The organism is Candidatus Avelusimicrobium sp., assembly GCF_050873505.1.
GTDB lineage: Bacteria > Elusimicrobiota > Elusimicrobia > Elusimicrobiales > Elusimicrobiaceae > Avelusimicrobium.
The window spans coordinates 1-54,644 of record NZ_JBNMIY010000010.1; the positions used below are offsets into that span (position 1 = coordinate 1).

Below are 54,644 nucleotides of genomic sequence, written 5' to 3' on the forward strand. Positions count from 1 at the left end.
CAACAAGGCTGTTATAAAAATAAGGGGTCATTCTGAACTTGTTTCAGAATCTACATCTTGGGTAGTTTATTAAACAAAGGAAACAATACACGCAAATACAACAACACAATCGGTAGATCCTGAAACCTGTTAATAGACCCCGTACAGAGACACTACGGGGTGCCGCCTAGCGGAAAGGGCGGCAATTCAGGATGACCTCTTAAATAACAACAAACAACATTTTTTGCCGTCATCCCCGAGGAATTTAGTCGGGGATCCGTCGTTATTAAAAGAGAAAACGACAAACAGCAGATTCCCGACTACGACACTCGGGAATGACAGCAGCCATAACGACAAGATCCCGGATAAAAACCTTCCGGGATGACAACAACAACCAACTACCCGGGCACAAAAAACCGCCCTAGGAAAACTTCCCAGGGCGGTTTGTAAACCTAAATAGCCGTTATTTCCCGGCGCCACAGCATTTTTTGTACTTCTTGCCACTGCCACACGGGCACGGGTCGTTGCGCCCGATTTTGGGCCCTTGGTGGACAACCGTTTCCACCTTGGCAGGCGCGGTGCCGTTTTCCGCACGGAGTTCGGCCTCGTGGTTTTTCATCCACTTCTTCATTTGGCGGATGCTCTTAAAGTCCACACCGTCCTTTTCCATACGTTTGGCAATGTCAATAAAGCGCTTTTTAATGGTCGGGTCCTGCAATTTGCTTTTAATCATTGCAGGCAAAGAATCAATTTCCCGTTCAATGCGCTCCTCAATAGATTCCTTTTTGCCGTTTTTAGCCGGCTCGGCCGCGGGGGCCGCTGTTTCTTCTTTTTTCTTAAATGGATTCCACATAATGTACAACTCCTAATTATTCGGAAATAAGTTTTTCTACAAAATTCTTAATGATTTCCGCCTTTTCAAAATAATGTTTCTCCCGCGGGATCACCAAGCGGTTGGGGTGCTTTTCCCAAATCTTCAAAATGCGGTCATCTAAGTCAAACGCCTGCTGTAAGTTTTCGGTGCGGACGTTGGTGGCCTGATAAAAATCCTTCTCGGGCGGCGGGGACAAGTGGATTACCGCGTCGTAGCGGGCGAGTTCCGCTTCCAAAGAACTGTGCATAGACTTAAAAAAGTCCTCCGGGCCCTTGGGCCAATACACCGCGCCGTCAATAGACCCGCGGTCGCACACCATTACCTTGGCGTTGGAGGTCTTTTCGGCCAATTCTTCCAACTGGTGCACGGTGTAAAAAATAATATTTTGGGCGTGTTCAATGTGCACGGGGCTGTTGTCCTTACGCGGAAAACCGCCGCTGTAAATCAGGGTTGCGGCTTCCTGCACGAGGGCAATTTTGTTACCGAAGGTTTCCTTCAAGATAGAAAGAGCCGTGGTTTTGCCGCCGCTGGGGCCGCCGGTTAAAACGATTTTTTTCATAAGTTATCCTTTAATGATTTTTTCTACAAAATTCTTAATGGCTTCCGCCTTTTCAAAAAAGTGTTCCGTTCCGCCTACTACCAAGCGGTTGGGGTGTTTTTCCCACATTTTTAAAATTTTGCGGTCAATTTCAAATGCCTTATCCAAGGTTTCCGTGCGCACGTGCGTGGATTGGTAAAAGGCCGGGTTGGACGGCGGAGACAGGTGCAACACCGCGTCGTAGCGGGCGAGTTCCGCCTCCAAGGAGGTACCCATATGCGCAAAAAACGCTTCCGGGCCGTCCGGCCAATAAACGGAAGCATCCACCGTACCGCGGTCGCACACGATAAGGGGCGCCTCGGACGTTTGCTCGGCCAATTCTTCCATTTCCTTGGTGGCTACGAAAATAATCTGCTGGGCGGCTTCAATATGCGCGCGGCTGTTGTCCTGCCGCGGGAATCCGCCGCTAAAAATCATTGTGGCGGCTTCGCGCACGAGTTCCACTTGCGGGCCGAAAGTTTCTTTCAGCACCGACAGAGCCGTCGTTTTGCCGCTGTTGGGGCCGCCTGTAATGGCGATTTTTTTATGCTTCATTTTTGTCCTCCGCGGCGTCCTTTTTGGGAGCAAAGGCCGCCTTTTGGGCTGCTTCTAATTCTTTTAAGTATAGCACTTTTAAGTCCTCAAATTCTTTGCGTTGTTCTTTGGGAATATCCCGCACGGTAGAATTGCGGTTCTTCATTTTTAAGAAATCTACAAATTTGTTCTTTTCTTTAATGCGGAAATCCAAGTGCGGCCCCGTGGAAAGCCCCGTACTGCCCACATAGCCGACCGTTTGCCCCTGTTTGACCTTGGCCCCGGCCTTAATGCCTTTGCCGTAGCCCTTTAAATGGCCGTAAGAGGTCATATAACCGTTGGCGTGGCGGATTTCCACATAGTTGCCAAAACCGCCCTTGTATCCGGCTACTTTTACCGTTCCGTCTGCCACCGCCTGAACCGGGGTACCCGTCGGGGCGGCGTAATCAATGCCCAAATGCGGGCGGCGGATTTTCAAAATCGGGTGCAACCGCCCGTAGGAAAAGCGGGACGAAATGCGGTAATTGCGGAAACTGATGGGCGACTTTAAGAACATTTTTTTGCTCATTTTGCCCGTTTCGTCATAAAAATCGTCTTCAAAATAAAAGGCATAAGTGGTGCCGCCCTCGGCACTTTTGTAAGAGGCGGCGAGCAAATCCTGGCTGGTTATTTCGCCCGTGGAAGTATAGTTTTCCTCCCACAAGGCGGCATATTCGTCGCCGTTGCGGGTATCGGTGTTAAAATCAATCGTCCAAGAAAACGCGTCCGTAAAATCCAAAATAAGCGGCACTTGCAACCCCTTGGAAAGCATAGAGTTAAACAAAGAGCCCTTAATCTTCCCCGCGGCCGTTTTAATGCGGGTTTTAATTTCCACATCGCTTACGCCCGCTACCAGTGCGCCGTCCACGTGCGCCACATTGGCTACATAATAGCGCTTGAAGCCCTGCGTAAGCAGCAGCATAATAAAGTGCCCGTCTGCATCCACGGACAGCGAATAGACATCGCCTTTTTGCAATTTGCGCGTATCGGCCACCGTGGATAGTTTGCCCACGATTTGCGCCACTTCCTGGTTGGACAAACCGGCTTCCTGCAACGCTACATAAATCGGTTTTTCTTTAATGGTAAATTCCCTAACCGGGATTTCGCGCTCACGCAGGTTTTCCTTTTCCTGTTCGTCTTTTACGCGCGAAATATGCAACGCCATCCCCGTTGCCACAATAATCACGCACAAGGTGAGCGTGTAAAACAAAATATCGTGGTAGCGGCGGTAGTGCTGCCGGATAAAGGCTAGGAATTTTTCTTTCATAAGCACAGTAAGGGGCGGCCGTTAAGCCGCCCCCTGATAAACTATTTTTGGTCCTTTAAGAAAGAGCACAACGCAATGGCGTTGAGTTTCACTTTCGGGTCATCGGCGCGGGAAGGCAAGATGACCGGGATTTTCGGGCCCACGAGCACAGCCGCGGCTTCCATATGGTCGCCAAAGAAGGCCAAGGCCTTGTAGAGCGGGTTGGCGGCATCCAAGTCTGGCAACATCAAGATATCGGCGTCTCCGGCCACGACTTTGCCTTTAATGCCCTTTTCAGCGGCGCGTTCAGGCGAGAGAGAAATGTACAAGTCGTACGGGCCTTCCACCGTGCAACCGGTGATTTTCCCTTCCGCGTTCATTTGCGCCAAGGCGGCCGCATCCACGGTAGAGGGGATTTTTTCGTTTACTTTTTCCACCGGGCACACGCAGGACACTTTCGGCGTTTCCAAGCCAAGTTTATGCATCGTGTTGACGGCGTTCTGGATGATTTTGGCCTTTTGTTCCAAGGTCGGGGCAATAACCACGGCGGAATCGGTTACCGCAAAGGGTTTGTGGTATTTCGGCGTGCTGAACAGCACAAAGTGGGACAAGAGCGCCCCTTCCGGCACCAAGTGGGCTTCTTTATTCAAAATCGCCTTCATATAATACTTGGTATCCACGAGGCCTTTAATCAAAAAGTCGCCTTTGCCGGCCAAGATTTGGTCCACGGCCAATTTGCACATCGTGGGGACGTCTTCGCAGTCAATATATTCAAATTTGCTGTCGTTCAAACCCACTTCGGCTACGGTTTGTTTGACGGCGGCCAGCGGCCCAATCAAAATACCGTGGGAAATAAGGCCGTTCTGGTCGGCCATTTTGATAGCCGTCAACGCTTCTTTATTGTTCGCGCCCGGCACTACTACACGGTTTGATTTCCCTTTTACTTGTTCAATCAAATCGGCAAAACTTTTGAATTTCATATTTATCTCCTTACAAGAATAACTTTTAAATCAACTGTACTTCTTTACAATCTTGGGATTATCCAGCGCGCGGCGGGCGGCCTCGCGCAGGGCGTCCTTTTCCTCGCTGCCCGGGAATACATATACCGGGGCAATCCAACTGACATACGTGCTAATGGCCTGCGGGATATATTTGCTGTTCATCAGCCCGCCCGTAAGCGCAATAAAATCCACTTTTCCTTCCAGTACAACGGCCATCGCCCCAATGTATTTGGCAATTTGGTAAATCATTGCGTCCTCGGCCAGTTTGGCTTCCTCGCGCGTACAGCAAATGAGGGAGCCGGGGCGTTTTTCGCCCGTGCGGATAAATTCTTCCAAATCTTTTACGTCGGACGTACCCGTATAGGCCACCAGTCCGCCCTTGCCGCGCAGTTTTAGGCGCATATCACGCAAGGTATATTTGCCCGAATAGCACATCTGCACCAAGCCGGAGTTGGGCGTGCCGCCGCTTCTCTGCGGGGTCATCGGGCCGTCGCCCTCGTAGCCATTGTTGACGTCCACTACTTTCCCCTCGCGGTGCGCACCGACGGTAATGCCACCGCCGCCGTGGCAAACGATACAATTCATCTTTTCATACGGTTTGCCCAATTTCCCCGCAATCAAACGCGCCACGCGCTTTTGGCTTAATGCGTGGAAAATGGAAATACGCGGATTTTCGGGCATACCCGAATAGCGGGCAACAGGTTGGAGTTCGTCAATAACCACCGGGTTGGCAATAAAACTGGGGCATCCGGCATATTGGGCGATTTCGCGCGCCAAAATGCCGCCTAAATTGCTGGGGTGGATCCCGCCGTAGCGGCCGGTTTCCAAGTCGCTTACCATTTGGTCGTTTACGGCATACACACCGCCCTCTACGGAGCGGATAAAGCCGCCGCGGCCGATGACCGCATCAATTTCTTTGAGCGGAACTTTGTGGTCTAGCAGATAATCCAAAATCAGTTTGCGGCGCAGGGGCAACTGTTCGGTAACGTTTTTGCCTTCGTAGGGTTCCAAATCGGTCAGCGAATAACGGACAGTAACTTCAAACACAGGCGTATTGCCGCGGTAATAGCCGATATCGTCCGAGGTGGACCCCGGGTTAATAACTAGGATGTTGTAATCCATTTGCGCCCCCTGTAAGCATTAGTTATATTTTAACAAATATAGCGGCCTTTGGCCGGACGATTTACGGCAATTTGGAAGATAACTTGTCCGCCCATTTTTTTAAGAAAAACAACTGCTCCCGGCTTAACCCTTGGCGGGAAAGCATATGACGCAGGAGCGCTTTGCGCTGGTCCGAAGAAAAATCGGTCTTAAAGCCGGATTTTTCAAACAGCACGTCCGCAGACGAAATAAAAATTTCCTTTTGTGCGTCTGTCGGCGCTTCGGGAGCCTGCCCGGGGCGGCGGATAGCCTTAAAACCGGGCCGCCGGGAAAGTTCATAACAGGTTAAAATAACGGCTTGGGCCAAATTGATGGACGGCTGTTTGGAAGCCGTAGGGATATTCAGCACCACATCGCACCGTTCAATGTCCTCGCCGGAGAGGCCGCTCTTTTCGTTGCCAAACACCAAGGCTACGCGCCCTTTGGGGGCGGTTTGCAAGCGTTCGTTGAGCGTAGGCAAGGGGACAATTTCCTGCTTGATCTCCCGGTTTTTAATGGCGGTGGAAGCCATAGAAAACGTGGCATCTTGCAGGGCTTCGTCCAAGGTGGCGCACCGTTTGGCCTGCTGCATAATGTCATTTACGCCCACCGCGCTGACGGATTCCCGCCAGACGGGTTCGTATGGGTCCACCACGCGTAAATCGGACAAGCCGAAATTACCCATTGCCCGGGCGCAGGCCCCAATATTATTGGGGTCGCGCGGGCGTACCAACACAATGCTAATGGGGTTCATCTGTTTAAGGCCTCCCCGATAGATTCAGCAAAGGTGGGGTGGGCAAAAATCACTTCCTTTAACTGAGCCACCGTCATTTTGGCGGCCAAGGCTACGCTGACGGTGTGGATAAGTTCCGCCGCGTGTGCGCCCGCAAACACACCGCCTAATAATTCCCCGGTTTGCGCATTGCTGATAAGTTCGTAATATCCTTCGGTTTGGTCCTGCGCTACGGCGCGGCCGTTGGCCAGCAAAAAGGCCTTATGGGTTTTAACGGACAGCCCCTTGGTTTCGGCCTGTGCGCGCGTAAGGCCCATAGAAGCAATTTCGGGCGATGTGTAAATGGCGCGCGGCACGCTTTCGTTGTGATAAACCGCCGGAACGCCGCACAGGTTGGAAGCCGCCACCTCGCCCTGCCGGCTGGCCGCGTGCGCTAATTGGAAGAGACCGTTTACATCGCCGGCCGCGTAAATATTCCCCTTTAACTGCAAGGTTTGCGGATTTACCTGCACGCCCTTGCGGGTCCAAGTTACGCCGATATTTTCCATTTTAAGCGCGCTTAAATTTACGCTACGCCCAATAGCGGCTAAAACAGCATCCGACGTTAGGGTTTGCCCGTTGGACAGCGTAAGCGTATAGACGCCGTTTTCATACGTTACGCCCGTTGCACTTGTACCCGTGCAAAGTTTAATGCCCCGCTTGCCAAACGCTTGGGTCAACACGCGGGCCACGCCTTCGTCTTCCAGCGGCAACAAACGCGGCTGCATTTCCACAATGGTTACCTTTACGCCCAACTCGTTCATAAAATCGGCCATTTCACAGCCGATTACTCCCCCGCCCACAATCACTAATTCCTTGGGCAGATGCGGCATATCAAAAATGGTGGAATTGTCGTAAATTTTATCCTTTATTTGGTCAAACGGAGCCGGAAAAAACGCTTCGGACCCGGCGGCCAAAATAATGCCGTCCGCTTCCAGTTGCTGTTCCGTGCCGTCCGCTTTTTTTACGTTTACGGTATGTTCGTTTACAAAAGAGGCTTCCCCGTTTATTACTTCCACCCCCGCTTTTTTAAGCAGAAAGGACACCCCTTGCGTCAGTTTGCGCGTGGCCGCGCGCTGGCGGGCCTGGATTTTCCCCCAATCTAACAGGCTAAAAAGTTTATCCGCCTGTTCCTGCGCGCCGTCCGCACACAAGGCGGAAATGGTTTTAACCGTGTGGAAGCGGTGCGCCGCATCCAATAAAGATTTGGACGGAATACAGCCGCAATTTAAACATACCCCGCCGACTTTGTTTTTTTCCACCAGCGTAACCTTGGCCCCCAAAGAAGCCGCCTTTAACGCGGCCGGATACCCTGCCGGGCCGCCACCGATTACAACGATATTTTTCATAATTTCCCCCTTATACGGCATTTTGATTATATTTATTCTAGCATTAAAAACAGTATAATAAAAAACGAGAAACACTATGCCAAATAACCCTTCTTACATCGGACACCGTGAACGCATCCGTGAAAAATTCGCCTCGGCGGGGTTGGACAGTTTCCTGGACCACGAAACCCTGGAACTGCTGTTGACCTATGCCGTGCCGCGCAAAGACACCAAACCGATTGCTTGGGCATTGCTTAAAAAATTCGGCTCGTTGGCCGCCGTGCTGGACGCGGACCCGGACCAACTTTCGCAAGTAAACGGGGTGGGCCCCGCCACCGCGCAGTTTTTAAAATTAATCCGCGCGGTGTTTAAAAAGTATTCGCTCTCGGAAGTAAAAGAGCGCATCACTATCCGCACACCGCAACAAGTGCTGGAATATTGCAACGCCTCGCTGGCCGGAAAGCAGGAAGAGTGTTTAGAAATTATTTATCTTTCCGTGCGCAATACCGTTATGGGCACGGAAGTTATCGCCTCGGGGCTGATTGACCGGGTGGCCGTATCGCCGCGCAAAATTGTAGAGTGCGCCTTGGCGGCCAAGGCTCCGGCCATTATTTTGGTGCACAACCACCCGTCTGGCGACGCTTCGCCCTCGCAGGAGGACATTGAACTCACGCGCGACGTGGTGCGGGCGGCGGAACTGTTTGGCATTTCGGTACACGACCACATTATTATCGGCAAAGGGTCGCATTACAGTTTAAAGGCAAATGGGAAAATATAATATGAACATTTTAAAGGAAGTGCTAAAATACCAAGTTTATCCGGCAATGGGGTGCACAGAACCCGTTTCCGTAGCGTTATGCGCCGCATATGCCGCCAAGGAATTGAGCGGCGAAATAGAAAAGGCCGAATTTCAGTTAGACGCGGGCACCTATAAAAACGGTATGGGCGTGAGAATACCGAACACGGACGGAGAAAAGGGCAATCTATTAGCCGGCGCGATGGGGATTTTGCTGGCTAAGCCCGAACTAAATATGGAAATTTTATCCGCCGCAGACAAAAACGTTTTGGCCCGCGCCAAGGAAATGCTCACAAAGCATTTGGTAACTATGGAAGTCGCCCCGCAGGCGCACGGCTTTTACATTGCCTGTACGCTAACGGGCAAAAACCATAAAACCGCCAAATGTATTATTGCGGGCAGCCATACGGACGTGGCGTATTTATCGTGCGGGGACGAAATAAAAGTAAACCATTTGCCGCTTGAAAACCACGCCCAAAAGGCGCACGATTTTAAACAGGCGTTAAAAAAAGCCACCTTGCAGGATTTATTAAACGCCGCCGATAACGCGGACGAAGAAGATTTAAAATATATCAAAAAAGGCGTAGAAATGAATTTAAAGGCAGCCGAACTGGGCCAAGCCTTGCAAAAAGTGGGCTTTTACATCAAAGAACTCGTCCGCAAGAAACTCCTGCAAATGGATTTGATTTCCTCCACCAAGATTTTGACCGCCTGCGCCGCCGATGCGCGTATGGACGGGCAAGCCGTGCCCGTTATGGCCAGCGGGGAATCGGGCAACCAAGGGGTAGTAACCATTTTGGTTCCGTGGAAGGTGGGCAAGGAAATGGAAGTAGAAGAAACCACCATTTTAAAAAGCATTGCCCTTTCGCACTTATTAAACGGTTATGTAAAGGTGTTTACCGGGGAACTGGCGCCCATTTGCGGCTGTGCGATTGCCGCGGGCGTAGGGGCCACGGCGGCCATTACTTACCAACAGCGCGGCAACTGCGTGCCCGCCATTACGCTGGCGATTAACAACATTATCAGCGATATTGGCGGTATGCTGTGCGACGGCGCCAAAAGCGGGTGCGCCTTAAAGGTAGTCAGTTCCACCGATGCGGCTATCCGCTCCGCCTATATGGCGATACACGACTACGGCATTACGGAAGTGGAAGGTTTTGTCGGCCACACGGCGGAAGAGACGATTCAAAACCTAGGCAGTATTTCCACCGTGGGGATGAGCCGCGTGGACCCGATGATTGTAAATATTATGCAGGAGAAATGTAATAAATGAAACGCAAGAATAACGAACTAATCTTCTCTTTTCACCAGAATATTTTTAACAAATTCTTGGGGTGCCTGCTTGTATTGGAAATGATTACCCTAACGCTGTGCTTATTTCACAGCCGAGGCTTACTTCTTGTATATATTCTCAGTATGGCGGTAAGCATTTATGTTTTTACGCTTATCTTTTTTTCCCCGGCCGTATGTAAAATTTATCCGGATCATATAGAGTGGGAACAAGTAGAAGCAGAAACGATGGAAAAATCTGTCCAAAAGTACAGTCTTTTATGGCCTAACGTAAAGGCGTTTTACCTAGCCGAGCGGCTAGTGTACTGTGGACGGGGAAATAAGTTAAAAACGGTATTAATCCTAGTAACGGGGAATTTCTGCTCGCACAAAATGCAAAATTTCGGCTTTTTGTCTAAAAAAGACCGCGAAGCGCTGCTAACTGAATTAAAAGCGCGTGGCGTCGCAGAACTGCCCTTTCAGGCCGAAGACTCCGCGGCGGACCTTATAAAGAAATTTGAGGAACACTTTCCGCATTAACCTATTCCCGGGCAAAGGTATAGGCCATTACCTTTTTGGCTCCCGCCGCCTTTAAGGCCGCGGCACACCCCTCTAATGTTGCCCCGGTGGTGGCAACGTCGTCAATTAACAAAACAGTTTTGCCCTTTACTGCCGCCGGATTTTTGCACGCAAAGGCTCCCTTCATATTGGCTAATCTGCCCATACGCCCCAAGGTGGTTTGGCTAACCGTATTTTTGATACGCACCAAACTTTTGGTATCTGCCGTTAAACCCACCCACGGGGCAAAATTTTCCGCTAACAGTTCGCTCTGGTTATAGCCGCGGGCGCGGTTCCTTTTGGGAAAAAGCGGCACTGGCACAACCATTTCCGCTTCCGCAAGTTCAGGGTAATTTTTATAATGCTTTGCCATTTGCGCGCCCATATAACGGGCCAAATAGTCCGCCCGCGCGTATTTTAACGCGTGGACAAGCGCGCGGGAAGAGGGATTAAATTTAAAGGCGGAGCGAATCACGCGGCACTTGTATTCCCGTTCTTTGCTCCCCCGGCAGGCAAAACAATGCGCCCCGCCGTACTTTAACACCGCCCCGCACCGCTTGCAAATATGCGGCCCGGGTGCGGACAAACGGGACGAGCACGATAAGCACAAGGGTTCTTGGGCGTTCCAAGGCAAATCACACCCGCACGCAAAACAAGTGCGCGGCAAAAAGAAATGCAGTAAAAGTTTTAAGCAGGCCGCGCCGTATTTCATACTAAAATTGAATTGTTACGTTGGCCGCCACGTTATAGGCGGTGTAATCCTCGGTTTCCACATAGGAGTGATTAAGCACCGTCAGCCCGCCGGAGAGCGTAAAGCGCAGATTCTGCGACATTTCATAATCCAGCGATGTGGTAACATCGTACATTTGGTAGTTGTCCTTTACCTCTACCGGGGATTTTTTATCCGTATAGGTAAGCGTGGTATTCCAAATCACGCGGTTGGTGGCATTGTACATTTTGTTCACAAACGGCAGTTTAATGCCGCGCGGGATATTAAAGTCCCACCGCAGGTTTAAACTGGGCGTAGTGGTGGTGGTGCTTTCGCTGATTTTACCCGCCACCAGCCATTTATCGTGCGACGAATACAACACTTTCGGCGTTACACGCAGAGACCCCACATAAAAGGACGTCTGGGCGGAAATATCGCTGTCGCGCACTGTTTCCAAACTGGTGCCCGCGCGCAGGTCAGTTTTGTCGGAATCCTTGCGCGTATAGTTAAGCACCGTATCAAAATAGTTAAACAGCATAAAGCGCAAATCCCCGCCGTATTGCTTGGTATATTGTTCGTCCGTACCCGTGTTGGTCTGCTCCACCCAACTGTAACGCAGTTTTAAATTGGACGAACTGAACCAACGCCCGCCGTAGAAGAATTTTTCCAAGTCGGAAATGGAAAACGTCATATCCGGCAGGGTCAAACTGGTGGAATCGTACGACGTACCTGTTTGCTCGTTGGACTGCAAGGTTTTGGTAAAGTTGTTAATAAGCGAAATCGTTTTAAGCGGGGACGCCGCGCCGCCCATTTCGTAGCGGGCGAGCGGACTCCAACGCTGGGTAGAAGTAAACGTATCGCGCAAAATTAAACTCTTGCGGTAGCCGTAATCGCCCACGTCCTTTAACGAGCCTCCGCGAATCCACAGCGCCTTGCGGGAGTCAAACCCGCTGTCCACATCCGCCCACGCATCGGCATCCTGTATGCGGTAACTGGACGAAATGACAAAGGTATTAAACAATTTGCTGTTGGGCAAAAGTTCGTTGCCGTTAAGCGTTAAGGAAACACCGCCGTCCGCGTTGCGGTTGACGGTTTTCACCTCGCCCACGCCCACCTCTACGCGCGTGCCTGAGGCGGTCAGCGTTTTGGCGTTTAAGTTATTGTTTTCCTGCGTGCTGATGTTGTAACTGACGGACGGAGCCAGCCATTTATTAATCTTCCAAGTGCTGTTAAAGCCCGTGTTTTGCGTGAGGGCCTTGGGGTAACTAATATCCTGCTGGGAAGCGGACGAATACTGCGTGCGGTCCTCTTTGCTTTTGCTTAAACTGTAACTGGGCGTGAAGGTAAACGAATTATTAGGCTGGTACGTTACCTTCATATTCATTTTTTGCGTGTTTTCGTCCGTATTGTAATAATTGGCCGATTCCAAGTGTTTGCTGCGGTCGTAATCAATGGACGAGTCTGTAATGTGATATCCGGCGGAAATATTTTTAAAGGAACCCGCCGTGTGCGAAAGCGTCGCCCCGTAGGTGCGGGCATCGTCCTTACGCTTCATTACGTCGTATTTTACCTGGTCCGTGGTGTATTCCAAGCCGATTTTGGGCAGATTTTCTTTAATAAAATCCCCGCGCACCATTGTGCTTTGGCGGTCCACCTTGCCTTTATCCAACAGGCTGACGGTGTTGTAATCCTTGGAGTCGGTAATGAGGGGCGTAACCGTGCTGGATTTAGTCAAATTGGCTTCCATTGGGAACTCTTTAATTTTGTTTACTTTCACAAAATATTCCTGTTGGGTAACCTCTTGGTTTTTGGCTACGGAAAGGGGCGTTTCAAAATTGCTGTCTTGGTATTTGTACTTGGCACCCGCACTGCCCCACTCGTCCAACTTTACCACCACGTCGCCCTTGTAGGCCGTGCCATCCTTGGTAATGGCACCCGCCAAGTGGATGACGTTGAGCCACACTTCGCCTTGGCTGCCCGAAGTGCCGCTCTGCTTTTGCACACCGGCCAAAATCAAACTGACCTCTTGGAAGTTTAAAATGCCGTTAGAGGTACGAACGGGCTCCACCCGCACATTATAGGACGGGTCGGACAGGTTTTCAAAGGTATCCGCGATACCGTCCCCGTTGGAGTCCACCATTTTTAAGGAAATGAGCCGCCAACCGCGAAAGTTGGTCGGCACCACCACTTTATCATAATTCGTTTCCGTACCCACTTTTAAGAAGAATTCCGTACCGTCTTGGTTTAAGGGGATATCCGTTCCCTGTTGCATTGCCCCGTGGAGCAAGAAGCGCACCTCGCGGTGTTGGCTGAAATCCATCGTGGAAAAGTTACGGTTGGCATACACTTCGTCGTTGTCGCCCAAAGAAGCCGTATTAAATTTAAGGTTTAAGGATTGGTCCAGTGCATTGGCGGAGCCGGTGGACTTTTTGTAATTATCCAAGGAGCCATACAAATATTTAAAGACTTCTCTGCCGTCGCCCGTGCGGTCCGCAAAGATAGGCTCGTAATTGGCGTTATCCACGTTATTAATGCCCGCGGCGGAAAACACGGACGGGGAAATTCCTTCCTGCGGGTTCCAAGCCGTGCCGGACAAGGCCACATTAGCAATTTTAATTTGCCCCTTTAATTTAGTGCCCTTTTTAAGCGTAATACGCAAATGGCGCACCGCCGTCCACTCGCTTTTATCGTTAATGGTTAAGGGGGCGGTAAAGGTCTGCCAAGTGGTATTATCGGCCACATTGCCCACCAGCCCGGGGATAGAAGCCCCCGCAAAACCGAAGTTCCCCTGCGAGGGGATACTTTCCGTATCGTACTTGCCGTTGCCGTTTAAGTCCTGCGTATCAATGCGCCCGTTGGGCTGGGATTCGGGGTTATAGACGTTATTTACAAACGGGTTATAGCGGTGTTCGGTACCGTCCGGGTCCGTGAACAGCCAGCCGATATCCTCGTTCGGCGCCAAACTGTTGCGGCAATAGACGTCTTCCGTCTTGGGTACGCCCACACCGCATTGCGTATCCATACCCGTGGAATTATCCGAATATTCCGAAATGTTACCAAAGGCAAAGTTTACCTGCGGGCCACCCGTTTCGCCCAGCATTGTCAGTTCAAACGAGGTTTTAGTGGATAAATCCAAACCGCTGGTGCTAAGCGGATAGACGATAGAAACTTCGTCGCGGCCGTCAAAATTAACGCCCTTGGTAAAGTCGTAATCAATCACCAGCACTTGCTGTTTATCGTTGTAATCGGCAATAGAGTGCGGGTTGATTTCCAGGGACGGCAAGTCCTGCGTGTCCCAATGGATAGAATCCCAGAACGAAGTTTTGCCGCTGGGGTTGGAAGCAATAATCCAGTCCCTAAACACGCGCGAGCCCGCCACCTGTTCGTTGGTTTCGTTCATACTGTCAATCATCGCGTAGCCGAACAGGTTTTGCTTTTTACTGCTCTTGGCTACTTCCGCGCTGAAATCCACAGACAAGGGTTCCGCCAGTTTAATATCCTTCCCGTTGATATCCGCCCCATAGACCAAAAGGTCCTTGGCGTAGTCGCCCACCTGCGGGACGGTGCTGGGTTTATCCCCCCCTTCTTTCAGTACGGTAGCCCCCATTACGATTTTATCAAACAGTTTATAGTCCAATCTTCCCCCCATTACGGAGTTATTGGAGTTGGAGCCGTTAGTCGTATCATAAGTGATATCAATGGTGGAATTTTCGGTAATTTCGTCGCCCTTGTAAAAGGTGATAAAACCGGAGGTATAGTCAATGTAATAATCGTTATTGCGCGTTAAGGTACGGCCGTTTAGTTTGACGGTTTCGGACTGGACGACAATGTCCGCCTCAATAAAATAGGTTTTAACCGTGGACTCGTACTGGATTTTAAACGTCATATTTTTGGAAGACGTCGGCGTTGTGCCATAGAGCCCCGGGTCGTTCAAACGGTTTTGCAAATGGAAGATACCCGTATCAAAATCCATAATAATACTGGTAGGATACAAATATTTGGGATCCGTAACCGCTTGGCCGTTCGCGTCCTGCAACTGCAAAATAAAGTTACCCTTTCCGTTATCGGACGTAATCTTCTGCGCGCCGATATTGTAATAGGTCTTTAACTCCATTTTGGTAGCGGTTTGGTCGGTGCCCGAAAGGGTGGTTTGGTCGTTTTCGGTTTTGATTAATTTAATGGTATTGGACGTTCCCCAACTGCTTAATTGGTTACCCGTGGTGCCGCGGTAGTCCACCGCCAGCACACTTTCGGCCTTAATGGTGCGTTTAAAGGTAATAATACCGCTGGCGTAGTCCACGGTATAGTCCGTACCGCGGGTTAAAAGTTCCCACTTGGCGGAATAGGTGGAACCGCCCAAAAAGTCCTCGGCGTTTAAGGTTACGGGCACATAGTCGGAGGATGTATCGTTGTTATCCAAATAAATTTCCTCCGAACCCGGGGAAATGGAACCGATATACGCCCGCCATTGGGAATAGGCGTCGTCCAAGGTGGTATCGCGCGCCCCGTCGGGCACGTTGCCGCCGAAGGTCAAATCGTAATATGTCCGGCGAATGTAGTCTTTATCCGCCAAGGAAACGATTTCCGCCACGCTGCTGCCTACGAATTGCTTTTGCTTGCTGGAACCCTTGGTTTGCGAACCGATTAAATAAAGGTTGGCATTTTGGTGCTGCAAGTGCATTTTGGCGCCGAAGAGTTGTTTTTCATACGCGATAAATTCCGTCTGCGGCAGGGACAAATTGATATCGCCGAACTCGGCCAGTTGCACCAGTTCCCCCGGTTTGCCGCGGTAGGCTACGGAAATGCTTTTTTCCTCTTCGCGTTGGTCGTCGTAGTCAATATCCACGAACACGCGTTCCAAAATTTTACCCTGCATTTTTAACTGCAACTGCTGGTCCATTTCAAAACTGCTGTCGCTGCGTTCGTCCACGCTGTTGTTGTCGTCTTTTTTGTATTTTTTAGCCGCCATTTTAAAGCCCAGCACATAGCGGCCCGTAAGCGCGATACTCGTGCCGTACAAGGGCAAAGACAAGGTGGGGTTTAAAAGCGTTAAATCGGGGATGGGCTCGGGCTCTTTATCCAGTTTATAAGCCCCCTCTACGGACGTAACCGCCTGCCGCCAAAACTCGTTGGAGTATTTTAACAGGTTTGCGTCGTCGGGCGGGTCCTCCAAGGCCAGTTTTTCTTCCTCTTTGGCTTGCTGGTCTTCCCTAAAAATATCGTACTGGTCCGTATCCACCAGCCGGTACGGAAGCGACTGCGCGCCCGCCGGGAGAGCGAACGTAAATTGCAGGATAAGCAGAACAGCCAAGGCTTGGCGCAGCAGTTTAATCAGGGGATAAAGCCTCATTGTTTCATTTTATAATATTTGTTTTGACGGCGGGGCACGAAAAAGGAAGCCTCGTCGGCTTCCTTTTAAATTAAGAGAAAAAGCACCTACGGACGCCCTATATCCACCGTAACGGTGCGGAACACTTCCCGGTGTCTTAAAATATCCAGTTCCAGCGCATCCCCGGCTTGGGCCTGCGGGAATAAGGCTTCCAGTTTGGCTGGGTCAAAGGGGAGCGGATAACCGGGCAGATAGACCTTTTCCTTTACCTTGCCGCGGGCATTTAACAACCGCACTTCGCCCACGCTCTCGCCGGACGATACCCAAAAGGCAGTGCGTCCGTTTAGTTTATATTCCAACATTGGAATCATATTTTGCTCATAATTGCCAATCAGCCACGGTAATGTAAAGCGCGCGTTGGCGGCAAAATAGTGGTACGCATCGTGATTAAACCCGTCAATAATACCCACCACTTCGCCCGCTTCATTTAGTACCGGGCTGCCGCAAAATCCATCCAACTTAAAGGGAGTGTGCTCGCTCTGCATCGTCAGTTTAAGGCCTTCCCCGTTCACAAGCCTTAAACTATCAAGGCGCGCCAGCCCCTGCACTGCATAGGGGCTGCCCCAAGCGGCCAGTTTATCCCCCGGTTTAGGGGACTGTTTAGCCAGGTGGAGCGGTTTGACAAAATCGGCCGCGTCCAGCGGAAGTTCCACAATAGAAGAATCCGGCGAGTTAATGCCAAATGCCCCGGCCGCGGACACAAACAAGCGGTCGTAATCCCGGTATTCGCCTTTTTCGTTAAATACACGCAAATGGACCATATTGCCTTCGCCACCTACCACGTGGTAGGACAGCACGGCATACAGCCGCCCGCTGCCCGAGCGGACCACAAAGCCACTGCCGATTAAAGCACCCGTAAAAATGTTATGGGCTTCCAACAAAGAGGCCCCAATATGCGCTTCTGCCGGGTGGACTTTTCCCACCTCGCTGATAAGCGCCGTCCGGGCCGAAGTATAATGAGGCACTACGGCCTTAATTTCCGGCGTAAGGGCAGACACCACCGGGGCACGCCAAACGTGCGGAGGCACCACATTGGGCAATTTTACCGGGCGCACGGGCACCTCTACGGCCGCAACTTTGGGCAAGGACACTTTCGGCGCTTTAACAGGCGCTTCCACAGCCTTGCGCGCGGAAAAGACCCGTTTTAGTAACGAGAACTTCTGCGCAAACGCACTGGGCGCAAAAAATAATAAACAAATAAATAATGTAAAAACTCTCATACTTTTATTATATATTTCCGTTTATCTTTTCTGCCAGGTCCAAAGGTCCCAAGCGCGCCTAGGCACTTTGGACCAATTTCTCCCCCGGCTTACGTTATATTTTGTTAGAATAAGATATATGCACATCAGCATTTTTACCAAATACATCGCCAAAAGCCTGCTGACCTTTTTTGTCGGCGTGCTGGGCATTTTGACGTTTGTTATCTTTATGAACCACTTTATCCGCGTGCTGGATATGGCTATGACGTACGGCACCAGTTTTATGTGGATAGTGTCTTCCCTTTTAAACATTATGCCCGATGTGTTTTGTTTAAGCGCACCGATGGCCTTTCAAATCGCTATTTTGCTTACGCTGACCAATATGAGCGAACACGGCGAACTGATTGCTCTGCGCGCGGCGGGGTTTTCGTTTAAGGAAATTGTCCGCCCGCTTCTGTTCTGCGCCGTTATTTTATCTGTCATTTTGGTAATTATGGGCAACTGGCTGACCCCGCGCAGTTATAAGCAATTTTTAAACCGCCGCAACGAAGCCCGCAGTAAAATTACCAAGGTAAATTTGGAACCCAAAACCTTTTTGAACCTGGGCGAGTGGGATTTGTATTTAGAGGATTTGGATAACAAAACCGACGTGGCGCATATGATTCACCTGATTAAAAAGGCAGACAGCGGCGCACTTTCCACCAAGGTAAACGCCGCCACAGGCAAGGTGATTTTGACCGACACCGCTATCGGCCTGCAACTAAAAGACGGGCAAATGCAACGCTTGGACGAAAAGGACCAATCGTCTATTATTGCCGCCAATTTTGACGATTACACAATGAGCATTTCCCTGTTAAAGGCGCAAACCCGCCGTTTGCGCGTAGGGGAAATGAGCACCACCAAACTCTTGCGCCGCCTGCGCGCTATGCCGCTGGATGAGGAAACCGTCAACGAATACAAAACCGAAATCAGTATGCGCAATGTGCTGGCCCTGTCGCCCATTATTTTATTATTTGTCAGTTGCCCGATTGGCTTTTCTTTGGGCAAACGCACCAACAAGGGCTGGGGGATGCTGTTTAGCGTAATTATCATTTTTTCCTTTTATCTGTTAATGACGTTAGGCCTTTCGCTCGGTAAAAAATACGGCTTTTTGGCCTATCCCGGCCCGTGGCTGCCTATCTTTGCGGGCATAGGCGCGGCCTATTACCTATGGAAGAAGAGGTTAAATATTTAATGCGTATTTACAATTATATTGCCAAAAAGTTTTGGGGGCCGTTCTTCTTTGCACTGGGCGTGTTTACCACGCTGGTGGTACTGGGCGACACCTTTGAAAAAATGAAGAATTTGAGCAACGGCACCACCACTATTTTGGATTTGCTTTCCTACTCGCTGGCGACCTTCCCCAACTGGCTGACAACCATTATGCCCGTGGCCTGCCTGCTGGGGGCGATTTCCGTCATTTCCGAAATGGTTTCCAACGGAGAGTGGACGGCCTGCGTGGCGGGCGGCTTTGCCCCGCGCCAACTGTTTAAACCCGTTATTATGTGTATTTTAATTGTGGTGGCGGGCACTATGTTTATGCAAGAGTTCGTCGTACCGCCCCTCAACCTAAAAGCCGACAAAATTTACTACACGCGCATCAGCCCTTCGGACAATTTCAACCCAGACACTGAATATGACGTAGTGATAAAGGTTTCCCCTACGCAAATGCTCTTTGCCAAAGAGGTGGATTTGAAGAAGGGCACTATGACAAAAGTTTCGCTGGATTCTTACAACGACGCCTGGGACATTGCGGACCAAATTGTAGCCGACCAAATGGTGTGGGATAAGGACACTAAAAACTGGCTGTTTTCTAACGGCATTAAGCGCACCTTTGTGGACGAAATGGACACCACCGAACAACGTTTTGAGCAGGCAAATTCCCCCGTCAGTCTCCGCCCGGACGAAATGTCCGTCAACAAAGTGGAAGATAAACTGTTAAGCATACGGGATTTAACCAAACGTATCAATTTTTATAAACAAAGCGGGCTTGCGCACTACGCCACGGAAACAATGCGCCAATCCCGCTTGGCTACACCGTTTGTAACGGTAATTATGTGTCTGCTCGGGATGCCCTTTGCTATCAGCGTACGCCGCAAAAGCAAAATCGTAAACATTATCGCTTCTATGGTGATTGCATTTACGTTTTGGTGGCTGATGTCTATGTTTACGTCCATTGGCGAAAATGGCTATATCAACCCCTTTCTTGCGGGCTGGGGACCCGTTATTGTTTTCGGCGCGGTAGTATTTTTTGAATTTAAGTGGATGAAGTTATAACACTAGCCAAAGCGCGCAAAAGTTTTTATAATAGTTTTAGTTGTAAAACTGCCCTAAACCAGTTATGTTTAGGATAAAATTTGCATCTGTTTTTGGAACCGTATGCAGAATACGGTGCGCTGCCGGGATACCGGCGGCATAATCCTAGTCCAAAAACAGTCGTTTTAAGCACGGAATAAACGGCCTAATTACCCGTTTGTTCCGTGCTGAGTGCTTTCTGCCATATTTTATATGGCAGAAGGCCACGGCTGTTATTATTTGGGTTACTAGGATTAGCGCAAATATAGCAGCCGTTTTTGTTTGCCTATTTTTCCAAAACAGAGCACGAGGAGAACTTATGCAAACAAACCACTCGGGCTTTACGCTCATAGAATTACTGGTAGTCGTACTGATTATCGGCATTTTAGCCAGCGTTGCCCTTCCGCAGTACGAAAAAGCGGTAGAAAAGGCCCGCGCCGCCGAAGCCATAACAATGTTAAATTATATGCACAAGCAAGCCCAACTCTGTGCACTTGCAAATGGGGAAGACTGTAACAGCAAAACAAATGAAGAACTTGGAATAGAATTAGGAAACGGTTTTACTTGCCACAAAAATAGTGATAGTGAAGTTTGCTGTAATAAATATTGGTGTTATAATAACAATAGTCTTGATTGGGGGGATAGATGCGCCAGTGGTTCAGGGCTTACACCTATTGCGGCGCGTGTAGATGGAATTCCTGCTAATTTTAATAATGTAGACAGAAAATATTTGCTTGAAATGGAAGATTGCGAAAGTGGCTCCAAAAGAATTGCTTGTTATGAAAGTGAAAAATGGTGCAAAATGTTTGGTGGAGAAGGCGTACCAATTCATTAACTAATAAACCCCGGGGAAAAATCCCCGGGGGTTATTAGTTGTTAGCGTAAAATTTAACAAACGGCTCTAAGAACGGCTTACGCGGTCTATGGCCGACAGCAAATCGTCCGTGTCAAACGGCTTGTACAGCACGCCATTTGCGCCCAAGCGCTCGGCCTCTTCCAAAATGGAATCTTGTCTTAACCCCGTTACAATCAGCACTTTTACCTGCGGGGCTATTTTTTTGAGTTTTGCCAAAATATCCAAGCCGTTTTCCGTTGGAAAGAACACGTCCAGCAAAATAAGCCCTACGCCGCTTCCTTCCAGTTTGGAAAACAATTCCGCCGAACCGCCCGCTTCAAAAGCCACTTCAAAGCCGGAGGATTCCAGCACATTTTTAATGGCGGAGCGCAAAATAACAGAATCGTCCACTAATGCGATTTTTAACATATTATTTTACATACGGGGCCATTAATTTTTCCCCGAAATCAAGCAAGGCCTGCGTGTCTTTTTTGGTGGCCGTTTCGGCATACACGCGCAAGAGCGGCTCCGTGCCGGACGGGCGCAGGAGCAGCCACTCGTCATTTTCAAAAATGATTTTTAAGCCGTCAAAGGTAAGCGTTTCGGCAATGCGCTGACCGTTGATTTTTTTCGGCAGTTTTTTGCGCATTTTTTCCGCCATTACGGCCTTATCCACGGGTTTGGCTAACGGCAAATCCCGGCGCATATAGACGGACGCGCCGTATTCAGCGGCCACCTCGGCGCACAGTTCGCTGGCTTTTTTGCCCGTTTGGGCCATAATGTCCAAAAACGCCAAGGCCACCGTCAGACCGTCGCGGTCCGGCAAGTTGCCCTTCCAGGCAAATCCGCCCGATTCTTCCACGCCAAAGGCCACATCGTCCAAATTCATACGCTCGGCCACATTTTTAAAGCCTACGCCCACTTCCTCAAACAACATTTCGTGCTGGCGGGCAATACGCTTTAACAGGTAGCCCATAGAAACGGTCTGCACGATTTTGCCGTCCAATTTTTTGTGCTTAATAAAATAGTCGCACAGCACGGAGGCAATCACGCACGGGGTCAAATAGGTGCCCTTTTCGTCAATTAAGGCCACACGGTCGCCGTCGCCGTCAAAGGCTACGCCCAAGGCGGCCCTTTTGGCAACAACCGTCTTTTTAAGTTCGGTCAAATTCTTTTCCACCGGCTCGGGCTGTCCGCCGCCAAAGGTGGGGTCGTGCTCGGCGCGTAAGGCAATTACCTGTTTTTCGGGCAGGAACTTTTCCAAATACCCCGCGGCCGCACCGTACATATAATCCATTACCACTTTGCCTTTAAAGGTTTTTAATTTTTTGGCGTTAATGTGGCTGGCTACATATTTAAAATAGACGTCGGTAACATCCTTCTTGTCGGCCTTTTGTCCGTACAGGAGCAGAACGGAATTTTGGTCCAGCAGTTCCTCTACCTCTTTGGTTACGCGCGCCGGGGCCGAACCGCCCGCGAGTTTAATTTTAATGCCGTTATAGTTGGCCGGGTTGTGGCTGGCCGTAACCATAATGCTCATCCAGCATTTGCTCATACTCAAACAAGCGGCCACCGGGGTAGAAATAGGGGTGGAAGAAAGGGTAACGTCAATTTTGTTAGCGCGAAAGATGCTGGCGATATCGGCGGCAAACAAGTCCGACATAAAGCGTCTGTCGTACCCGACAAAGATTTTAGGGGCCTTGGAGCCCTCCTCGCCCGGAGCGTTTTCGTTGATATAATCCGCCAACGCCTGTGCCATACGGCGCACATTTTCAAACGTAAAATCCCAAGCAATCACGCCTCTCCAACCGTCGGTGCCGAACTTAATTTCAGATGCCATACTTTCTCCCGTTAAAAATAATAAAACTATAATGTCTTCCAATTTCCGTTTTTGTTGTTAAGGTTGTTTTTCCTTTTAAGCCGTTTCCGCCGATATTAGGAGCGTCTATAAAATTAAATTTTAAGAGTGGCAAATGCCTGACTTGTCCGAGCCGTTTAGGCGAGTTATCAGGCAGCCCTTTAAAATTTTATTTTATGCTCCACTATCGGCTAGCCTTTTTGCTTACTTTTTCTGCAATGAGAAAAAGTAAGGAATTTTTTGAAACTTCACTTTTTAATAAAGCAAAAAAGTGGAGGTGGGGGGATTCGCACCCCCGTCCGAACATCTTCTCCATCCGGGCACTACAAGTTTAGCCTTGCTTAATTAACCGCAAACTAAGCGCAAGGCGGCACGTTTGCGGTTTAGTTCGTTGGTCTTAGGCAAAGCCGGACGAACCGCGCCTGCTTTGCAGCGTTCCATATATTGACCGCAATCCGCTAGCGTATGGAAGACACCAGCGGCGCGGTGGGACTAAGCGTTAGCCCAAGCGACTTGATTGTCGTTAGTTATTTTTGTGGCCCTATTTTAGCCGGCCTGGCCAACCGGCACTTGCTCCCGGGCGGCAACAGATACCCGTCGAATCTATTACACCCCCGTAAAATACGGAAATTGTCAAAGAACGCTTCCTGTTAATTAGCATTATATTGTATCATTTTCTTATAACAATTTTGACAAAGAAAGGCAACCTTATTATGTATGTAAGCACAAAACCTACTGTGTATTTGATTGACGGGCTAAACCTAGTGCGCAGTTTTTTATATGAATTTGCCCGCACGGAAGAGGAAGTAACCGCGGACTTTTTGGACTTTTTAACCGACATCTCGCAAGACGAGCATTACGCTATGCACCAGTACGAGGTAATTTTTGACGGCTCTTTCCGCCCCATTGGCCCGCTGTACCGCGGGGGCGTACATATTTCGTTTTCGGAAGAGGACAGCGCCGACCAAATTATTTACGAACGCGCAGACTTTTTAAGCCAAAGCGGCCAGCGCGTAATAGCAGTAACCGACGACAGAGGGTTGCAAGAAGCCCTAAAAAAATTAGGCGTAAAAACGCTCTTCTGCCGCAAATTTTACAACGGACTTAAAACCTTTGACAAGTAAATGCCGGGCGACAACATAAAACAATGTACAAGTGCGCATTTTTTTGTTAAAATAATTCTATAAGAGGGCTGGTGGCGGAATGGCAGACGCGACAGACTTAAAATCTGTTGACCGCAAGGTCGTGGGGGTTCAAGTCCCCCCCTGCCCACTTAAAAATCCTGCCATTTAATTACACCCACCAGTACGAAAATCTATGTTAGAAGACATCAACCGTACACTTTCCAAATGTTTTGGCTGGGTCAGCACCGTTTTGCCCCTGGGGCTTAAATTTTTCGCAATCGCCGTGGCTGTGGCCGCGGTCTTTTTGTTTTTTGATTTCCGCACGCTCGGCATTTTATTTTTGCTGATTGGGTGCTTCTGCGCGTTCTTCTTCCGCGATCCGAAGCGCGAAACCGTGTTTGCCGATGATGAAATCGCCTGCCCGGCGGACGGTACCGTTCTTTCCATTAAAACGGAAGACGACCCCAACTCCGTAGTGGTGCGCATTTTTCTGTCTATCTTTGACGTACACGTCCAACGCGCTACCGTAAACGGCAAAATCGGCGATATCTTTTACAATAAAGGCACTTTTTTGTTTGCCAATAATCCGGGTGCCGACAAAAACGAACGCAACCTAATCCAGATTTTTAAAGACGGCGATACCGCCCGCTTTGCCCACGTGGAACAAATCACGGGTGCCATTGCGCGGCGCATTGAGTGCTGGGTAAACACCAAGCAGGATATTAAAATCGGCGGGCATTTGGGCCTGGTACGTTTTGGCTCCCAAGTGGCTGTATATCTGCCCAAAGAAAAAGTGCGCGTACTGGTGAAGGAAGGCCAAAAGGTGCAGGGCGGCATTACCGTTTTAGGGTTGTGGAAATAGAGGATTTTATGACTGAAAACAAAGAAACCAAGGTTGTTGAAAAGTTAAAACACACCGGCGCTATGACGGCCCCTTCGCTTTTTACGCTGGGCAATTTGGCGTGCGGCTTCTTCTCCATTTTGGCGGCGTCCAAGGGCAACTTTGCACACGCCGGATGGCTGATTTTGTTCGCAATGGTGTTTGATATGTTTGACGGCCGCGTAGCCCGCCTGTTGGGTGCGGAAAGCAACTTTGGCGTGGAAATGGACTCCTTGGCCGATGCGGTTTCCTTCTGCACGGCTCCGGCGTTACTAATGTATTTCTTTGTGCTTCATACGCAGCCCTTGTGGGGCGCGCCGATTGCGTGCGTATATGCCTGCTTTGGCGTACTGCGCTTGGCCAAATTTAACGCAATGGCTTATGCGGGCCAAGGCTCCAAAAAGTATTTCTCCGGCTTGCCCACTCCGGCTGCGGCGGCTATTTTGGCCTCGTTTGCTATTTCTTACAGCATTATGCTGGGCGATATGGGCGGAAGAAACATCCACTTTTTAGCGATGTATTTGCCGCACTTGTATAACTTTGTGTGGTTTGCGATGTTGGTACTTTCGTTGTTGATGGTATCCAATATTCCGTATGCCGCCTTTAAGGCCAAACGCGAAAAACGGTTAAGCGTGTGGGTGTTACTGCTGATTGTGTTTTTGGTGGTAATGCTGATCCGCTTTCCGCAGGACGTAATTTTCATTGTCTTCTCGCTCTATGTAGTATTTGGCTTATTAGCCGTGCTCTACCGGGCGTTTAGAGGCATTAAAGTAGAAAAATAAATTTGTCAGCCTAAAAAAATCCCGGGACTAAAAAACCCCGGGATTTTTTTATGGTGTAAAACTTACCAGTTTTTGTGCCGCCAGAACATCATTACCAGCCACACCAAAATCAAACATATACCCATCAGCATCCAAAACGCGTCCGGGTGGTTTGCCAAGGGCAAGGCCACGTTCATCCCGTAAGCACTTACCACAAAGGTAGGCACCATCATCCAAATGGTAATTACGTTTAATTTTTTAATCAGCAGGTTCAAATTGTTGTTTACGATAGAAGCGCGGGCATCCAACAACTGCGCCAAAATGTTGGAATAAATATCCGCCTGCGTTTTGCATTGCATATTTTCTACGATGATATCGTCCAGCATTTCCTCGTCTTTTTCGTCAAAGCCGATGCGGGCAGACAAGTTGCGCGTTTTTTCAAACACAAAGCCGTTGGAGGTAATAGCCTCGGCGTAATACACCAAACTTTTTACCAAACTAAACAGGTTCAAAAGGTATGTGTTATCCACGGACTCGGTGATTTTATCCTCAATTTCTTCCGAAATCATATGAATAATGCGCAGGTGTTCCACATAGTGGGAAATGGAGTTATATACCAATTTCAAAAATACTTCTTTGATAGACGAAACCGAGTGGAACCGCTTGCCCACAAACAACGGGATATCCTCCGCCAATACCACAATTAACTTATCCTCAAACAAAAACATCCCGACGGAAGCAACCTTAAATTCCAACTGGTCCTTGCCGGAATAATTTTTGGGGCGTTTGTAAATCATTGCGATATGTTCGGGCTCAAACTCCAAGCGCGGCAATTCATCCGGGTCCAGCGCAGAGGCCAAGGTGTGCTCGTCAATCTGATAAGTTTCCACCAAAAACCGCTGTTCGTCCACCGTCGGGTTTGTATATAAAAATACCTGCGCGGAAGAAGAATCGGTTTCCAGCAGTTTTTTATCTTTGATTTCGTATTTTTTAAGCATTTTACGCCTCTTGGCCGGATGGTATATATTTAAATGATACCACCTACAAACCGCCTTGTAAAGTTTTTTACCGTCCTATTTGCGGGCAAAGGCCAACTCCTGCGCCAAATAAGTTTTGGTTTCGCTAAATACCACCCCGCGCAACAACCACAGGGATAAAATATTGGGCACGCACATTACGGCAATCGCCGTATCGGCCAGTTCCCACACCAACTTGGGGCTTAAAAAGCCGCCCAAGCACATCATTAAAAGCCACACCACATATACGGGCTTTTCCACATTTACCCCTAGGCAAAACTGGGCCGATTTGGCCGTGTAATAACTCCACCCCACCAGCGTAGAAAACGCAAACAGCGTAAGCGACATCAGCAGGAAATACGCCCCGCCCGGCAAGGTGGCAAAGGCGCTCTGGGCCAGTTGCGCGCCAAACAACGTGCCGCTCTGCCAATCGCCCGCTACTACCACCGTTACGCCGGAAAGCAAGCAAATAACCAAGGTATCCCAAAATACCGTCGTGGCCGATACAAGCCCTTGGCGCACCGGGTTAGGCGTTTGGGCCGCCGCCGCGGCAATCGCGCCGCTACCGCTTCCGGCCTCGTTGGACAGTACCCCGCGGGACACGCCGTAGCGCACCGCTTCTTTAAGCGTAATGCCTACCGCACCGCCCACCAAGGCCGTGCCGCTAAACGCGCTTTTAAAAATGCAGGCCACCGCCCACGGGAATTTTTCCCAATGCAAAATTACAACCGTCAGGCAAAGCAAAATATACAAAATTGCCATACCGGGCACCAGCCATTTGCACAAGGCGGCAATCTTGCGCACGCCGCCCAAAATCACGCTGCCCGTTAAAATTACCAGCACCGCCGTAGTTACAAAGGCCGGCACGTTAAAAACAGAGCCGTAAATGGCCGCCAAGGAATTGGTTTGAATAAGCGCATCGCCAAAGCCCATTAGTGCCGTAGCCGCCGCAAAAATAAGCGCGGTCTTCTTCATATTAAGCCCGTTTTTAAGCACATACATCGGGCCACCCACATATTCGCCCGCTTCGTTTTTTTCGCGGTATTTAACGGCCAGTACCGATTCGGCATATTTGGTAGCCATTGCCAAAAAGGCGGAAAGCATCATCCAAAACAAAGCCCCCGGCCCGCCGGTGGAAACTGCCGCGCTGACGCCCACGATATTGCCCGTGCCCACCATAGCGGCCAAGGCCACTACCAGCGCCCCAAAACTGCTGATAACGCCCGCCGAGCGACTTTTTTTGATAGAGAGAGAAACCGCGCTAAATAAATGTTTTTGGATAAAGTGCAACTTGCAGGTAAAATACAAACTGATGCCCACAATCAAAAGCAACATCGGCGCACCCCATAAGAACGCGTTTAAACAGACAATGCCCTGCGTAAAACTTTCCATAAACAAATACTCTCTTTTTTGTATAGTATATATGTGTGCAAACGCACAACTCTAAAATTTTACAAAAATATGACTATCTTATTTCCTAAAAATAAAAAAGCCGCACTAAAAGAAATCTCTACCCCCGCCGGTTATGTCAATCACGTTGCCGCCGGGCTGAAACTGCCGGGCAAGGCTATTTTGTGCCCCATTTCCTCCTTAACGCGCTATGTGGAAAGCCACGCCAAGTATAAAAAATACAACTGCGAGGCCGATATTTACGTTTTGGAAGGGCAAAATTTGTGCTATGTAACTAATTTCGGTTCCGGCGCGCCGGGTATGGCAATGGCGTTAGAGGTGTTAATTGCCTTAGGCGTAAAGGAATTTGTATTTATCGGGCTTGCGGGCTCATTGCAAGAAGAAGTGGAACCGGCTGATATTGTGCTCGCCGGCGAAGCCCTGTGCGACGACGGCACTTCCCCCTGCTACACCAATAAAGAAACCGCAAAACCCGCCAAAACGCTTTTTAGCAAACTTGCCAAGCAGTTGGAAGCAGACGGCAAAAACTTCCACACCGGGCGCAACTGGACCACGGACGCTATCTTCCGCGAAACCAAGGCCGAGGTAAAGCACTATCAAAAAGAAACCGTTTTGACGGTGGAAATGGAAACCGCGGCGTTTTACGCTATTTGCGCCAAACGCAAGGTACAGGGCGCGGCGGCCTTTGCGGTGAGCGACGTCTTAGCCCGCTACAAATGGGAACCGCACTTTGGCGAAAAACCGATTTTCCGCGCGCTGGAAGATATTTTTACCGCCGCGCAGAAAGTGCTCAAATAGTTTTATAAGACAGAGAAAAGCCCCGGACAAACATCCGGGGCTTTTTTATTCTATTTTTACGCGCACCCAACCGTCGCTGTAAGCGTCGCTTTCGCCCCACGTTTGGCAGAGTTGTATGCCTTTTTCATTGGTGGTCTGGACTGCGCAATAAATAGTCCCCTGCATTGTCGTCCAGTCCGAGGCGTTGGCACGCACCACCAGTTGATACCAAAAGGGCCCGTTTTGACGGGAAATATACAGCCGTCCGGTCGTAATGTATTGGAAATCACAGTTAAAATTTGGCGGGCAGTTTTTTAGGCCGATATCCAAGGCTTCCGCGCTGGTGGGCATACGCGTATGAGCCATATAATAGCGGTCCACCGAGTCCCGAAACGCACGCCCATAGGCTAGGGCCGAAGCCGCACGGCTACGCTCCACCGCCATTTGATAATTCGGCCACGCCACCGAAGCCAATATACCGATAATAAGGATGACGACAAGGAGTTCTATGAGGGTAAAACCCGCCATTGCCGTGCCTTGCAGGCGGCACCCTGCGGGCTGCCACTTGTCCGCACTCTTTTGATTTTGTGCAACACTCTTTTTGTAATGACGCAAGCCAACGAAACGGCAACAAGAAAAAATACCTCTTTGGTTGTCATCCCGGAAGGTTTTTATCCGGGATCTGTTGTTATAGTTGTCATCCCCGAGGAATTTAGTCGGGGATCCGTTGTTATCGTTACCTTTTTTAAATAACGACAGATTCCCGACTACAACATTCGGGAATGACAAAATAGAAGTAAATCCTTTCATTTTTTCTCCTCGTTAAGGCCTTTATATTTGAGCAAAACGGCCTTTTATACGCGTTTTTATACAGCGGATACATCCGGGTACGACCACCGCAATTTATCAAAATTTTAACAAAAAAAAAACGAAACAACCCCTTTAAAATAAACGACCGAAAAGCAACGACAAAAACTACATTTTTTGCCGTCACCCTGAATTTATTTCAGGGTCCAGCCGAGCCTTGACTCTCTTGCGCTGGATACTGAAACAAGTTCAGTATGACGGCAACAACACACGACAGATTCCCGACTACAACACTCGGGAATGACAACTAAAACAACTGCAACGACAGATCCCGGATAAAAACCTTCCGGGATGACAACAATCATAACGACAATATTTCGTATAAAGGCTCTACGGGATGACGGCAAATGACAATGCCACAAAGCCATCATAAAAATTAGGGACTTTTGCGGTTTTGCAGGGGGTTGGTGTTTTTTGTACAGAGAAAAGCCCCGGGGGAAAATCCGGGGCTTTTTGTTAGTAAAAAACAAATTAATAGTGTGTCCGTTCGGGGTCTTCGGGCAGGGGCTCAATGGCTTCCAGTCGGCTCCAAAACTCGTCAATGGACTGGATACGCTGTTTGGGGTCCTCTTTCAGCGCATCTTCCAGCAACTGGTCCACCGCCGGCGGAATATCCGGCGCCAGTTTGGAAACGGGAACAATCTTTTTGTTGGCGATATCAAAGCCCTTTACCGTCCACGGCACTTGTCCCACCAAGGCTTCATACAAGCACAGCGCCAAGGAATACACATCGCTCTGTTTGCGCATAAAGCCCTTCTGTTGTTCCGGCGCCATATAGGCAGGCGTTCCGGCCACGGTGCGGGCGCCCGTTTCGTGGTCCACGGATTTTTTTGCAACGCCGAAATCCATTACCTTGGCTTTGTCATCGTCAAAAATCATAATGTTGCCGGGCTTTAAATCGCAATGGATAATATCCTGCGAGTGCGCATAGTGCAAGCCGCGGCAGACATATTCAAAAATCTTTTTGGCCTTGGAAAAGGGCAAGCGTCCATCAATATCCAAGCGGGTTTCCAAGGTTTGCCCGTCCACATATTCAAACACCAGGTAGAGCGCGCTTTCGGACTCAATAACCGTGTAAATTTCCACAATGCACGGGTGGCGAAGCAGGGCCACCATACGCGCTTCGGACAAAAATTGCTCGCGCACATACGAACTGCGCACCAGTTCGGGGCGTACGCGCTTGATAGCCACCTTGCGCTTTAACACCTTATCATACGCCTCGTACACCTTTCCCATACCGCCTTCGCCGATTTGGCGGATAAAATCGTACTGTTCTTTTACGTCCACCTCGCGGCGGTTAAAGGCGTTTTTGGGCTGGCGGAAGACATCTTCATAGCGCCAATACACAAACAGCAACACCGCCACAAACACCGCTAAAAAGTACAGCGTTACCCAGCGCGGGGCGGGCTTTTTGGCCGCCGTTGGCGTGGTTACATCATCCACGGTTTTGGTAGCGGTTTTTTCGTTTAATTCCAGTTGTAACTTTTGCGCCAAGCGGGAAGAGGGGTTCAATTTTAACGCCATATCCACATCCAGGCGGGCGCGCTCGTAACTTTGCTGTTGCAAATAGGCACCGGCACGCAAGATATAGGCGCGCGGGTCCTGCGGGGCGACGGCAATCGCCTGTCCGGCGGAATAAATCACGTCGTCGTATTTGGCAAGGCCGTCGTAGGCAATCGCCAAAATCAAATGGAAGCGGTTATCCACAAAGTTCTTGGCGGTTAAATCGTTTACGCGTTTGATAGCCTCTTGGAAGTTCTGCTGGCGGAGCAAATCGTTTAAACGCGCAATTTCCGCATTGCGGGCGGCCTGATTGAAGACAGCCGCATTGGGCGCCGGCGTTGCGTGCGACGAAAAATTGCCCCCCACCAAAAGCGGAGCGCTTTGGTTATTGGGCGCGGCAAAGGCGCTTGTGCCCAAGCACAAGCCCACCATTAATAAAAACAACGCCTTTTTCAGCATAAGGATATTCTAGCACAAAGAAAGGCCTTTGTTCCAACCGATATATAATTACTATAATAACCGTATGACAAAAAAAGCGATTGGCGTGTTTGATTCCGGGCTGGGCGGGCTGACGATTTTGGACGCCCTGCGCCGCACCCTGCCGCACGAGGATTTGATTTATTTCGGCGATACAGCCAATGTCCCGTACGGCTCCAAATCCAAGGAAGCCGTAACGCGCCTGTCGCTGGCGATAGGCCGTTTTTTACAGGAGCAAAACGTAAAACTGATTGTAGCGGCCTGCAATACCGCCTCCGCCCAAGCGTTAGGGGAACTAAAAAAACAACTTGATGTACCCGTTATGGGCGTAATAGAGCCCGGCTCGGCCAAAGCCGTAAGCGTTACCCGCAACGGACATATTGCCGTACTCGGTACCGAGGGAACCGTCAAAAGCAAGGCCTATCCCAAGGCCATTTTAAAAAAGAAACCCAATGCCCACATTATCCAGCAGGCCTGCCCGCTGTTTGTGCCGCTTGTAGAGGAAAACTGGACAAATAAACCCGCCGCGCAATTAATTGCGCGCGAATATTTGGCCCCGGTGCAGGCCAGCAAGGCAGACACCGTCATTTTGGGCTGTACGCATTACCCGGTATTAAAAGGAGTTTTAGCCAACATTTTAGGGGAAAAAGTAACCTTGGTGGATTCCGCCGACACCTTGGCCGAAGCCGCGCGCGTGTTTTTGGACAAGCACCATTTAGCCGAAACCAAGGGCAAGGGACGCGTAACCGTTTACGCCAGCGACGCCCCGCAACGCTTTAAAAAATTGGCGCAAACATTGCTGGCGGATAAAATTTCCACCGTGCATTTAAAAAAACTCTTATGAAGATTTACACGGATAACCAACTGCTTGCAACGGGTTTACGCGGGGGCACGCTCCCGCGCCACACGGGAAATATGCGCGAAACCGCCGCCCAAACACCCGTTTATCAGGCATTGGGTATCCCGGCGGACAAGATTTTGCATTTCCACCAAACGCACAGCGACAAAATCATTTCTATCTCCTCCCCCGCCGAAGCACAAGCCCTCGCCCAAAAGCCTGCGCAAGAGGCCGATGCGTGGCTGCTTGCCAACTGCCCGGGCTGGGGTGCGGCTATTTTAACGGCGGACTGCGTGCCTTTATTTTTATGGGACACAACGGGCAATTTCTTTGCGCTTGCCCATTGTGGCTGGCGTGGCGTCGTGAAGCAGTTGCCCTACAAAACCGCCGAAGCCCTCAAACAATCCGGGGCCAAAGGCCCCCTTTTTGCTTATTTGGGGCCGCATATCCAAAAGTGTTGTTTTGAAGTACAAGCAGACACCGCCTGCCAATTTTCGCCTCAAAGCGTGCTAACCCAAAACAACAAAATTTTTGTAGATTTAACTACCGAAATCCGCCTGCAACTGGAAAAGGCCGGGCTAACCGCCCCAAACATCCACGCGCCCGACTATTGCACTTGCTGTGATAAGGACAATTTCTTTTCCTGGCGGCGCGACCACATTAGGCAAAATCTGCTCTCCTTTATTTACAAACCCTTGTAAAAACGCCCCTGTTACGGGGCGTTTTAAAATTATTTGTTTTCGGCCGAAGGTTGCGCCTGCGGCTCTATGTGCCGGTGGAAGAGGGAATTACGTAACCATTTAAGCCCGCCCTTTTCTATACGGAAAGACATCAGGTTGGAACCGATTACGCTAAAAAAGATAACCGCGTAAATCACGTCCTGCACCACGGAGTCCTCCTCGGGCAGTTGGGAGGCTATCATCGCCGCCAACACCGCGCTGACAAGCCCGTTGGGGCACATTGCCAGTACGGCGGAGCAATCCCCGCGCGACAAATTTTTAGACAAACAATAATTTACCACCGGGGCACGGAAGATAAATTTGGCAACCGTTAAAATAAAGCCGATAGCCACTAAATCCAGCCGCCCCACGCGCATACAAATACCCATATACACAAAGAAAAGTGTTTTAAAGATAAACTCCACTTCCTCAAAAAACACCTTTTCCCCGTTGTTTAGTGTAAGCAAATTGCGGAAGTCCAGCCGTGGCAGGCGAAGCCGCTTAATAAGGCGCATATTCCCCGCCACCACGCCAAACGCCAGCGTGGCAATCGCCCCATCCCCGCCGATAATACCGCTGACACTATACACAAGCAGTACAAACGCAAACGTAAGCGAAATGGCGTTTTCCAAGCGGCGCACGCGGTTTAAAATACTCATCCAAAATACCCCCGCCGCCAACGCAAAAATAATACCGATACCAAAGGATTTAACCACATCCGCCGCCAGCAAGGAAGCGGTTAGTTTTTCCCCGTGCGACGCCGCCGACAAGAGCGCAATCGCCAGCACAATGGAGTAAACACCCGTTAAATTGGCCTCTAAAAACAAAATAGTCTTGGCGGTTTTTGACACTTGTAATTTGGCAAGCAAGGGCGAAATAATGGCCGTAGAGTTATCCGCCACAATTACCCCAATGATAAACGCGTAAATTTGCGGCACCTGCAACAGTTCCTGCGCCAAGAAAGCAATTACCAAGGTTACCAAGGCAAAGCAAACGGTGGTTAATAAAAGCCCTTGCCCTACGGCGCCGCGCAAGGATAAAATCCTAAATTCAAGTCCGCTTTTAAACAGCACCACAATCAGCGCCAAGGTGGTAAAAATCTGCCCGGCCTGCCCAAAGGATTGCGGGTCCACCAAGTGAAGCACCGGCCCCATCAGCATCCCCAACACCATCAGGGGCAGCACGTCCGGCAGGCGCGTTTTTTCAAACAAAGACGAAAATATATGCCCCAATACCAGGAGCAAACCGATAAATAAAATGGCGTAGGTCATATACTCATTATACGAAAAAGGGGGTATTGCGCGGGACGGTAATATTTAATTAAATATCCCTATGGAACACAATGCAAAAATTTTACTGGCGGACGATTCGCACGCTATCCGCTTTTTAGTTTCGGAAATTTTAACCAATGCCGGGTTTACCGTAATTGAGGCCGAGGACGGACAAGAGGCCATTGATAAAACCTACAAAGAAAACCCCGATTTGTTGATTTTAGATTACGAAATGCCCAAAAAGACGGGCTTTGACGTAGTGCGCGAGGTCCGCAGCCGCACGGGATATTTGCACACACCGATTATTATCTTTACCGCGGTGTCGGACAAATCCACCAAACTGGAAGGCTTGGGGCTGGATATTGACGACTATTTAACCAAACCCGCCGATGAGGACGAAATCGTCGCGCGCGTAAAACTGCTCTTAAAGCGCAACAAACAAAAAATGGATTGCAACCCGCTTACGCGCCTGCCGGGCAACCCGTCTATCCAAGCGCGCGTAGAGCAGGACATCGCCGCCGGGCACCCCTTTGCCGTGCTGTATTGCGATTTAAACAATTTTAAATCCTTTAACGATAAATACGGCTTTGAAGCCGGGGACCGCGTGCTAAAAACCGAGTCGCAAATTATCGTATCCGCCGCTATGCAAGACCCCACTTCTTTTGTAGGGCACATCGGCGGGGACGATTTTATCGTCGTTTGCGCGTTTGATAAGGCGGAAGCAATCGCTAAGGAAATCACCTCCAAAACCGACGCTGTCGCTCCGTCCTTTTACAACGACGAGGACCGCACCAACGGCTATATGGTTTCCACCAACCGCAAGGGCGAAACGGAAAAATTCAACTTCCTTTCCATTGGTATCGGCATTGTACACAACACCAAAAAACCGCTTACCTCGTTTGCTATGGTCAGCAATATCGGCAGCGAACTAAAATGCCTGGCCAAAAAGCACGAAAATGGCAGTTTTTACGTAATGGACCGCCGAGCTTAACCTTACATATATAGCAAGGGCCCGCCTCTTACCGGGGGCGGGCCTTTTTTATAAGCAAATTTTTTACAATACTTGGTGCAATTTAAAACCGCCCCACACCGCCGCCAAACAAACCGCCACATTCAGCAGCACATTTAGCCCGGCCCAAATAAATTCCCGGTTGTGGTACAGCGTAAGCGTATCCAGCGAAAAAGAGGAAAACGTCGTAAACCCGCCCAGCACGCCAACTATCAAAAACAGCCGCCCGGGGTGGGTAGAAGATTCAAAATACGGGGCTAAAAAGCCGATTGCCAAACTGCCCAGCACATTAACAGCCAGCGTAGCCCAATGCCCGCGCCACGATAAAAGGGCTCCCAACACCGTTACGCCATAGCGCAAGGAGGCGCCCACAAAACCGCCTAAACCGACATATAGAAAATTCATCATATACTTTATTTTACCAAAACAAAAGGAGCGGGCCTTTTGGGGCCCGCTCCTTCTATCAAGGTTATCCTTTTTACGCCAACAGCCGTTGGGCCTGTTTAATCAGTTCGTCCAAATGCTTTTGGCTGATAAAGGTTTCGGCATAGATTTTTAAAATATTTTCCGTGCCGGAAGGCCGCACCAGCAACCACGAGGACTGCAAATAAATTTTAATGCCGTCCGTATCGCGCACGCGGGTTACCCTTTCGCCCGCCACCTGTTGGAGCGTGTCAAAATCCGCCGCCTTTAAGCCCTTTACACGCTTTTTGGTGGCTTCATCAGTCGGAATATCCACACGCGTATAATAGGGCGTGCCGTACTTGGCGGTCAACCCGTCGTATAACGCGGCGATATCGCCCTCTACGGCAGTAATTTCCATTAACAGGCACACGGCCAAAATGCCGTCCTTTTCCGGCGTCCAGCCGCTGACGGACATCCCCGCGCTTTCCTCTCCGGCCAGCACATATTTGCGCTTTACAATGCCCTCTACAAAGTATTTAAAGCCAACATTTACCTCGTCTAATTTGAGCCCGTGGTCCGCCGCAATGCGGTCTAGCAGCGATGTCGTGCCCAAGGTCCGCCCAATGGAATAGGCTTCGCGCACCTTTTGGTGGCGGTACAAGTAATCCGCCATTACGCACAAAACGTGGTTCGGCGGAATTAAACCGCCCTTTTGGGTAGCACAGCCGAAGCGGTCCGCATCCGGGTCGCTGGCGCCTGCAAAATCATAGGTGCCGTCCTCCACCAGTTTAATAAGCGGGGACATCGGGTATTTGGACGACGGGTCCATACGGATTTTGCCGTCGTGGTCAATGGGGATAAAGTAGAAGGTCGGGTCCTGCACCTTGCTGACAATTTCCACATTGTCCAAGTGGTATTTTTCCTTAATGGCTTCGTAAAACGCTAAACTGCTTCCGCCCAGCGGATGAATAGCAAATTTAAGCGGGGAAGCGGCAATCTTTTTAAAATCAATAAATTTGGCAAGCGCCGTAATATAGGGCGTAACCAAATCGGCCTGCCGGATAAGCCCCTGCTGGCGCGCCTGGGCAAGGTCCAAGGATTTGATTTCGTCCGTATGCGCCATATAGTAGTTGGCGTACGTTTCAATTTGGCCTGTTACCGCCGCATCCGCCGGCCCGCCGTTAGACGGGTTGTATTTTAAACCCATATCCTGCGGCGGGTTGTGGCTGGCGGTGCCGTTTAACGAAGCACTCGCGCGGCCATTAATAATTTCAAAGGAAAAAACAGGCGTAGGCAAGGGCATATCAGGCAAAATAACGGTAAGCCCGTTTCCCGTAAGCACCTCGGCGCACAAATTGGCCGTATCGCGCGACATTAGGCGCGTATCTCCCCCCACCAAAATCGGCCCCGTAATATGCTGTTCCTGATGAATACGCGCCACCGCCTGCGCAATCGCGCGGGCGTGCAAGGCGCAAAAACCCGTACCTAAACTGCCCCTATGCCCCGAAGTACCAAACTTTACGGGCACGGGCGTGCCTTTCGGGTTAAAAAATTGTTCTCTTAATGCGTTTACGTCAATTCTTTCTTTTGTCAGAGTTCCGGCTAATTCGCTTACCATAGTTCACTCCTAGGCGGTCGGCTCGTTGTCCTTATCCGCCGGACGGGTTGCACATCCCCCCGTCATTTTCTATCATATTATATATCTTGCAATTTCGCAACGGAGAAAACTATGAAGAAACTTGTAGCCCTTTTGTTCGCTTTTTTCACCTTGGCGGGTTATGCTTCCGCCACTAATATTGCCGACGATTTCCGCGCGCATTATTCCGCCTCGTCCGACTTGTCCGCCTATAACAAAGACATTAACGCTATGATTGGCGTGGCCGATTTTCACACCGGCAGAGGCACCACCTTCCCGGGTTTTGACATCGGTGCTACGTTAAGCGCCGTTAAACCCTCCGACAAGAACAATATTACGTCTGACGATTACCTGTATGTCGGCTTTATTACCGCGGAAACCAAAATCCCGGTGCTGGACTTGGGTGTTGTAGTGCGCGGCACGGATATGAACGGCTTTCAATCCTTGGGCGGCGGTTTAAAATACAACTACGATTTGTTTGATACGATTCACCTGTCCTTGGCGGGCTTTTATGACCGCGGCAAGACCGACTGGTACACCACGGACCACTATTCCGCTTCCGCCGTGGCTTCTATGAGCGTGCTGTTCTTTACTCCGTATGTGGGCGTAGGCTACGACTATGGCGAACTGAAAACCCGCAACCTGGGCGAAGAACGCTCCACCTCGGACGGCGCTGTGCGCTATACGGCGGGCGTAAATGTAAAACCGTTCCCGTTCGTCTATATGTTCGGCGCTTATACTTATACGGCCGACAACCACGCCTTACAGGGTGGTATTGGGCTTAACTTTTAACCGGATATGGATTACAAGCAAGAATTAAAAAATTTCTTTGGCGAAAACTGCCTCTTTAACGAACCGATGGCCCAGCATACCACTTACCGGGCGGGCGGTCCGGCGGAGGTGTATGTTTATCCCCAAACACGTGAGGAGTGGAGTTTTGTTCTAAAACTGGCCCGCACCGCCAATATTCCCTTGCGCATTATCGGCTTTGGTTCCAATATTTTAGTAAGCGGCAAGGGCCTTGGCGGCATTGTTTGCTCCACTAAAAAAATGAACAACATCCGCGTAGAGGGCGACCACATCCGCGCCGAGGCCGGGGCCGCGCTTGATAAAGTATGCGAACTGGCCTGCAAGGCGGGGCTTGCCGGTATGGAAAAATTATCCGGCATCCCGGGCAGCGTGGGCGGAGCCGTATATATGAACGCGGGCGCGTTCGGGCAGGAAACCTTTGACTGCTTGGAATATTTTGACGTAATAGATTTGGAAGGCCGCCCGGCCACTTTATTAAAAGAAGACGTAAAATTTGGCTACCGCCGCGTGGAAGGCATTGCAAACTGCATTATTTTGTCTGCCTGCTTTAAACTGACCAAGGGCGAATTTACACAACTTATAGAAACCCGCAACACAATCCAGCACAAACGCGTGGAAAAGCAACCCTTGGAATATCCTTCGGCCGGGAGCGTGTTTAAACGCCCGGTGGGGGATTATGCTTCGCGCCTGATTGACGACACGGGCCTGCGCGGGTTATCCGTAGGCGGGGCCAAAGTGTCCGAAAAGCACGCGGGATTTATTGTTAATTTCAACCACGCCACGCCCGAAGACATCAAGGCATTAATGGACCAAGTACGCCAAAAAGTGAAGGAAAAACACGGTGTGGAGTTGGAATTGGAACAAATTTTGTGGGGAAATTTTGATTAATTTCCCTATACAAATAAAGTTCTTTTAAAAAGTGTTGACGTAAACGAAAGAATTAGTTAAAATATATATGTAGCAAGTAAAGGAGTCGTGGTGTAGCCTGGTTAACACGCTGCCCTGTCAAGGCAGAGACCGCGAGTTCGAATCTCGTCGACTCCGCCATTTGAAACAAATACCCGCCTAACGGCGGGTTTTTTATTGGGTAAAAACAAACGGGGTTCCGGCCGTAAAAGATTTTGTTGGGCAGTGAATCGGCACAAGGTGTCGTGCTTTTACAGCCCACCGAAGCCGTTAAAAACGGGGACCGCATTTTTTAGTTTTAAAAAGTCGTGTAGGAATTTTCCCACACGACTTTTAGCAAATTTAATACCCTCGCGTTCCGTTTAAGGACTCGTCGTTATCCACCCAGTCCTGCACGTTAATCACGCGGTAATCATTTTCCGTATCGCGGATGACCACCTTCTCTATCCCTGCGTTAATCACCATACGCTTGCACATAGAACAACTGGATGAATTTTTAATATATTCCCCGGTATCTGCTTCGCGCCCGGCCAAATATAGGGTCGCCCCCAGCATTTTATCGCGCGGCGCGCTGATAATGGCGTTGGCTTCGGCGTGTACACTGCGGCAAAGTTCGTAGCGTTCCCCGCGCGGAATATTTAATTGCTGGCGGATGCAATACCCCAAATCGGTGCAATTCTTCCGCCCGCGGGGTGCCCCCACATACCCGGTAGAAATCACTTCGTCATTTTTGACGATAACCGCCCCGTAACGGCGGCGCAGGCAAGTGCCGCGCTGGGAAACCACATCGGCTAAATCCAAATAATAATTTACTTTATCACGCCTGGGCATAGCCCCTCCTAGTATCTTTGTTGGTTATTATAGCAAATATGTTTTAAGCAATAAATTACCTACCGGTAAGTATAAAAGATATAATCTTATATATGAAGATTTTTCTATCCCTTTTATTTGTTTGTTTTTCTCTTTCTTCCTTCGCCCAAACGGTGGGCGAAGTATCGGCCTCGTCCACGCGGATGAGCCCCCAAACGCTCCAAAAACTGTTTCTGCTAAAACCGGGCGATGCGTTTACGCCCGAAGCATACGACAAAGCACAGGACGACTTGCACAATTTGCGCGTATTTAAAAAGTTGGACTTTTCCACCACCGAGCAGGGCGACAAAGTAAACATTTCCATTGACGCCCAAGACGGCAGTTATATTTTTCCCCTCGCCTTTGCGGCGGGCGGAGCAAAAAGTGCGGCGGGTGTTTCGCTTGCCGGCGGCAACCTGTTTAAGCAGGGCGAAAGCACCTTTCTGTTTGTGGGCGGAAGCCAAGACGGCGTAACCGCCAGCGCGGGGATTACCCAAGGGGATGACCATTTATCCATAGGATATACTAAACTGAATTTTGACCAGCGTTTTTACAGCGGCTACCGCTCCAATATGTTTGGCGTGTTCTCCACCACCGACGACGAGGACGAATACACCAACGATTTAAAGGCCCAAGTCCACTCTAAAAAAGAGCAATTTTCCGCCACCTACTCGCACCGTTTTTCCCGTACCGTCCGCGCGTTTATCCGCCCGGAATACGTCCGCTATGCGTATTCCGCCCCGGGGTTTGATAACGGCAACCATAACCAAATTACCTTGGGCCTGCGCCTGACGGATGATATCCGCCAAGGGACCAATATGGGCGCACTTTCGGGCTACGGGCTAACCGATAAAGAAAAAAGCCTGCGCAATCTCCCCCACGCCCGCCAAGGCTACGCCGCCGATATTTTTTATACGGGGGGCGGAAACTGGACGGGAAGCGATTATGATATCGCCAAACTGGGCGTAAATGCCGCTTGGGTATTAGAACTGAAAAACCGCCATATGCTGATTGTGCAAGGCAAGGCGCAAGATGCGTTTAAGGCGTCTTTTAGCGATGAAGTTTTATCTGCTGGTTTACTCACCTTTGGCCGTTATGACCGCCAAATCCGCGGTGAAAGAGGCCTTGGCGTTGGGGCCTCATTTGTCTATTATCTCTTGCGCAACAATACGGGGCTTTTGTCCTTGGCTCCGTTTTACGAAAACGCCTACATCTATGCGGGCGGCGGATACCGCGCCCACAGCGGCGCCGGGGCGACTTTATCCTACAAATTGTGGCGTTTCCCGCTCCCGGTGGGGCTAAACTATACCCATAACTTGCAAGACGGCGGCGACCTCGTTGGCTTTATCATAGGCGGGGCCTTTTAACTAACCTTTTTTATCCCAAGGCAAAGGCCGCTCCAACTGCTATACTGGCAGTAAGGGGCGGCTTTTTTGCGCACCCGACAATAACCAAACAGGGGGTAAAAATATGGGGATGAAGGGAAAAGAAATCGTACACAGAGCAGGGGTAGATGTGCAAGCGTTGGTAACGGCTTTAAATAAAGCCTATTGCGATGAGTGGCTGGCGTACTACCAATATTGGGTAGGTTCCAAAGTAGCCACAGGCGCGTGCGCCCCGAAACTGATTGCGGAAATGGAAGAACACGCCGCAGAGGAATTGGAACACGCCGGGAAATTGGCCAAGCGCATTATAGAACTGGGCGGCACGCCTGTTTTGGCCCCGCAGGATTGGTACAAGGAAAGCACCTGCGGCTACTTGGTGCCCAAGGACGGCGAGTCAAAAATGCTGCTTGCCCAAAACCTGCAAGGCGAACGCTGCGCCATAGAGGTTTATAACAAACTCTTGGATATGGTAAAGGACAAGGACCCGATTACCTTCCACTTACTGCGCCAAATTTTAGAGGACGAGGTGGAACACGAACAGGATTTGGAGGATATCGGCCTGGATATTAAAGACATTACAGGCGGAGATTGTGGCTGTTGCGCCGGATAAACATCTGGTAAAAAGCCCCGCCAATTAGCGGGGCTTTTTTAAATCATTTTCCAACCGGGTGGGGCGTATAAGTCCGTCCGTCTTTTACAATATTTTTGCCTTGTCTGGCGTCCGGGCTGACAATGCGTTTTTCATCCGTCTCCCGCAACCGAAACGGCCTTAAATACATTACCGTCGTTTTAGTATCAAACTTTTTAAGCCAAGCGGAAAATTCCACGGGCTCCTTAAACAAAAATTTATCTATCACCACGGGTACAAATTGCCCGCTACGCCGGCTTACGGCCAAGGTTGCGGCGTGGTATTCCCATTGTGGGTATTTTTGCCCGTCCGGAGAAACGAAATTCATTTTTCCGTCCGCCGCCGTCAAATACCTGTTCTTCTGCGAACGCATTGTAACTTCATACAAGCGCAAATTGCTGTTACTCCGTCCGTTTACTTGGGTAACCACCGCGCGGCAAATTTTGCGGCACGAAGCATAAGTGCAGGCGGCGCACTCGTCCGTGGCGGGACGGTAAGAATATTGCTTAGCGCTGGAATTATACCGCCCGGCGGTTTTGTCCAACACCTCTAAATTGGGCGCGATATCTTCGTACAGCACCACTTGGCGGCTTAATTCTTGCAAGGACGCTTGCATATATTTTTTAAAGAAAGCCTTATCCTCCGCGGGGATAGACGCAGTCCATTTGGCACGGGCCAAGGTAAAACCCGCACGCCCGGTCTTTCCGGCGGAGTTTTTTAAGGTATTTAAAAAAGCCGCCTCTACATAGTCATTTTTCAAATCGTCCGCGTTGTATTTGGGCAGCCGCGCTTGGCTGAAATAATTAGCCAACCGGGCTTTGATTTCCTTTTTATGGCTGTTGTAAAAGGATAAACTATCCTGCACATTAAAACTGTCGCGCATATGTTCAAAAGTATCCAACGCGCCAAAATAGTTTTCGTCCAAGTGCGCAGGTGCCTGCGTTTCCCCATACACGGCGGCGGAAATGTACATTTGATACAAATATCCCGCCATCGCCGAAACAATATCGGACGAATCAAACCAATAGCCTATCCGTTCCCAAGTCCCCACCGGCTCCACCACCCGGTTAGAGACCGGGTAATAGCGCATCCAAGCCAAGCGGTTTAAGCCCGGGTTCTTTTGCGCGAACACGGAACCCGCCATTTTGCTTTTTAACTGCGTGTAAAAGGGCGACGTAAGCCGCTGCGCCTGCGCCGAAACGCCCAGCAGGCCTAACGTGCCTAATAAAATAAAAAATTGTTTAAGTTTCTTCATACCGTATAGTATAGAAAACAAACCGCCGCGCTTCAAGGGGCTTTGGGCCCCCTTTACATAGGTCCAAAGGCCTAATTTTCCCCAGCGCCGTTTGGCGGATTATTTATTATAATATAGGGGAAGTTTCACTTCCGTTCAAAAGGAGATACGCTATGTGGTATGGAATATCGGCCCTGCGCACCTTTGAACAATACGCGCTGTTCGGCGTACTGTTTATTGCGGTGCTGGGCCTTTTGTATGCCTTATTTTTGCGCAAGCAGGTCATCCGCGAGGATTGCGGCACCCCGGAAATGTTAAAAGTATGGGGCGCTATTAAGGAAGGCGCCAACGCCTACTTAAAAAGACAACTAAAAACCATTTTGCCGCTGATTGGGTTGCTGACGGTTTGCTTATTTTTATCCGTCTATATTGTGCCCGTCTCGCAGGATTCTATGGAACGCTTTGCCGGGTTATCGCCCGAAAAAGTAAAACTCATTGCCGCCTTTGGCCGTGCGGGGGCTTTTATATTGGGTGCGGTCTTTTCGCTTTTGGTCGGCCAGTTGGGTATGCGTATTGCCGTGGATGCGAACGTCCGCGTGGCGGCGGCTTCCAAACGCAGTTTTGGCGACGCCTTGCGCATTGCCTACCGCGCCGGAACCGTTACGGGTATGCTGACGGACGGACTGGGGCTCCTGGGCGGAACGGTTATCTTTATTATCTTTGGTATTGCCGCGCCGGATGCGCTGTTGGGCTTCGGTTTTGGCGGTACGTTACTGGCCTTATTTATGCGTGTAGGCGGCGGTATTTACACCAAAGCCGCTGACGTAGGTGCAGACTTAGTCGGCAAGGTGGAAGCAGGCATCCCGGAGGACGACCCGCGCAACCCCGCCGTGGTGGCCGATTTGGTGGGCGACAATGTGGGCGACTGCGCCGGTATGGCCGCCGATATTTTTGAATCCTACGAGGTTACCATTGTTTCCGGCCTTATCCTGGGGATTGGGCTGTGGCGGATTACGGGCCACCACGAGTGGATTGTTTACCCCCTCTTGGTGCGCGGTATCGGCGTGTTATGCTCCATTATCGGTACCTATGCGGTAAAGGATTCCAAACGCTCCGCCGGGAACGCAATGAAGGCTATTTTTAAAGGCTACAGCATTTCCGCCGCCATTTCCGTGGTAATCTTCGGCGTGCTCGCATATTATTATATGGACCAAGTGCCCGGCGGCTGGTGGAGACCGTTCGCCGCTACCACCATTGGTATTATTTTGGCTATCGGTATTGACCGTTTGACCGAATACTTTACGGGAACGGAAAACAAACCCGTACAGGAAATCAAAAAATCCACCGCCACGGGCTCGGCCACGACTATTTTGTCGGGCATTGCGGTAGGTTTTGAATCAGCCGTATGGACCACCTTGGTCATTGCGGCCTCTATCTTCTGCTCCGTCTTTATCTTTGGTACAATTGACGGCCTGACGCCTGCTGAAAAGTTTAACTTTATCCTCTACGGTGTAGCAATGACGGGTATCGGGATGCTGACCCTGACGGGCAACAACGTGGCGATGGACTCCTTCGGCCCGATTGCCGATAACGCCAACGGTATCGGCGAGATGAGTTGGCACGGACAAGAGGACGACGAAACCAAAAAAGCCCGCCAGATTATGGCAGACTTGGACGGCGTAGGCAACACGACCAAGGCCATTACCAAAGGCGTGGCTATCGGTTCTGCCGTAATTGCGGCGGTGTCGCTGTTTGCCTCGTATATGGTGGACGTAAGCAACGTACAACGCTTGCTTAATGACGCTTGGGCCGCCGCAGGCGAAAGCAAGGTGCTTACGCTTTTATCCCAAGTGGGCATTGTGGTTTCCAACCCGGTGGTATTCGTTGGGATGCTTATCGGCGGGGCCTTGCCGTGGCTGTTCTCGTCCTTTGCCATTAACGCCGTTAGCCGTGCGGCCGCACTTATCGTGCAGGAAGTCCGCCGCCAGTTTAAAGGCGGCGTGTTAGAAGGCAAAACCAAGCCGGACTACACCCGCGCGGTAAACATTTCTACCGTCGCCGCACAAAAGGAACTGATTATTTTGGCCTTGTTAGGCATTGTCTCCCCGGTGGTGGTGGGACTTGCGTTTGGTGTGGAAGCCTTGGGCGGCTTTTTAGCCGGGATCATCGTTTCCGGTCAGTTGCTCGCGGTGTTTATGTCCAACGCGGGCGGTGCGTGGGATAACGCCAAAAAGGTGGTGGAAGACGAACCCACCGATTTGGCGGCCAATACGGGCAAGGGCTCCGAACGCCACAAAGCCAGCGTAGTGGGCGATACGGTGGGCGACCCGCTCAAAGATACGGCGGGCCCGGCGGTCAACCCCTTGATTAAGGTGGTAAATATGGTAGCCGTTATCGTGGCGCCGATTATCGTCAATTACCACAACGATTTTACCCCCTTGGGCAAAATCGGCTGGGTAGTGGTAATTGCGCTTTTGGCGGTGTTGGGCTGGGCCATTTTAACCAGCAAAAAACCCGCGCAAGAAATTAAATAAATATTACAAAAGGGCGACCTAAATATTTTAGGTCGCCCTTTTGTCAGCAAATCTTCCCATACTCTCTAAAACCGCAAGGTTGCCCCTACCGTAAAAGTAAAGGATTTTATCGTATAGTCTGTCTCTTCTAACGCCAACTGTAACCACTGATACCGTCCCTCTGCCCCAACCGAAAAAGCTTTGCTAAGAGGTATGTCTATTCCAAGGCCTAAATAATATAATAAGCCATTATCATCGTGTTCATCAAAATACTGGTATCCTTGTCCATAGTCATTTCTGTGGTACTCTACTCTTTGCTGTTTAAGAGTTCCAAGCCCAAACCCAAAAGGGATGTATAAAAAAGAATCCCTAGCGTGAATCCGGCCCGATAACAAGACTTTTTCCGTTGTGTTTTTTACAGATTTTTCTTTCCAAGTCGTCGGTCCTCCCCACCAGGAACTACGAGTTTCCGTTCCAACAATCACCCTATCCACATCTTCGCGCCCATACGTTAATCCAACATCTAGCCACGGGAGTGGAGCATACCAGGCTGATAACTCATACCCTTTGGCTGGGGTTTTGTTAAACCACCCCCCGCCATCATACTTTCCCGAGGTATAAGCATACGAAAATCCCCAATGAGGACGAGAACTTTTCTGTTTTACTTTACTAGTATTGCCTTTGCTATATCCCGATTTATCTAGTAGATTTAATTGATAAGTCGGATCAATTTCGCGCGCTTCTTGAAGCCACTGGGAAATTTCTTTGCCCGTTTCTAAATCCACTTTTAAAATACTTCCCGGTTCCAACGGTTCTAAGGCATAGGTCTTCCCTATTGGCTGCGCCAAAGAAAGCAAGGGAAAGAACAACAAATAGCCCCATATGAAAATATATTTTTTCATAAATAGGCCCTATTTATTATTGTTTAAAATTTCAGCTTTCCACTTAAAGTTTACCAAATCTTCCGGCATAGATTTGATATTCGTAAAAGTGCCTTTATATCCTGTTACAATAATTTGGTCCACCTCGTGCAAGCAAAGGCTTTTAATACCAAAAATGCATAATTCTTTCTTTTTGACTGCCAAATATCTGGGCGCAATTATTGTATCAGCATTGTCTTTGCTAATTGCATCATAAACAGCGCCACGAGTGCAAGCGTTAGGAGCAAAATTTCCCTGTTCACTTTGCAAAGGCAAGCCATAAGTTTGTTTTTCAGGTTCTTTTTTAAAAATGCCGAACCATTTTTCACACTCTGCTACACCACTAACCACATTTCCAACTCTAACTTCGGCTTGCATTGGATAAACTTTAATAGCATCTGTATTCGCCAAAGTTACGCCATCGCGTCCATTATGATATTGGGTAGAAGCACAACCTACACCACAAATAGCAAACAACACAGCCACAAGAATTTTTTTCATTTTACAACTCCTTTTGTTTGGTTTTAAATGGCCCTAATCCTTTTTATAGCGAGTTGCAAAGCGAGGTGTGCGGGGGGATACTAAAAAGCCATTCTCTCACCATTTAACAAAAAAAAAAAATAAATACAACCCCTCTACAATAAAGCAGCCAAAAAGGCATTACAACCAAACAAATTTTTAATAAGAGAATCTAAAACGCGGGGATTTTTTTGGTATGATATGGATATGACTATTGCGATTATTGTTATTATGCTTGGCGCGGGCGTAGGCCTTTGGGCCACCACGCGCACCCGCACCGCCCAACTGGCGCAAATGGCGCGCCTAAACGGGTGCCGCTTTGATAAGGAAAAGGACACCGTTACCACCGAACTGACGGCAGGACGGCTGGAATTTTTTACGCTCTTCTTCCACCAATACCAAAACGTCAGTACAACATCGGACAATTTGGCCTTTATACGCGTAGCCGACGACAATATTTACACAGACGATAACCCCAAAACCAAACCCGTCAAATTAACGCTCTTTACGGCGGAACTGAAAAAGCGGCAATTCCCCGCGCTTAAAATTGCGCCGATAGACTCGCTGTTTGCGCCGTCGCAATATGCCCTGATGAAGACGAACATCCCGGCGGTGGACAGCCGCTACCGCGTACACGCCCCCACTCCGGCGGCGGGGCTGGTATTAACTCCCTTTTTAATCGGGCTTTTAAAAACGCGCGGAAATATTTATTTGGAATTAAACGACAACGCGCTCATTTATCACGAAAATGCCTGCATTTCGGTAGAGGATTACCAATCCTTCCGCTTCCGGGCAATGCAGATTTTGCACGAACTGGAAAACGCGCTGATTAAGTTGGAGCAAACCGACCCTGCCAGCACGGCCACCTTATCGCCCAAACCGCAGGACGAAGCCGAACTGCGCGCCGAAGCAATGCTAAAAGCGCTTTGCGCCCCGCGCGAAGCCACCCCGCAAACGGAAAACAGCGGTTTCCGCGGTGTGTGGATTATTATGCTGCTTGCGGTACTTTTAGGCATATCGCTTTTATCCTGGTTTGCGCTTAACAACTGGGTGCAACGGTAAAATTTAACATAAAAAATCCGCGCTCTATAAAAGCGCGGATTTTTTTGTTTTAGTTAATACCTAAACTCTTTAAAAACGCCTTGTCGTTATATGGCCTATCTAGGAATTTCTCCACCATTTCGTTTTCGTCATACACCGTACCGGGCGTGTAGATATATTTACGCAACTTGGCCCCTAACTCTTCATTAAACAGTCCTTCTGCCTCAAAGCGCGAAAAAATATCCTGCGCAATCACCAAGGACCACGCATACACGTAGTAGCCCACATCGTACGGGTCGGTCAAACTCATAATATGCCCGAAACTCGCCTGCGGATAGGTGCCCTTTGTCATCGGGATACCGCTGATGTCCTTCATCATTTGGCTATACAGTTTGGTGGAATCCACGCGCTTATCCGCGGTGTGCAAGGCCAAGTCGTACTGGCCCAAAAAGTTCTGCCGCAGAAACGATGCCGCCACGCCCACATTTTTGGACTTTACCAAGGACGAAATCAATTCGTCCGGCAAGGCTTCGCCCGTTTTATAATGGGCGGAAATCTTTTTAAGCACTTGCGGTTGCCAAGCCCAATTTTCCAGCAGTTGGGAGTGTGCCTCAATATAATCCCACGCCACATTGTCGCCCGTAAGCGTGGCGTATTTGGACGTAGCCATAGACATTTGCAACACGTGCCCGAACTCGTGGAACAAGGTTTCCACTTCGCTATGTTCCAACAGGGACGGCACCCCGTTGCCCGCCGGGGTAAAGTTCGCCGCAATCACTACCGACGGCGTCTGCATTTGCCCGTCCGGCAGTTCAAAGCGGTCCACAAAACTCCAAGTGGCGGCGTGGGTATATTTGCCGTCGCGCGGGAACAAATCTAAGTAAAAATCGGAAATCAGTTCGCCCGTTTTTTTGTCCTTAATTTGATAGACAATCACATCCGGGTGCCAAGTGGGCAAATCCGCACGGGTAAACGTAACGCCGAAGAGGTTGCCAAATACGTCAAACATCCCGCTAATTACTTTATCCGTGGGGAAATATTCCTTAATTTTATCGTTATCCACCTGATAATATTTCTTTTTATACTGGTTGCTCCAATACGGCAAATCCCACGCGGTCATTTCGTCCGATTTTTGCCCGGTGGTTTCCTCTTTTAGTTTTAAATAGGCTTGTATATCCGCCTGGGCAAGGGGAGTAACTTCCTTTTGCAAATTCTTTAAAAACGCTTCCAAGGTTTCGTAATTTTTTGCCATACGCACCGGGAGCACATAATCGGGGTACCGCTTAAAACCGAGCAAGGCAGCCTGCTTGCGGCGCAGTTCCACGGTATCTTCCAACAGTTTTACGTTTTCCTTTCCGCCGCGGCGGGCAAATTTTTCCTGCAATGCTTTGCGCGCCTTTTCGCTCTTGGCCGAGGACATAAACGGGTTGTAATCCGGGTATTTTAACGTAACGATATATTTCCCGTCCTTGGTGCGTTCCAAGCGGTTGATATAGGTTTCGCCCAAACCGTCCAATTCCTCGCGCGTAACTACCAGTTCATCCTTGTAATTATTCAAATTTACGTTATACTGGGTAATTTTGTTTAACCGCTCGGTGTTTAGTTTGGCATACGCTTCGGCATCCTTTTCGGAAAGCGCCATTCCGGCCCGCTCAAAGCGTTCCAGCCATTTGGCCAGTAAGCGCGCGTCCTCGTGGTTTAACTGAGGTTTTGTGTCCGCATATTCCTTTAACGCCTTATACACATCCTTGCGCGCAAAGACGGAGAGTTTTTTGTCCACACCCTTGGCCTCCAAATTGGCGGCGGCTTCGCGCACGTCCGCGTTTTGGTGGAAATACGATAAGAGCGATAAATTCTTGGGTACAAACCAATACGAGGTATAAGCATCTTCCAAAGCGCGCACCGTATTGGTAAAGTCCCGCTTGTCTGCCGGGATAGTGGCCAAAAAGTTCAAATTGATATCCAATTCTTCCGCCGCGCGTTCTTCCAGCGCGGAAATTTCCTGGGGCGTATAGTCAAAGCGGAGGTGTCCGTTTTTAAACATATCGCCGTATGCGCCTGCAAAAGCGGCGCAAGGCAGCGTTAAAGCCGCCACACCCATTATTATTTTGTTCATAGGTAAATTATAGAAAATCCGCCCCCGCCGGGCAAAAAACAGGGCGCGGAATTTCCTATAATATATATATGGAAAAAGAACAAGACGTAACCGTAGCCAAGAGCGCGGGCTTTTGCCCCGGCGTCAAACGCGCCATTGATAAGGTGCTGGAATTGGAAGCCGCCGGCAAGAAGCCTGTTTACACTATCGGGCCGCTTATCCACAACAAACAAGTTACGGATATGCTGGCCGCCAAGCAAATCACGTCCATTGACCGCCCGCAGGAAGCGGCGGACAAATCAGGCGTGCTGGTTATCCGCGCGCACGGCATTACGCCTTCGTTCCAAAAGGAAGTGGAGTCCTGCGGTATGGAAGTGGTGGACGCCACTTGCCCCTTAGTGAAACACGCGCAAAATATTATTGCCAAATACGCCGAACAAGGCTATCATACCGTGATTGTGGGCGACGGCGGGCACGCCGAAGTTATCGGCCTGTTGGGCTACACCCAAGGCAAGGGAACGGTTGTTTCCGGGCCGGAGGAAGCCGCCAAACTCCCCCATTTTGACAAAGTAAACGTCGTTTCGCAAACCACGCAAAAGGAAAGCGTTTTTTACGAAACCGCCGAAGAAATTAAAAAACACGCGGACGAGTGCCAAATTTCCAACACCATTTGCCAGCCGACCAAGGACCGCCAAAAGGAAACCATTGAACAGGCCAAAAACGCCGATTTGGTAATTGTAGTAGGCGGCCGCCACAGCGCGAACACCGCGCGCTTGGCCCTTTTGTGCAAGGGCTTGGCCCCCGCCGTGCAACACGTGGAAACCGAGGACGAAATAGACCCGCTCCCCGTAGTCCGCGCCAAAAAGATTTTTATTACCGCAGGTGCCTCTACGCCCAACTGGGTGATAGACCGCGTAGCCGCCCGAGTGCGCGAACTGCGCAAGCCGGACCCAAAATCCGTTTTATCCCATTTGCCGGAAATGATATGGCACTTTTTGGTGCGCAACTGTTTTTACACCGCGTGCGCGGCTACCGCGCTTACCTATGTATGTATGCGCCTAGCCAGTGTGCCTTCTAACGGGTTGCTGTTGGCCTTTGCGGGCTTGTTTGTCTATGCACTAACCGCCTTTAACCGCGCCACCGAAGCACAACCCGGGCAAAACAAACGCTTTTTAACGGTGGCCAGCGTAATCGCCGCCTTGGGCGCCGCTGTTGTCGCTCTGCTACTTGGCAATGGGGCCGCGGTACTGGGGATTTTATTCTTAGCGTTGGGCTTTGCCTATCCGTTTAGGCATTTACTCAAACTGCAACTTTTATCGCTTCCCGGCACCAAAGACATTGTAACCGCCTTGGGCTGGGCGTATGCGTGTGCGTTTTTACCCGCGTATGCCAACGGACTTTTGCTAAGGAAGGCCTCGTATGTGGCTATTTTTTACACGGTTCTGCTCGTTTTTATGCGTTCGGTAACGCTGGGATTTACTTCGGCAAACAAGGACCTTATCATCGGGCGCGAAAGTTTCTATAAAGCCTTTGGGATGAAGAAGACCAAATGGGCCGTTACGCTTATTTTACTTGCCTTAACGGCGGCCTTGGGCACGCTGCTATCTATGACTTGGAAGCCCGCCTTGGTGGCAATGCTGTTACTGGGGCATTTATACACCGTTTTTATTGTAATATATTATTATAGTAAGACTACCACCCGCAGCGTAAAAGATGAAACGCTGATTGACGGCCAATTTTTTGTACTGTGGGCGTTAAGCGCATTAGCCGCTTATTTGTAATTTGGAGGGGATAAAATTATGACCATTAAAAGAATCGGTATTTTAACCGCCGGCGGGGACTGCCCCGGTTTGAACGCCGTCGTGCGCGCCGTCAGCAAAAACGCCTTGCGCCACGGCATTGAAGTTTTGGGCCTTAAAAACGGCTTTGACGGACTCGTACGCAACGAATTTATCCGCATTACGGACGAAACCGTCTCCGGCATTTTGACCTTGGGGGGCACTATTTTGGGCACCAGCAACATCGCCAACCCCTTTAATTATACGCTCCCGCCTTTCGGCTCGCCGGAAACGCCGCGCGATTTGTCTTCCGTAGCGATGCACAATTTTAAAGAAAACCAGTTGGACGCCCTTATCACTATCGGCGGCGACGGCACCTTGCATATGTCCCAGCAGTTTGTGGATTTGGGTATGCCGATTGTAGCCGTGCCGAAAACGATTGATAACGACCTGTCCGCCACCGACCAAACCTTCGGCTTTGACTCCGCCTTGGCGATTGCCACCGAAGCCATTGACCGCCTGCACACCACGGCACAGAGCCACCACCGCGTGATGATTGTGGAAACGATGGGCCGCTATGCGGGCTGGATTGCCTTGCGCTCCGCCTTGGCCGGCGGGGGCGACATTGTGCTCATCCCGGAAATTCCGTACAACGAGGATGTTATCGTCAACTCCATTTTGGAACGCCGCAGTAAGGGCAAGAATTTCAGTATCGTGGTAGCCGCCGAAGGCGCCAAGAACGAACAGGGCGAACAAACCGTCGCCCGCACCCTACCCGGCAGCACGGACCCGATTCGCTTGGGCGGCATTGCGGCCAAGTTAAGCAATATGATTGAGGACCGCACCAAGATTGAATCCCGCGCCTGCGTACTCGGACACACCCAAAGAGGCGGCACGCCTACGGCCTTTGACCGCTGGCTTTCCACCCTCTACGGCGCCAAGGCCCTGGAAATGGTATTAGAGGGCAAATTCGGCTATATGGCCGCGTTTAGAGATTTCAAAATTACCGAAGTAAAAATTACGGACGCTATTTCCGATTTGAAACGCGTGGACCCGAACGGGGACGAAGTAAGAGCCGCGCTGGAAATCGGTATGAGTTTCGGCTCGTCCACCATTGGTTGAGGAAAAAATGCAAGATAATTTAGATATGATTTACGGGATTCACCCGGTGATGGAAGCGCTGAAAAGCAAAAAGCGCAACGTTACGCAGTTGTATGTGTCGGACAGTAAGGCCGGCCACCGCGCGGTGGAGGAAATCATCCGCCTGGCCAAACGGTGCAACGCCAAAATTGACCGCATTGACAACAAAACGCTGGACCGCCTGACCCGCAACGCCAACCACCAAGGGGTAATGGCTAAAATCCAGCCCATTAAATTAATGAAACTTTCCACCGCTATGTACGAGGCCGACGGCAACAAAAAGGACCTCTGGCTGGCCGTGGACGAAATGACCGACCCGCAAAACTTGGGCGCCATTATCCGCAGTGCGGCCTGCTTGGGATTTTCCACCATTATTCTGCCGCAACGCCGCACGGTGGGCATTACGCCTGCGGTGTATAAGGTGGCGTGCGGAGCGATTGAAAATATTAACATTGTGGAAGTAGCCAACCTGTCTGCCGCGTTAAACGACTTAAAAGAAGAAGGCTTCTGGGTTTATGGGGCTGATATGGCCGGTAAACCCATTAACACAATGGACTATGCTTCCCCGGCGGTGCTGGTAATCGGTTCCGAAGGGTTCGGCATCCGCGAAAAGACGGCCGAAAACTGCGACGAAATTATTTCTATTCCGCAAAAGGGCGGCGTGGAAAGTTTAAACGCTTCCGCCGCGGCGGGTATCATTATGTACGATATGATGTCCAAAGTTCAGTTAAAAAAATAACTGTAACTCTCTTAGTAAAAGCCCCGCTTCCGCGGGGCTTTTTTATTACATTACTCTACACATATTACTGCCGCAAAGCGATTTGCAAAGGCCCTTCTTTCCAACAGGGGCATCGTCGTCCTCTCCACAAACCCAATGGATATCCTCGGAATTTTCATCTAAATCGTCCCAATCGGGTACAAAAGCATAGGTGGATATTGCATCATCACATTTACCGTTAATCACTTCGGTTACGGCAAAACCAACCCAATAGGCGTGCGTATAACAATAATGATTGCTCTTTACTCCGCCCATAATTTCATTTGTTTCCGGGAAAGGCAAATCCTCAAATAAATCACAATCGTCTGTACCCGACAAAACGCACATTTTGTAATTATTGGATATTTTACGCAAGGTTACCAATACTTCCGTAACGCGGGCCTTTTCCACCGCTTTATTGTATTGCGGCAGAGCCACCGCCGCCAAAATACCAATAATAAGCACTACGACCAAAAGTTCAATAAGTGTAAAACCTGCTGTTGCCGTGCAGACAGGTGTTGTGGTGTTGTCATTCCCGAGTGTCGTAGTCGGGAATCTGTCGTTTTTCTTTTTTAATAACAACGGATCCCCGACTAAATTCCTCGGGGATGACGACAACAAACTATTCATAAAACCTTTCATTTTTTCTCCTTGTTTAGGCCTTTATATTTGGGCAAAACGGCCTTTTATACGCGTTTTTATACGGCGGATACATCCGGGTACGACCACCGCAATTTATCAAAATTTTAACCAAAAAAAAAACGAAACAACCCCTTTAAAATAAACGACGGAAAAGCCACGACAGATCCCGGATAAAAACCTTCCGGGATGACGGCGAAAAACACAACAAAATAAGGGCGTCGTCCTGAACTCGTTTCAGGACCTACCGCTGGGGTAATTAGTCATTGTCGTCATCCTGGAAAGTCGTAGTCCAGGATC

At 49.8% G+C, this 54,644-nt stretch carries 48 protein-coding genes, 2 tRNA genes and 1 other RNA gene; 24 read left to right on the top strand and 27 right to left on the bottom strand.

The features are described from left to right. Positions 1-442: 442 nt before the first annotated feature. The 8 genes from ACR0QV_RS06125 to lpdA all read right to left on the bottom strand — a co-directional run bounded on the left by ACR0QV_RS06125 (position 443) and on the right by lpdA (position 7,511). Positions 443-832, bottom strand: a complete 390-nt coding sequence (locus ACR0QV_RS06125) for an SEC-C metal-binding domain-containing protein (RefSeq protein ID WP_432635446.1) — start codon at positions 830-832, stop codon at positions 443-445. A 16-nt stretch (positions 833-848) separates the two neighbouring features. Continuing rightward, a complete protein-coding gene (locus ACR0QV_RS06130; protein ID WP_428052477.1) occupies positions 849-1,412 on the bottom strand; it encodes an ATP/GTP-binding protein in 564 nt (187 codons plus the stop codon). Between the two features lie 3 nt (positions 1,413-1,415). Then, complete coding sequence (locus ACR0QV_RS06135) at positions 1,416-1,985, bottom strand: ATP/GTP-binding protein (RefSeq protein ID WP_432635448.1); 570 nt, start codon at positions 1,983-1,985, stop codon at positions 1,416-1,418. Then, the gene (locus tag ACR0QV_RS06140; RefSeq protein ID WP_432635450.1) at positions 1,975-3,270 is read right to left on the bottom strand and encodes a peptidoglycan DD-metalloendopeptidase family protein; all 1,296 of its coding nucleotides are present in this window, start codon (positions 3,268-3,270) and stop codon (positions 1,975-1,977) included. Before ACR0QV_RS06140 ends, ACR0QV_RS06135 begins: the two co-directional genes overlap by 11 nt. 41 nt (positions 3,271-3,311) lie before the next feature. Continuing rightward, positions 3,312-4,229 carry a phosphate acyltransferase gene (locus ACR0QV_RS06145; protein WP_428052483.1) on the bottom strand — a complete coding sequence of 306 codons (918 nt, stop codon included), beginning with the start codon at positions 4,227-4,229 and terminating at the stop codon, positions 3,312-3,314. Between the two features lie 30 nt (positions 4,230-4,259). Further along, positions 4,260-5,372, bottom strand: a complete 1,113-nt coding sequence (buk, locus tag ACR0QV_RS06150; protein ID WP_428052485.1) for a butyrate kinase — start codon at positions 5,370-5,372, stop codon at positions 4,260-4,262. Between the two features lie 61 nt (positions 5,373-5,433). Next, complete coding sequence (locus tag ACR0QV_RS06155; RefSeq protein WP_432635453.1) at positions 5,434-6,144, bottom strand: RNA methyltransferase; 711 nt, start codon at positions 6,142-6,144, stop codon at positions 5,434-5,436. Continuing rightward, complete coding sequence (gene lpdA / locus ACR0QV_RS06160; protein ID WP_432635455.1) at positions 6,141-7,511, bottom strand: dihydrolipoyl dehydrogenase; 1,371 nt, start codon at positions 7,509-7,511, stop codon at positions 6,141-6,143. Before lpdA ends, ACR0QV_RS06155 begins: the two co-directional genes overlap by 4 nt. A gap of 76 nt (positions 7,512-7,587) precedes the next feature. Here lpdA and radC point away from each other — a divergent pair, with 76 nt between their 5' ends. Genes radC through ACR0QV_RS06175 form a run of 3 tightly spaced genes read left to right on the top strand, consistent with a single transcriptional unit; the run spans position 7,588 to position 10,095 of the window. Continuing rightward, a complete protein-coding gene (gene radC, locus ACR0QV_RS06165; RefSeq protein ID WP_428059903.1) occupies positions 7,588-8,268 on the top strand; it encodes a RadC family protein in 681 nt (226 codons plus the stop codon). Position 8,269: 1 nt separating this feature from the next. Then, positions 8,270-9,559 carry a serine dehydratase subunit alpha family protein gene (locus tag ACR0QV_RS06170; protein WP_432635457.1) on the top strand — a complete coding sequence of 430 codons (1,290 nt, stop codon included), beginning with the start codon at positions 8,270-8,272 and terminating at the stop codon, positions 9,557-9,559. Next, on the top strand, positions 9,556-10,095 hold the full coding sequence (locus ACR0QV_RS06175) for a hypothetical protein (protein ID WP_432635459.1): 540 nt from the start codon (positions 9,556-9,558) through the stop codon (positions 10,093-10,095). The genes ACR0QV_RS06170 and ACR0QV_RS06175 overlap by 4 nt, the downstream gene beginning before the upstream one ends. Position 10,096: 1 nt before the next feature. Here the strand turns inward: ACR0QV_RS06175 and ACR0QV_RS06180 are convergent, their stop codons facing one another. The 3 genes from ACR0QV_RS06180 to ACR0QV_RS06190 all read right to left on the bottom strand — a co-directional run bounded on the left by ACR0QV_RS06180 (position 10,097) and on the right by ACR0QV_RS06190 (position 17,431). Further along, complete coding sequence (locus ACR0QV_RS06180; protein WP_432635461.1) at positions 10,097-10,825, bottom strand: ComF family protein; 729 nt, start codon at positions 10,823-10,825, stop codon at positions 10,097-10,099. Between the two features lies 1 nt (position 10,826). Next, positions 10,827-16,172, bottom strand: a complete 5,346-nt coding sequence (locus ACR0QV_RS06185) for a hypothetical protein (protein WP_432635463.1) — start codon at positions 16,170-16,172, stop codon at positions 10,827-10,829. Between the two features lie 86 nt (positions 16,173-16,258). Next, entirely contained in the window at positions 16,259-17,431 is a 1,173-nt protein-coding gene (locus tag ACR0QV_RS06190; RefSeq protein ID WP_432635465.1) for a S1 family peptidase, read from the bottom strand. A gap of 118 nt (positions 17,432-17,549) precedes the next feature. Between ACR0QV_RS06190 and ACR0QV_RS06195 the strand changes: the two genes are divergently transcribed. The 3 genes from ACR0QV_RS06195 to ACR0QV_RS06205 all read left to right on the top strand — a co-directional run bounded on the left by ACR0QV_RS06195 (position 17,550) and on the right by ACR0QV_RS06205 (position 20,579). Next, the gene (locus ACR0QV_RS06195; protein WP_428059892.1) at positions 17,550-18,644 is read left to right on the top strand and encodes an LptF/LptG family permease; all 1,095 of its coding nucleotides are present in this window, start codon (positions 17,550-17,552) and stop codon (positions 18,642-18,644) included. After that, positions 18,620-19,726, top strand: a complete 1,107-nt coding sequence (locus tag ACR0QV_RS06200) for an LptF/LptG family permease (RefSeq protein ID WP_432635467.1) — start codon at positions 18,620-18,622, stop codon at positions 19,724-19,726. Before ACR0QV_RS06195 ends, ACR0QV_RS06200 begins: the two co-directional genes overlap by 25 nt. A gap of 337 nt (positions 19,727-20,063) precedes the next feature. Then, complete coding sequence (locus ACR0QV_RS06205; RefSeq protein ID WP_432635469.1) at positions 20,064-20,579, top strand: pilin; 516 nt, start codon at positions 20,064-20,066, stop codon at positions 20,577-20,579. Between the two features lie 66 nt (positions 20,580-20,645). Here ACR0QV_RS06205 and ACR0QV_RS06210 read toward each other — a convergent pair whose 3' ends face one another. The 3 genes from ACR0QV_RS06210 to ssrA all read right to left on the bottom strand — a co-directional run bounded on the left by ACR0QV_RS06210 (position 20,646) and on the right by ssrA (position 23,053). Beyond that, positions 20,646-21,008 (bottom strand): response regulator, encoded by a 363-nt coding sequence (locus tag ACR0QV_RS06210; protein WP_432635471.1) that lies wholly within the window; start codon positions 21,006-21,008, stop codon positions 20,646-20,648. Position 21,009: 1 nt separating this feature from the next. Further along, a complete protein-coding gene (locus ACR0QV_RS06215; protein WP_432635473.1) occupies positions 21,010-22,419 on the bottom strand; it encodes a phosphoglucomutase/phosphomannomutase family protein in 1,410 nt (469 codons plus the stop codon). Between the two features lie 287 nt (positions 22,420-22,706). Beyond that, positions 22,707-23,053, bottom strand: a transfer-messenger RNA (tmRNA) gene (ssrA, locus tag ACR0QV_RS06220). Positions 23,054-23,150: 97 nt separating this feature from the next. On the opposite strand from ssrA, the gene ACR0QV_RS06225 reads away from it, so the two are divergent. The 4 genes from ACR0QV_RS06225 (at position 23,151) to pssA (ending at position 25,223) form a co-directional block, all read left to right on the top strand. Then, positions 23,151-23,561, top strand: coding sequence for an NYN domain-containing protein (locus ACR0QV_RS06225; RefSeq protein WP_432635475.1), 411 nt, complete (start codon positions 23,151-23,153; stop codon positions 23,559-23,561). 65 nt (positions 23,562-23,626) lie between these two features. Continuing rightward, positions 23,627-23,709, top strand: a tRNA-Leu gene (locus ACR0QV_RS06230). A 45-nt stretch (positions 23,710-23,754) separates the two neighbouring features. After that, positions 23,755-24,423 (top strand): phosphatidylserine decarboxylase, encoded by a 669-nt coding sequence (locus ACR0QV_RS06235; RefSeq protein WP_432635477.1) that lies wholly within the window; start codon positions 23,755-23,757, stop codon positions 24,421-24,423. 8 nt (positions 24,424-24,431) lie between these two features. Next, positions 24,432-25,223 (top strand): CDP-diacylglycerol--serine O-phosphatidyltransferase, encoded by a 792-nt coding sequence (gene pssA / locus ACR0QV_RS06240; RefSeq protein WP_432635479.1) that lies wholly within the window; start codon positions 24,432-24,434, stop codon positions 25,221-25,223. A gap of 62 nt (positions 25,224-25,285) precedes the next feature. On the opposite strand, the gene ACR0QV_RS06245 is transcribed toward pssA, so the two are convergent. Together ACR0QV_RS06245 and ACR0QV_RS06250 are read right to left on the bottom strand one after the other, a co-directional pair. After that, a complete protein-coding gene (locus ACR0QV_RS06245; protein WP_432635481.1) occupies positions 25,286-26,200 on the bottom strand; it encodes a magnesium transporter CorA family protein in 915 nt (304 codons plus the stop codon). A gap of 75 nt (positions 26,201-26,275) precedes the next feature. Then, the gene (locus tag ACR0QV_RS06250; RefSeq protein WP_432635483.1) at positions 26,276-27,610 is read right to left on the bottom strand and encodes an alanine/glycine:cation symporter family protein; all 1,335 of its coding nucleotides are present in this window, start codon (positions 27,608-27,610) and stop codon (positions 26,276-26,278) included. A gap of 69 nt (positions 27,611-27,679) precedes the next feature. On the opposite strand from ACR0QV_RS06250, the gene ACR0QV_RS06255 reads away from it, so the two are divergent. Further along, entirely contained in the window at positions 27,680-28,426 is a 747-nt protein-coding gene (locus tag ACR0QV_RS06255; protein WP_432635485.1) for a nucleoside phosphorylase, read from the top strand. Between the two features lie 45 nt (positions 28,427-28,471). Here the strand turns inward: ACR0QV_RS06255 and ACR0QV_RS06260 are convergent, their stop codons facing one another. Both ACR0QV_RS06260 and ACR0QV_RS06265 read right to left on the bottom strand, forming a co-directional pair. After that, entirely contained in the window at positions 28,472-29,215 is a 744-nt protein-coding gene (locus ACR0QV_RS06260; RefSeq protein ID WP_432635487.1) for a type IV pilin protein, read from the bottom strand. Positions 29,216-29,743: 528 nt separating this feature from the next. After that, positions 29,744-31,234, bottom strand: a complete 1,491-nt coding sequence (locus ACR0QV_RS06265) for a protein kinase domain-containing protein (protein ID WP_432635489.1) — start codon at positions 31,232-31,234, stop codon at positions 29,744-29,746. A 64-nt stretch (positions 31,235-31,298) separates the two neighbouring features. Here ACR0QV_RS06265 and murI point away from each other — a divergent pair, with 64 nt between their 5' ends. Together murI and ACR0QV_RS06275 are read left to right on the top strand one after the other, a co-directional pair. Continuing rightward, on the top strand, positions 31,299-32,096 hold the full coding sequence (murI, locus tag ACR0QV_RS06270) for a glutamate racemase (protein ID WP_432635491.1): 798 nt from the start codon (positions 31,299-31,301) through the stop codon (positions 32,094-32,096). Next, positions 32,093-32,791, top strand: coding sequence for a polyphenol oxidase family protein (locus ACR0QV_RS06275; protein WP_432635493.1), 699 nt, complete (start codon positions 32,093-32,095; stop codon positions 32,789-32,791). The genes murI and ACR0QV_RS06275 overlap by 4 nt, the downstream gene beginning before the upstream one ends. Before the next feature lie 29 nt (positions 32,792-32,820). Here the strand turns inward: ACR0QV_RS06275 and ACR0QV_RS06280 are convergent, their stop codons facing one another. After that, on the bottom strand, positions 32,821-34,080 hold the full coding sequence (locus tag ACR0QV_RS06280; RefSeq protein ID WP_432635495.1) for a cation:proton antiporter domain-containing protein: 1,260 nt from the start codon (positions 34,078-34,080) through the stop codon (positions 32,821-32,823). Positions 34,081-34,141: 61 nt separating this feature from the next. Between ACR0QV_RS06280 and ACR0QV_RS06285 the strand changes: the two genes are divergently transcribed. Beyond that, on the top strand, positions 34,142-35,071 hold the full coding sequence (locus tag ACR0QV_RS06285) for a GGDEF domain-containing response regulator (RefSeq protein WP_432635497.1): 930 nt from the start codon (positions 34,142-34,144) through the stop codon (positions 35,069-35,071). A 63-nt stretch (positions 35,072-35,134) separates the two neighbouring features. Here ACR0QV_RS06285 and ACR0QV_RS06290 read toward each other — a convergent pair whose 3' ends face one another. Next, positions 35,135-35,497 carry a fluoride efflux transporter FluC gene (locus tag ACR0QV_RS06290; protein WP_432635499.1) on the bottom strand — a complete coding sequence of 121 codons (363 nt, stop codon included), beginning with the start codon at positions 35,495-35,497 and terminating at the stop codon, positions 35,135-35,137. A gap of 70 nt (positions 35,498-35,567) precedes the next feature. Continuing rightward, on the bottom strand, positions 35,568-37,112 hold the full coding sequence (locus ACR0QV_RS06295; RefSeq protein ID WP_432635501.1) for a phosphoglucomutase: 1,545 nt from the start codon (positions 37,110-37,112) through the stop codon (positions 35,568-35,570). Positions 37,113-37,223: 111 nt separating this feature from the next. Between ACR0QV_RS06295 and ACR0QV_RS06300 the strand changes: the two genes are divergently transcribed. The 3 genes from ACR0QV_RS06300 (at position 37,224) to ACR0QV_RS06310 (ending at position 38,987) form a co-directional block, all read left to right on the top strand. Beyond that, complete coding sequence (locus ACR0QV_RS06300) at positions 37,224-37,922, top strand: hypothetical protein (protein WP_432635503.1); 699 nt, start codon at positions 37,224-37,226, stop codon at positions 37,920-37,922. Positions 37,923-37,928: 6 nt separating this feature from the next. After that, entirely contained in the window at positions 37,929-38,828 is a 900-nt protein-coding gene (murB, locus tag ACR0QV_RS06305) for a UDP-N-acetylmuramate dehydrogenase (protein ID WP_432635505.1), read from the top strand. An 81-nt stretch (positions 38,829-38,909) separates the two neighbouring features. Then, positions 38,910-38,987, top strand: a tRNA-Asp gene (locus tag ACR0QV_RS06310). A 201-nt stretch (positions 38,988-39,188) separates the two neighbouring features. On the opposite strand, the gene ACR0QV_RS06315 is transcribed toward ACR0QV_RS06310, so the two are convergent. Then, positions 39,189-39,677: a deoxycytidylate deaminase gene (locus tag ACR0QV_RS06315; protein WP_432635507.1), complete on the bottom strand. Its 489-nt coding sequence runs from the start codon at positions 39,675-39,677 to the stop codon at positions 39,189-39,191. A 92-nt stretch (positions 39,678-39,769) separates the two neighbouring features. On the opposite strand from ACR0QV_RS06315, the gene ACR0QV_RS06320 reads away from it, so the two are divergent. Together ACR0QV_RS06320 and ACR0QV_RS06325 are read left to right on the top strand one after the other, a co-directional pair. Continuing rightward, the gene (locus ACR0QV_RS06320) at positions 39,770-41,062 is read left to right on the top strand and encodes a POTRA domain-containing protein (protein ID WP_432635509.1); all 1,293 of its coding nucleotides are present in this window, start codon (positions 39,770-39,772) and stop codon (positions 41,060-41,062) included. 103 nt (positions 41,063-41,165) lie between these two features. Next, a complete protein-coding gene (locus ACR0QV_RS06325) occupies positions 41,166-41,690 on the top strand; it encodes a ferritin-like domain-containing protein (protein WP_432635511.1) in 525 nt (174 codons plus the stop codon). A 43-nt stretch (positions 41,691-41,733) separates the two neighbouring features. On the opposite strand, the gene ACR0QV_RS06330 is transcribed toward ACR0QV_RS06325, so the two are convergent. Beyond that, positions 41,734-42,963, bottom strand: a complete 1,230-nt coding sequence (locus tag ACR0QV_RS06330; RefSeq protein ID WP_432635513.1) for a protein-glutamine glutaminase family protein — start codon at positions 42,961-42,963, stop codon at positions 41,734-41,736. A 152-nt stretch (positions 42,964-43,115) separates the two neighbouring features. Between ACR0QV_RS06330 and ACR0QV_RS06335 the strand changes: the two genes are divergently transcribed. Beyond that, positions 43,116-45,476, top strand: a complete 2,361-nt coding sequence (locus ACR0QV_RS06335; protein WP_432635515.1) for a sodium-translocating pyrophosphatase — start codon at positions 43,116-43,118, stop codon at positions 45,474-45,476. Between the two features lie 65 nt (positions 45,477-45,541). On the opposite strand, the gene ACR0QV_RS06340 is transcribed toward ACR0QV_RS06335, so the two are convergent. Both ACR0QV_RS06340 and ACR0QV_RS06345 read right to left on the bottom strand, forming a co-directional pair. Then, the gene (locus ACR0QV_RS06340) at positions 45,542-46,357 is read right to left on the bottom strand and encodes a hypothetical protein (RefSeq protein WP_432635517.1); all 816 of its coding nucleotides are present in this window, start codon (positions 46,355-46,357) and stop codon (positions 45,542-45,544) included. Between the two features lie 9 nt (positions 46,358-46,366). Next, positions 46,367-46,876, bottom strand: a complete 510-nt coding sequence (locus ACR0QV_RS06345) for a hypothetical protein (protein WP_432635519.1) — start codon at positions 46,874-46,876, stop codon at positions 46,367-46,369. Positions 46,877-47,101: 225 nt separating this feature from the next. Here ACR0QV_RS06345 and ACR0QV_RS06350 point away from each other — a divergent pair, with 225 nt between their 5' ends. Then, a complete protein-coding gene (locus ACR0QV_RS06350) occupies positions 47,102-47,956 on the top strand; it encodes a hypothetical protein (RefSeq protein WP_432635521.1) in 855 nt (284 codons plus the stop codon). 49 nt (positions 47,957-48,005) lie between these two features. Here the strand turns inward: ACR0QV_RS06350 and ACR0QV_RS06355 are convergent, their stop codons facing one another. Continuing rightward, positions 48,006-50,051 (bottom strand): M3 family metallopeptidase, encoded by a 2,046-nt coding sequence (locus ACR0QV_RS06355; RefSeq protein ID WP_432635523.1) that lies wholly within the window; start codon positions 50,049-50,051, stop codon positions 48,006-48,008. Positions 50,052-50,119: 68 nt separating this feature from the next. Here ACR0QV_RS06355 and ispH point away from each other — a divergent pair, with 68 nt between their 5' ends. Genes ispH through rlmB form a run of 3 tightly spaced genes read left to right on the top strand, consistent with a single transcriptional unit; the run spans position 50,120 to position 53,687 of the window. Continuing rightward, complete coding sequence (ispH, locus tag ACR0QV_RS06360) at positions 50,120-51,811, top strand: 4-hydroxy-3-methylbut-2-enyl diphosphate reductase (protein WP_432635525.1); 1,692 nt, start codon at positions 50,120-50,122, stop codon at positions 51,809-51,811. 18 nt (positions 51,812-51,829) lie between these two features. Continuing rightward, complete coding sequence (locus ACR0QV_RS06365; protein WP_432635527.1) at positions 51,830-52,930, top strand: 6-phosphofructokinase; 1,101 nt, start codon at positions 51,830-51,832, stop codon at positions 52,928-52,930. A 7-nt stretch (positions 52,931-52,937) separates the two neighbouring features. Beyond that, positions 52,938-53,687 carry a 23S rRNA (guanosine(2251)-2'-O)-methyltransferase RlmB gene (gene rlmB, locus ACR0QV_RS06370; protein ID WP_428053388.1) on the top strand — a complete coding sequence of 250 codons (750 nt, stop codon included), beginning with the start codon at positions 52,938-52,940 and terminating at the stop codon, positions 53,685-53,687. A gap of 45 nt (positions 53,688-53,732) precedes the next feature. On the opposite strand, the gene ACR0QV_RS06375 is transcribed toward rlmB, so the two are convergent. After that, positions 53,733-54,347, bottom strand: a complete 615-nt coding sequence (locus tag ACR0QV_RS06375; protein ID WP_432635529.1) for a pilin — start codon at positions 54,345-54,347, stop codon at positions 53,733-53,735. Positions 54,348-54,644 lie beyond the last annotated feature (297 nt).

Coding starts and splice junctions, on each gene's coding strand:
- ACR0QV_RS06225 (WP_432635475.1), top strand. CDS start 23,151: ATGTATGTAAGCACAAAACCTACTGTGTATTTGATTGACGGGCTAAAC.
- ACR0QV_RS06255 (WP_432635485.1), top strand. CDS start 27,680: ATGACTATCTTATTTCCTAAAAATAAAAAAGCCGCACTAAAAGAAATC.
- rlmB (WP_428053388.1), top strand. CDS start 52,938: ATGCAAGATAATTTAGATATGATTTACGGGATTCACCCGGTGATGGAA.
- ACR0QV_RS06265 (WP_432635489.1), bottom strand. CDS start 31,234: ATGCTGAAAAAGGCGTTGTTTTTATTAATGGTGGGCTTGTGCTTGGGC.
- ACR0QV_RS06140 (WP_432635450.1), bottom strand. CDS start 3,270: ATGAAAGAAAAATTCCTAGCCTTTATCCGGCAGCACTACCGCCGCTAC.
- ACR0QV_RS06345 (WP_432635519.1), bottom strand. CDS start 46,876: ATGAAAAAAATTCTTGTGGCTGTGTTGTTTGCTATTTGTGGTGTAGGT.
- ACR0QV_RS06330 (WP_432635513.1), bottom strand. CDS start 42,963: ATGAAGAAACTTAAACAATTTTTTATTTTATTAGGCACGTTAGGCCTG.
- ACR0QV_RS06125 (WP_432635446.1), bottom strand. CDS start 832: ATGTGGAATCCATTTAAGAAAAAAGAAGAAACAGCGGCCCCCGCGGCC.
- ACR0QV_RS06335 (WP_432635515.1), top strand. CDS start 43,116: ATGTGGTATGGAATATCGGCCCTGCGCACCTTTGAACAATACGCGCTG.
- ACR0QV_RS06320 (WP_432635509.1), top strand. CDS start 39,770: ATGAAGATTTTTCTATCCCTTTTATTTGTTTGTTTTTCTCTTTCTTCC.
- pssA (WP_432635479.1), top strand. CDS start 24,432: ATGACTGAAAACAAAGAAACCAAGGTTGTTGAAAAGTTAAAACACACC.
- ACR0QV_RS06175 (WP_432635459.1), top strand. CDS start 9,556: ATGAAACGCAAGAATAACGAACTAATCTTCTCTTTTCACCAGAATATT.
- buk (WP_428052485.1), bottom strand. CDS start 5,372: ATGGATTACAACATCCTAGTTATTAACCCGGGGTCCACCTCGGACGAT.
- ACR0QV_RS06155 (WP_432635453.1), bottom strand. CDS start 6,144: ATGAACCCCATTAGCATTGTGTTGGTACGCCCGCGCGACCCCAATAAT.
- ACR0QV_RS06170 (WP_432635457.1), top strand. CDS start 8,270: ATGAACATTTTAAAGGAAGTGCTAAAATACCAAGTTTATCCGGCAATG.
- ACR0QV_RS06195 (WP_428059892.1), top strand. CDS start 17,550: ATGCACATCAGCATTTTTACCAAATACATCGCCAAAAGCCTGCTGACC.
- ACR0QV_RS06210 (WP_432635471.1), bottom strand. CDS start 21,008: ATGTTAAAAATCGCATTAGTGGACGATTCTGTTATTTTGCGCTCCGCC.
- ACR0QV_RS06180 (WP_432635461.1), bottom strand. CDS start 10,825: ATGAAATACGGCGCGGCCTGCTTAAAACTTTTACTGCATTTCTTTTTG.
- ACR0QV_RS06280 (WP_432635495.1), bottom strand. CDS start 34,080: ATGACCTACGCCATTTTATTTATCGGTTTGCTCCTGGTATTGGGGCAT.
- ACR0QV_RS06250 (WP_432635483.1), bottom strand. CDS start 27,610: ATGGAAAGTTTTACGCAGGGCATTGTCTGTTTAAACGCGTTCTTATGG.
- ispH (WP_432635525.1), top strand. CDS start 50,120: ATGGAAAAAGAACAAGACGTAACCGTAGCCAAGAGCGCGGGCTTTTGC.
- ACR0QV_RS06200 (WP_432635467.1), top strand. CDS start 18,620: ATGGAAGAAGAGGTTAAATATTTAATGCGTATTTACAATTATATTGCC.
- ACR0QV_RS06350 (WP_432635521.1), top strand. CDS start 47,102: ATGACTATTGCGATTATTGTTATTATGCTTGGCGCGGGCGTAGGCCTT.
- ACR0QV_RS06340 (WP_432635517.1), bottom strand. CDS start 46,357: ATGAAAAAATATATTTTCATATGGGGCTATTTGTTGTTCTTTCCCTTG.
- ACR0QV_RS06260 (WP_432635487.1), bottom strand. CDS start 29,215: ATGAAAGGATTTACTTCTATTTTGTCATTCCCGAATGTTGTAGTCGGG.
- ACR0QV_RS06365 (WP_432635527.1), top strand. CDS start 51,830: ATGACCATTAAAAGAATCGGTATTTTAACCGCCGGCGGGGACTGCCCC.
- ACR0QV_RS06315 (WP_432635507.1), bottom strand. CDS start 39,677: ATGCCCAGGCGTGATAAAGTAAATTATTATTTGGATTTAGCCGATGTG.
- ACR0QV_RS06300 (WP_432635503.1), top strand. CDS start 37,224: ATGAAGAAACTTGTAGCCCTTTTGTTCGCTTTTTTCACCTTGGCGGGT.
- ACR0QV_RS06285 (WP_432635497.1), top strand. CDS start 34,142: ATGGAACACAATGCAAAAATTTTACTGGCGGACGATTCGCACGCTATC.
- ACR0QV_RS06205 (WP_432635469.1), top strand. CDS start 20,064: ATGCAAACAAACCACTCGGGCTTTACGCTCATAGAATTACTGGTAGTC.
- ACR0QV_RS06245 (WP_432635481.1), bottom strand. CDS start 26,200: ATGCTTAAAAAATACGAAATCAAAGATAAAAAACTGCTGGAAACCGAT.
- murI (WP_432635491.1), top strand. CDS start 31,299: ATGACAAAAAAAGCGATTGGCGTGTTTGATTCCGGGCTGGGCGGGCTG.
- ACR0QV_RS06355 (WP_432635523.1), bottom strand. CDS start 50,051: ATGAACAAAATAATAATGGGTGTGGCGGCTTTAACGCTGCCTTGCGCC.
- ACR0QV_RS06215 (WP_432635473.1), bottom strand. CDS start 22,419: ATGGCATCTGAAATTAAGTTCGGCACCGACGGTTGGAGAGGCGTGATT.
- ACR0QV_RS06375 (WP_432635529.1), bottom strand. CDS start 54,347: ATGAAAGGTTTTATGAATAGTTTGTTGTCGTCATCCCCGAGGAATTTA.
- lpdA (WP_432635455.1), bottom strand. CDS start 7,511: ATGAAAAATATCGTTGTAATCGGTGGCGGCCCGGCAGGGTATCCGGCC.
- radC (WP_428059903.1), top strand. CDS start 7,588: ATGCCAAATAACCCTTCTTACATCGGACACCGTGAACGCATCCGTGAA.
- ACR0QV_RS06325 (WP_432635511.1), top strand. CDS start 41,166: ATGGGGATGAAGGGAAAAGAAATCGTACACAGAGCAGGGGTAGATGTG.
- ACR0QV_RS06135 (WP_432635448.1), bottom strand. CDS start 1,985: ATGAAGCATAAAAAAATCGCCATTACAGGCGGCCCCAACAGCGGCAAA.
- ACR0QV_RS06190 (WP_432635465.1), bottom strand. CDS start 17,431: ATGAGAGTTTTTACATTATTTATTTGTTTATTATTTTTTGCGCCCAGT.
- ACR0QV_RS06290 (WP_432635499.1), bottom strand. CDS start 35,497: ATGATGAATTTTCTATATGTCGGTTTAGGCGGTTTTGTGGGCGCCTCC.
- ACR0QV_RS06130 (WP_428052477.1), bottom strand. CDS start 1,412: ATGAAAAAAATCGTTTTAACCGGCGGCCCCAGCGGCGGCAAAACCACG.
- ACR0QV_RS06295 (WP_432635501.1), bottom strand. CDS start 37,112: ATGGTAAGCGAATTAGCCGGAACTCTGACAAAAGAAAGAATTGACGTA.
- ACR0QV_RS06275 (WP_432635493.1), top strand. CDS start 32,093: ATGAAGATTTACACGGATAACCAACTGCTTGCAACGGGTTTACGCGGG.
- ACR0QV_RS06145 (WP_428052483.1), bottom strand. CDS start 4,229: ATGAAATTCAAAAGTTTTGCCGATTTGATTGAACAAGTAAAAGGGAAA.
- ACR0QV_RS06235 (WP_432635477.1), top strand. CDS start 23,755: ATGTTAGAAGACATCAACCGTACACTTTCCAAATGTTTTGGCTGGGTC.
- ACR0QV_RS06185 (WP_432635463.1), bottom strand. CDS start 16,172: ATGAGGCTTTATCCCCTGATTAAACTGCTGCGCCAAGCCTTGGCTGTT.
- murB (WP_432635505.1), top strand. CDS start 37,929: ATGGATTACAAGCAAGAATTAAAAAATTTCTTTGGCGAAAACTGCCTC.